Source organism: Perlabentimonas gracilis, from assembly GCF_011174675.1.
GTDB classification, from domain to species: domain Bacteria; phylum Bacteroidota; class Bacteroidia; order Bacteroidales; family Tenuifilaceae; genus Perlabentimonas; species Perlabentimonas gracilis.
This window is the reverse complement of the sequence record NZ_JAANIG010000006.1, coordinates 57,672-115,342: the sequence shown is the minus strand read 5'-3', so window position 1 is coordinate 115,342 and position 57,671 is coordinate 57,672. Positions and strand designations below refer to the sequence as shown.

Below are 57,671 nucleotides of genomic sequence, written 5' to 3'. Positions count from 1 at the left end.
CAAAAACTCGTTGTTGATAATGCATTTCGCCCCTTTCTCGTTTGGGTAGAAGTTCCGCCCATGTAGAAGTGGTATTGCCATAGTTTTGATAAAATCTGGGTCGGCATATATTATTTCCGATGCTATTGGTACATCATTAATGGATGTTTTCCACACATGGTTAATATCGCCCGGCGCACCTCTACTTTGCGAAATGCTTTGGCAAAGCGGGAGTTGGCTTAGCTGATCCTTAAAGGCTTTGCCCTGAGTGAATGTAAAAGGTACGTTTAGCTTTACCAGTTGCTCCTTTTCGAACCCAAGGTGCGAGGTTTTTACGTAATTAATTTGTTTTGAAACAATGAATACTGTGGCAAAGAGCAGAATTGAAACCACAAATTGAGCAGTTGTAAGTATGGTGCGTGCAGGGATAGTCGATTTGCTGAACATTCGATTAGTAAAATGCTCCATAATGGATGAGCGGGGTAATATAAGGAAGGGCGCAAGTATGTTTATAGCAATAACAGGTGTAAGCAAAATGGCAAGAAGGAATACGAACTGAGGCTTTACCAGAATGCTCATACTCAAGTTTGTTGTCAAAAGAGAGTTGGCTAAAGGTATTAGCTGCCCCACAATTAGGATGGCAAGAATTAGGGCGATAAGCATATACACCATCACCTCGGTTGTGGCATGTAGTTTAATATCCTTGGGTTTTGCTCCCACAATTCGTTTAACGCCAATTTGCTTTAGGTTAGCAAGTTTTAACAGCACGCTAAAGTTAAGGTAGTTTATGGTTGATATAGCCAGAATAGCAATGCAAAGGACTACAAACAGGTAGTTGAGGGCATTATTTGAGTGTTTGCTAGTGCTTCGCCTAAATTGAGGCCCAGTGTACACTTTTGTTAGCTCCTGTAACAATAATTGCCCAATAGTATGAAAGGTTTCGGGAATGCTTGCATTTATCTTGTCGGCTATGTAGTTCAAATCATAATTGCTTTTTAGTAGCAAGTAGTGGTCGTAACGATAGATACACCCTTTATCATCGCAAGTTGAAAACAGTCTTCGCTCCTCATCGTCGGAATTTATAAACACATTACCCTGCAAACTCGAATGCAAAGGCAAGTCCTCAATAACGGCCGATACTATCAGGTAGTTATCATCGTCAACAGTAACTTCTTGTCCAATGGGGTTTTCGTGTCCGAATAATGCTGTGGCAACCGATTGAGTTATCACCACCGAATGATTGTTAACAAAGGGCTTTTCGCCCATTTTTGCCAAAACCCTAATGGAGAAAATGTCAAAGAAGTCGTTGGTTGTTGAGGCTAACGTTTCAAAACGAACACAATTATGCTTAGTCTTTATTTTGAAGGACTCCCATATGAACACCTGAATAGGGCAAGCCGCCTCCACCTCTGGAATATTTTGCAAAATATGCTCACTTAAACGATAATCCAATTCAAACCTTTCGTTTTCCCCATCAACAACCCGAACTATGTGTTCGTGATTTGGTATGCATTGATTGTAGGTGTATTCGTAATACAAGTGCATGGCAATAACCAAGCAGACAGCCAAGCCTATGGTAAAGCCCAGTATGCTTAACGAGCTGTAAACTACGTTTCGCTTTAGCTCTCTAATGGTTAGCTTAATGTGGTAAAGTATCATAATACTGTTTTGTTTACCCCTGACAGGGTTCGAAACCCTGTCAGGGATTGTTTTAATACCTATTCGTATCTCAAGGCTTCAATCGGATTTCGCCTCGCCGCCAGCCAGCTCTGCCAGCTAACCGTTAGCAATGCAATTACCAGCGCCAGCAAACCTGCCAGCACAAACACCCACCAGCTAAGGGCGGTGCGGTAGGCAAAGTTTTGTAGCCACTTATCCATGGCGAAGTAGGCAATAGGGGTGGCTATTACAAAGGCTATGGCTACCCATTTCACAAAATCTAAATTTAGCATTAGTATTACCTGCCAAATTTTGGCACCATTTACTTTGCGGATGCCGATTTCCTTAACCTTGCGCTGCATATTAAAAGCTGACACAGCATAAATACCCAAACATGATAGTATTATGGAGATTATTGTGAAAATTGTAAGCAATTTCATTTGCGAGTACTCATTCCGATAAACAAGTTGGTAATTATCTGTAATAAATTGGTATTGAAAGGGGTAATCAGGATTCAAGTCCTTCCATACGCTCTCTATGGTTGAAATGGCTTTGCCTATTTGCTCGGGATTAACCTGTACTATAAAACAGTGTGTAAATACTTTCCGTGATACAATGACCAAGGGTCTCTCGTCGCGGTAAAGGTTAGTGTAATGAAAATCGGGAACAACGCCCACTACTTCGCCCTCGGGGAAAAGGTAGGGCAAATGAAAACTCAATCGAAAGCGTTTGCCTATGGCATCACTGGGACTGGTAAAACCCAGCATATTTAATGCGCTTTGATTTAGAATGTATTTCTCGCGATACTCACCAACAGCTTGCTCAAGCTCATCTATCTTTTTAAAATCGGGGCTTTTGTATTGCTTGAGTATACTCAATTCCATAGCCTGTTGCTCCCACTGGTACGAGGGGGTAAACCCCAGATCTATAGTGCCAGCAAGCGGGTATATACCCATTGCGGAGAAAAAGTTGGAGTCGGTGGTAAAAATGTTGATGGTTTTAGCCACATCGGAGCTAACTCCCTCCATCTCAAACGGCATAGCATCAATAATATCGCCACCGGGTTCCTCCATTGCGCCTGTAACGCTAAATATTTCAGGATTTTTAAGAAGTTCATCTTTAAAAACCTCGTACCGCTGCACAGCCTCCCATGGATTGTTGGCCATGATTATTGTGCTGTTACTGCTGGACTGTGGATGCATCGCGTTAATATACGACACTTGCCTGCTAAGAACTAGAGTACAAGCAATTGCAAGTATAGATAAAGTGAACTGCAAGAGTAACGGAATGGTTAACAATTTACTTTTAGCAACTTTGGTTTGTGCTGTTGCTTTAATTTTTGAAAGGGAAAGTGGATATACGGTTAAAGTTACAATTAGAATAAGAAAAAAAACGGCCAAAAGGCTAAACGCCAAAGCATACTCTTTTTGAAAAATACTGACCCCCAGCTGTTCAGATAGCTTATCGGCCACCGGCAATGCAAGAACCAGCGATACAATGAAAAGGACAACACCCTCACGGGAAAAATCTTTTACCAGATGTAGCTTTTTTGCACCATTTATCATCTTAATAGTTAAACGTTTTGTATCGGCTATAAACTTCACCCTACTCAGATTCAAGAAGTTGATTAGCGCGATAAGCAGAATTATTACGGCTGCAGCTATCAACATCAACACTGCACGCATACTGCTATTCTGTTCAATCTCGCGAGTTTTACTGCTATGTAGGTGTATTTCAGTAAGCTTTTGAAAATGCACTACAGGTGTAGGGTTATCGGATTCGTTTTCGGCATCCCAGCTCTGCAGAATATCAGCACGGAGTTCATCAACATTGGCTCCATTAGCCATAAGGTAGTAGGTATATGCCCAGGTGGTTTGGTTGTTTATCTCGGTTAGCGAAGCAAGAATATCGGGATGAAAATGCGAGTTTCTTGGAAAATCTTCATACACGCCCTCAACAGTGTAAGTTAACGGCTCTGGGAGCTGCTGGTCCAGTATGCTAACGGTTTTACCAACCACATCGATTGTTCCAAAATATTTCTCGGCAATACTTCGGCTAACCAGAACCCTGTTGGGTTGGGTAAGGTTACCATTGCTCTGTCCCGAAATCATCTTAATATCAAACACCTCAAAGAAATTACTATCGGTTGAAAAGGCTTGGTTTAGGTAGAATTTGCTCTCGTTGATTTTAACCACCGATTTACGAAAGGGAACAAGCCGAGTTACCTTTTCAATGGCAGCATACTCCTTTTGCAGTTCAAGCGGCCATTCGCCCACCACGCGGGCTGGATGCAGGAAGGTTGAACCATCGGAGTATTCGAGCGTAACCCGATGTATGCGGTTAGCATTTGTGTGAAATCTATCAAAGCTAAGTTCACCCATTGCGAATATGGCAACGGTTACAACGCTAGCCATAGCAACGGCCCAACCTATGGCATTGGTTGTAAACCAAAGCCACTGCGAACGGATAATTTTTAGTAGTTCCATATTATGTGTGTTGTCAATTCTCAATCTTTAATTTTATCCAAGAAATATTAAAATCATATTTTAGATTTTCTTGGAATTATTGATTATATTTGCGATTAATATTTAAAGATAGTAATCATGTTCACCCGACGAATTATTGCTGATATCAAGGAATCGCTCACTTTTTTTCCTGTGGTATCTATTATTGGGCCTAGGCAGGTTGGTAAAACAACGCTTGCCAAGCAGATTATGCAGGATTATGGTAAGCCCTGCATCTACCTCGACCTAGAGATTCAGTCGGACCTATACAAGTTGAACGATGCGGAGCTTTTCCTCTCCACCCACGCCGATTACCTAGTGGTGATTGACGAGGTGCAGCTCAAGAAGGAGCTGTATCCACTACTGCGTGGACTGGTGGACCAAAAGCGCGAACCCGCTCGATTCCTCCTGCTGGGTTCCGCCTCTCCTGAACTGCTCCGCCACTCCTCGGAGACCTTGGCAGGGCGTATCGCCTACCATCAGCTTCATCCGTTGGATATAATGGAAGTTCCCGAAAGCGTTTCGCAAATTGACCTTTGGGTGAAAGGGGGATTCCCTAGTATGGTTACCAGTAGCAGCAAGAGTCTAGCGCAAAAGTGGATGGATAACTTTATCAGCACCTATCTCAACCGCGACCTGCTGCAACTTGGGCTAAACGCATCGCCAAAGGTTATACGAAACCTATGGACAATGATGGCTCACCTGAACGGACAGCTGCTAAATACAACAACCATTGCCAATTCGCTTGGTGTAACATCGCCAACGGTTAAGCGATACATCGATTTTCTGGAAGAGGCATTTCTGCTGAAAAGCCTACAGCCATTCCATTGGAATATTTCGAAGAGGCTTGTTAAATCGCCAAAGGTATATATAACCGATACGGGCATACTGCACCACTTGCTAGGTATTGCTGATTTTAACTCGCTCACAGGGAATCCAATTGTGGGTAGTTCGTGGGAGTCATTTGTTCTAAACCAGATAATTGCCACAAAGCCCAATGGGGTTGACATTTGTTTTTACCGAACACATCAGGGTGCCGAGGTAGATATCGTTTTCATAAAAGGCTTACAGGTTATTGCCACAGCCGAAACCAAGTTCTCCAACTCGCCTCATCTAACCAAGGGCAACTTTGTGGCGTTTGACGACCTTAACGCCCCCGTTAACTTTGTTATTACGCCTTCGTCGGACGACTATCTTATCAAAGAACGTGTTAGGGTATGCTCCCTAAAAGAGTTTATTGGTAAGTATTTACCGTTTTTCCCCTGACAGGGGTATTATTATCTATTCGTATCTCAACGCCTCAACCCCGATTGCTTTATAATAGTCAAGATTTCACTTAAAGTGAAGCCTTGACTATTAATAGAACTACTCGTATCTTAAAGCTTCAACCGGATTCCTCCTAGCCGCCAGCCAGCTCTGCCAGCTAACAGTTAGCAAAGTAATTATCAACGCCAGCAAACCAGCCAGCGCAAACACCCACCAGCTAAGCGGGGTGCGGTAGGCAAAGTTTTGCAACCACTTATCCATGGCGAAGTAGGCAATGGGTGTGGCAATTACGAAGGCGATTGCCACCCAGGCAACAATATTGCTATTTAGCATTGCCATAATCTCAACAGTAGTTGCCCCATTTACCTTTCTAATACCTATTTCTTTAACCCTATCGCGCGAAATAAATATGGTTATCCCAAGCAACCCTGTTAGCGCCAGCAAAATGCACCAAACAGCAATAAACTCGATGAAGTCAGCAAGTCGCTCCTCCTTTTCGTATAGCCGCTCAAGGGTGTTGTCGAGGAAATGGGGCTCAACTCTAGCTTCGCCATCAAAAGAGAGTGCAACTTCTTTGATAAACCTTATAAGATTTGTATAATTAGTTGCATTGACCTTGAGCATAAGGACATTCTTGCGGGTATTAGTTAACCAGAAAGTCATAGGTTCAATTTCATGCCGCAATGAGCTGAAATTGAAATTTTGGGCAATCCCCAGTATGTCACCTTCAAAATCGAACCCTGGCAGTTTTTTCTCTAAAGGATTTTCCCATCCAAAAATTTCAACAGCTTTTTCGTTAAGAATGAAGCTATTGATATCACCCTCGCCCTTCAAGAATTCTCGCCCGTCGATAACCTTCAATCCAAAAAAATTAAAGAAACGATCATCAATAGGCCAGCATTTAAAACTGATGTGTTGATCATCGATCCACCTGCTCCAGCCCATTCCAACATACCCCGGAATAAATTGGCTGTAGGTATAATCAACTATTTCATTGTTTTTAAGCAGCTCATCGGCTAGCGCCTGATGACTCTGCTGGAGTTTATCGGTAGTGAAAAAATATACTACATTCTCCTTGTCGATACCTAAATCAAAGTTTCGCCAAAAGTTGAGTTGCTTCTCAATTGTAAGGGCTGCTACAATCATTACAATGGTAAAAACGAATTGAATTGTAATCAGCATCTGCCTAAAACCCTTTCCTTTACCCGCAAAATTCATTTTCCCTTTTACCGCCTGGCACACCGGTGGCAGCGTAATGTATCGTGATGGGTACCACCCAGCGGCCACTCCAAAGACAATAGCAAATAGTAAAAACCAAACCATAAGGCTATAGCGTCCGTCAAGTGCAAGACCCTGAATACCAAACTCGTTCTGAATGTAGTTGTATGCTAAGTCGTGAATAATTAAAGCAATTATTAGCCCTACTACCGAAAGGATAACCGCCTCACCTACAATCTGCATACGCGAACGCCATTTCTTCTCACCCATAATTTGTTGTATCGAAAGCGATTTAGCCCTAAGAGGTGCTTGCGAGGTTGAGAAGTTTATAAAGTTTACTATACCCATTGTAATTAGAATGAAAGTGAGTAAAATCAGTATGTCAAGAACCGTTTTGCTTATCGTTGGGTAGAAGAGACCCTGCATATAGTGAATTTCTTTTAGAGGGACTAACTTCACAAACCCCAACTTTGGGTTTTGACTTTTCATTCGATCCAGCACATTGGAAACCGCTGATATATTACTGATTTTCTCTTCCACAATTTTGCTGTTAGCCCCAGGCGTTAGCTGAATGAATATATTGTAGCTCCATTCGCTCCATTGCTGGGCTCCAATCCAATCCCTACCCGGTTGCATAAACGTTTCAAAGGAGATGATAACATCATTCTTGAAAGCAGTATTTTTAGGCATATCATACATTACCCCTGTCACCTTAAAGGGTAAAAGTTGGCCTAGACTCAACTGCTTACCCAAAGGATCTTCCTCCCCAAAAACCATTTGCGCAACTTTTTGAGAGATAACAACAGACATAGGCTCATTTAACGCTGACTCTGGATCGCCATACATAAGGGGAAAATCGAACATTGTGAAGAAATCCTTGCCAAAAGCAGTAGTCTTAACATTTATCGCATCATTAGAATTATCATCGAGCCTTTTAAGCCCAGTTTCCCCCCAAGGCCATACAACCACCCCTTGTTCAATGTCAGGAATTTCATTTAGAAATTCTTGTAAAAGCAGTGCCGGCACCCTATTTGTCTCGCCATTATATGTAAAAAAGTATATTTCATCACCGTTTTCATGAAAACTGTCGAAACTGCGTTCAAATGAGATGTAAAGGGACAAAACTATTATGCCAATAAAGGCTACCACAAGGCTAAGCAATGTCAATCCCGATGAAAGTTTGTATCTTAATATTGTTTTGAATAGATGTTTTAGCTGTATCATATTTTGGATATTTGATGTTCATTAGTTTGAAGTCAGAAGACGGAAGATGATAATGAACCGACTACCGATTACCCCTGCCTGACTGCCGTCAAGGCAGGCAGAGATTACCGACTACTGATCACCGATCACCCCTGCCTGACTGCCGTCAAGGCAGGCAGGGATTACCGATCACTGATCACCGACTACTCTCTCCCTACAGCACCACCTCCATCTCACGCTTCATATTCTCGGTAAGGATTTTTCCATCGAATAGGTTCACTACCCGGTGCGCAAACTCCGAGTCGTGCATAGAGTGTGTTACCATTACTATGGTTGCACCCTCGCGGTTGAGGTCGGTGAGCAGGTTCATCACCTCAAGGCCATTCTTGGAGTCAAGGTTTCCTGTGGGTTCATCGGCAAGTATTAGCTTGGGGTTGGCCACCACGGCACGGGCAATAGCAACGCGCTGCTGCTGTCCGCCCGATAGCTGCTGTGGGTAATGGTTGCGGCGATGGCTAATCTTCATGCGCTCCAGCACGGCATTTACCATCTCTTTACGCTCCTTAGCCTTTATGCGCATATAAACCAAGGGTAGCTCCACATTTTCGTGCACATTCAGTTCATCAACCAGGTTAAAACTCTGAAAAACAAATCCTATATTGCCCTTGCGGATATCGGTTCGTTTATTCTCGGTGAGGTTACCTACCTCCTGTCCATCGAAAAGGTACTGACCCGATGTGGGGTTATCGAGCATTCCAATAATATTAAGAAGAGTGGACTTGCCACATCCCGATGGCCCCATTACGGCAACAAACTCACCTTTTTTAACTGAGAAATTTACTTCATTCAATGCCAGGGTTTCCACCTCGTCGGTACGGAAGATTTTGTTTAGGTTAACTGTTTTAATCATAGCTATTATTTTTTAAGTAGTAAGTAGTGATTCAGAATTATATGTTTTTCTCCAAAAAAAGATATAATCCAAAGCTATGCCAAAAAGGGAAAACGAAAGATTGTGAGGGATATAGATACAGTGAGTAGTAAGCGGCTGTATAATTACTTGACACCTTTATGTCAAATAATTATACACACTGTTAATGCGGATGGGGGGTGAACTATAAAAACTTTGAAGATATACTTTTAAAAACTATAGCATCAATTTACTTTTGTCCTTGTAGTTGTTCCAAAAACGAAGCAGCTCAATGTTATGGTTGTCGATTATCCTATAGAAAAGTGTAACCTGCTTACAAACAATACAGCGCTTTACGGTTGGGTAATCAGTACCTTGAAAATCGACAAGTCCTTGCTTTAACAAGAACTCCAAATCGTTAACTTCGTCAATAAAGTTTTGTGCTTCTTTCTCTGACCATTCCTGAAGGAGATAGTCAATATTTGCAAAATAATCGAGTCTAGCTAAGTTGCTCCAATAAACCTTTCTCATTTAAACTTTAGGTTTGGATATTTTAGCTTAGCTTCTTTTATTACTTCGCTATGAGAATACTTTTGCTCACTATCACTGGCTTTTATTGCCTCATCAACGGCTGATCTTTCAGAATCAGTGAGTTTGTAGGTTGAGGCTGAACTTAAAACAGCTAAAAACTTGCTGTATAGCTTTTTTAATTCGGGTTCATTGAGCTGGTCAATCTTTCTAAACAGATCCAGTTTTATTTCTGCTGTATTCATGGCTTGATTGATTTCTAAACTCTTACAAATTTAACGAATTATTTAGGTTTGGGTTCCAAGCTACAGAGTTTTAATTGGCAATTATGCCCATTTAAACAACTAAAATTATACGGTTACAAAAAGACGTGTCAAATATTTTTACACATCTTTGCATTTACATCCCACTACATCTATATTTGTTTTTTAATAGAATTAAAAAATGGCCAAAGGAAATATCCTAATTGTTGACGATAACAAGAATGTGCTACTGGCACTAGAAATGCTACTGGCGCCAGAATATAACAAGGTTAGCTGCATATCGAACCCAAATCTGCTATTATCGGAGTTGCAAAGCAACAGCTACCATCTGGTGCTACTCGACATGAACTTTAAAGCCGGGGTGAACACCGGCAACGAGGGGCTTTACTGGCTTCAACGCATTAAGGAAAATCATCCCGACATATCGGTTGTGCTAATAACCGCCTATGGCGATGTGGAGCTGGCAGTTAAGGCACTCAAGGCGGGAGCCACCGATTTTGTGCTAAAACCCTGGGAAAACCAGAAACTGCTGGCAACGGTAAAATCGGCCATTGAGTTGAGCTTATCGAAAATGGAGATTGAGGGACTTAAGCAGAAGGAGAAGGACTTGATCAGAAGCATAAACCGAGAGGATAAGCAGATCATTGGCAGTTCTGCAGCCATTCTGGATGTGCTAAGAACCGTAGATAAGGTAGCCCAGACCAACACCAACATACTAATTACAGGTGAGAATGGAACGGGCAAAGAGCTAATAGCCCGCAGAATACATAACATGTCGGTGCGCAGCAATGAGATTATGGTAACCGTTGATATGGGCGCTGTAAGTGAGACACTTTTCGAGAGCGAACTATTTGGCCACGTTAAGGGCGCATTTACCGATGCCCACGAGAGCCGCACCGGAAAATTTGAGCTGGCAAATCGTGGCACGCTCTTCCTCGACGAAATAGCAAACTTACCGCTAAACCTCCAATCGAAGTTACTAGTAGCACTGCAAAACCGTGAGGTTACAAGGGTTGGGGCAAACCAACCCAACCCCATCGACATTAGGCTTATCTGCGCCACCAACAAGGATATGAACCAGTTAGTTGATAACGGCGAGTTTCGCGAGGATTTACTGTACCGAATAAATACAATACACATTGAGGTGCCTCCCCTGCGTCGCCGTAAGGATGACATAATGCCACTGGCCGAGCATTTCCTTACCAAGTATTCCGAAAAATATGGTAAGCCATCGCTTAGTATCACGCAGCAAGCCAAGGAGAAGCTAACCGATTACTCTTGGCCGGGCAATATCCGCGAGCTGGAGCACACCATTGAAAAAGCAGTAATTATGAGCGAATCGGGCAAGCTAAAGGTGCACGACTTCTTCTCGGGATCAACTGTTAGCCACAAAGCCGACACAAATGTTGTGAAGCTCGATGAGATGGAAAAAAAGATGATTACGCTAGCCATCGAAAAAAATGCGGGAAACATAAAGGCTGCAGCCAACCAGCTGGGCATTACCCGGCAAACCCTTTACAACAAGATGCGAAAGTATGGTATTAATCAGTAGGTATGCTTAACCCTAACAACGTATGACCAGATCATTCTACCTAAATATAGCTATCCGCATAGTAGTTATCGCCCTGCTAAGCTTATACACGGGGTGGGCACAAAGCAGCGGACAGCCCATATACAACATCCTAGCATTGCTACTGCTAATCGTTATATTGATTATTAATCTGATTTGGTACACAAATAAAATCAATAAGAAAATAGCCTACTTCTTCGATTCTGTTTGCAACGACGATTTTAGCCTATCGCTCCCCGACTACGCTGGTGATAAACTGCTGAAAAAGCTTAGCGCAAACCTTAGGCGTATCTCCAAGCAAATCGAGAAGATTCATATTGAAAATCAACGGCAGGAGAAGTATTTTGAGGCAATGATTGAGCACATTAGCGTGGGTATAGTATCGGTAAATAGCCAGGGCTTCATTATCAATTCCAACACCAGTCTAAAAAAACTGCTAGGGCTAAACCAGCTAACCCATATCCGCCAGCTAGAACGGATTGACCCAAAGTTGGCCAAGCTACTGAAGGAGATTGAGGCAAACCAAGAAAAAACCATAACCATAAGCTGCAAGAATGGTCCGGTTACCCTACTGGTTAAGGCTAGCGCTTTTAAAAGCGACCAGGAGCAGCTTAGGCTTATCTCGATGCAGGACATACGCAAGGAGTTGGACGAGAAGGAGCTGGACTCGTGGCTTAAGCTAATACGAGTGCTTACTCACGAAATAATGAACTCCATTGCGCCGGTAACTTCACTCTCCGAAAACCTATCCAATCAGTTTGTGAAGGGTAGCGACCCCATAACCACCAGCGAGGTTGACGAAGGATTAATAAAGAGAACCATTCAGGGGCTAAGGGTAATTCGTGAGCAGGGGCAAGGGCTAACACGTTTTGTAGAGAACTATCGAAAGCTCACTAGGCTTCCTAAGCCTGAAATATCCGAAGTTCATGTGAAGAATCTTTTAGATAAAACCCTAATGCTGTTCAACTCGCTATATGGCGAAAACCAGATCAACATCTCGGTGGAGGTGGAGAATGAATTGCAAATCTTAAGGGTTGACGAGGGTCAAATATCGCAAGTACTTACAAATATTTTGAAAAACGCTGCCGATGCACTCACCGAATCAGCTGATCCATTCATAAAAGTTTTATGCAAAGCCTCACCTAAGGGAGAGGTGGTTATATCCGTTACCGACAATGGACCCGGTATTCCGCCCGAGCTGATTGATGAGATTTTTGTGCCCTTCTTCACCACCCGCGAAAACGGGAACGGCATTGGGCTAAGCATTTCACGTCAGCTAGCGCGATTAAATAATGCAAGCCTTAAAGTGAAATCCATAGCCCATACCGAAACGACCTTTAGCCTCCACTTTGGATAGAGGATCTGTCCACCTAACTTTTACTCGTATTGTAATGCCTTTACCGGATTACTAGTAGAAGCCCTGTAACTAAGCCAACTAACGGTTACCAAGGCCACCAGTACGGCTACCAAGCCTGAAAGAAGAAACACCCACCAATGCATAGGTGTTCTGTAGGGAAAACTTTGCAGCCATCTTTCCATTACAAAGTAAGCAACTGGAATCGCAACTATCATTGCTACAACAACCCATTTAATAAACCCCTTATTTAACATCCCCATGATTTGCAGGTCGGTTGCACCATTCACCTTTCGTATTCCAATCTCCTTAATCCTTTGGGTTATGTAAAAAGCAGCCATACCAAAGATCCCCATTACAGAGATAACAATTGCAAGAAGCGAAAAATAAGCTATAACCTTGGCATTCTTCTCCTCGCGCTCATACCATTTGGCTATAGCATCATCTACCAGCTTTGGTTCAATGGGAATGCCTTCAGTAAATTTGTCACTTACGTTTTTTATGCTCTGTATAATTGATGCTGGATCGCTACCCTCAATCTTAACAAAAACAGTCCAAGGGTATCCCTTCTCGGGAAGTATTTGAACCAACGCAGGGCCTATGGGCTGGTATAGGCTTCGGAAATGGAAATCATTAATCACACCGTAAATTGGAAACTTTGAACGCCCCAACGAAAACTCCACAGGAAGAGGCTCAAGGTTGAGTTCCCTTATGGCCGTTTGGTTTATCCAATAGGAGCGTGGCGAGTAGGCCGCTCCAGTTGGCGTTCCGGTAATACCAAAAATATTAAAAAAGGCAGAATCGACCTTGAACACCTGAAAGCTCACCTTTTGTCCATCATCAGATGATATTGAGTTGTTGTTTCCACCATCAAGAGGGCTTCCTGCCGTATAGGCCACCTCAACCACTCCAGCAATTCGTTTAAGCTCGTTCTTGAACGCCTCTTTTTCGCCAGTACTTATTGGGTTTCCAAAGTATACGATGTTATCCCTTTTGAACCCTAAGTCGAAATTTCGAAGGTAGCTGGTTTGATTCGAGATTATCCAAGTACAGGCTATAAGCGCTATGGCAGCAGTATATTGGAAGGCGATGAGGAGCTTGCTAATTGTTCCCTTGGACTTACGACGGAAGGCGCCCTTTAGCGCCTCAACGGCACTGAACCTCGATAATGTTATGGCTGGTATGGAGCCCGATACTACTCCAACAATAACTATACCCGCAATATAAATCAAAGAGGTTGTCCAGTTAAATGATTGGCCAATGTTCACGTTGGAACTTAGCAGATTGTTAAATGTTGACTCGGCAAGTTTAGCTAGCACCAAGGCAAAGTTAAACGACAGCAAGCAAAGCATCACCGACTCTAAAACGAACTGAAAAAACACGTTGCTGCGCGAACTCCCAAACAATTTCTTTATTGACACCTCACGGCTGCGGAAGCTCGATTGGGCCAACGAAAGATTTACGTAGTTAATTATGGCAAGCAAAAGAATAAGTACAACTATTGAAGAGAACATTGTTACAATGGTTTTACTATTGTTCTTTACTCCCTGCCCATCCTTTTTGCTAAAATAGACCTCTTGCAGTGGTTCAAAAATTAACTCTTTGGCAAAACCTTGGCTGTATAACCAAAAATCTTCCTTAAAACCAGCAAGTATCTCTGTTGCCTTTGAGGGCAAGTCGGTGTTGGGTCTTGCCATAAGGTATAGCACAAACGAGCAGTTGCCGTAATCGGTCAATATTGTTTTACTCATCCAGATATCCTCCAGAACGGAAAAATTCACCAAGCCACTAGTTTCAGGGAAATGGGTGTTGGGGCCAAAATCCTCCACAATTCCTGTTACAACAAAGCTAAGCCTATCGTCCACGCTTATCTCCTGGCCTATTGGATTCTCATTGCCAAAGAGCATTCTAGCATAAGACTCAACCAGTACGATGGAGTTTTTGCTAAGTAGCATCTCCTTAGGGTTGCCTTCTATCACCTTAAATGAGAAGATATTGAAGAACGAGCTATCTACCAGAAAAAAATCAAGGGTATGCTTCTGCGAGTTATCGCGGCTAGTAGTTCCACGCCATCGGTAAAATCGGGTATAGTTTTCAATCTCTGGATACTTACCCATAAGATCTTCGCCCATTGGGGGAGGAAAGGATGAAGAGTTCTCGGTTACAAGACGGTAAATCCTATCCTTATTCTCATGAAAACTATCAACCGAAAACTCCTGCGTAACGTAAACGCTTAGCAGTATTACAAACATTAGCGCAAAAGAGAAGCCCGCTATGGTTATAAAGGAGAATGCCCTGTTACGCATTAGCTGTTTGATGAAAATCTTAAAATTTTTGATAAACATAATGATATTGAATTAGTTGTCTATTATTTTACATATTTAGTATTGGTTATCCGTATGTCCTTGAGTTCCTCAATTATCATTCACTCCGTAGAACCTCCGCAGGATTTGCCATCGCTGCTCTCCATGTTTGCCAACCTACGGTGAGCAGCACAAGTACTAGCGCCAGCCCACCGCCCATAAGGTAAAAAGGCAACCCTAAGCTAAAGTCCGATGGGAAAACCGAAAGATACCCCGTTACCAGAACCATTGCCACGGGGGTAGCTAGAGTAATGGCAATAATAACCTGCATAATAAGCCCTTTGGATAGCATGAGCATGATTGTTGGTATTGAAGCCCCAAACACCTTCCGTATGCTCACCTCGCGCCTATGCCGCTGCGCAATAAAAAGGGATAGTCCGAATAGCCCAACTAGCGATGTGATAATGGTGAGCATAAAGAAAAGGTTCATCAGCAGCGATGCCGAGACGAATGACTTAGCCTCCTTCGTTTCATACAATATATCTTTATGGTATTTCATTTCAACGAGGTAATCGGAATTGAAACCATTCAGGGTATTGGTAATGTGCTCATGAGCTTCCTTTCGGAGGGCGGGATCTACCCTTATGGTGATGAAATTAGCTACATTTCCGCTAGGACGAATAAGCAGGGGGATAAGATCGAAAATGGGGGGAACCGATCGGTAAGAGTCAATTACCCCAATAATATTGTAGTACTCATTATAGAGCATAACCTGCTTGCCAATGGGATCGTCGTACCCCAATTCATTTGCGGCTAGTTGGTTAACAACAATGCTTAGCTCCTTATCTGAGGGAAAGTCACGAGAAAAGAAACGCCCCTTTACCATCGATATATCAAAAACATCTATATAGTCCTCGTTTAAAAAAAACACCGAGGCCATGGTCTGATTTCCCTCCTCTTTCCACTCGGTATTTAGCGACAGGTTCCATTCGGGGATATTTGACCCCCATGCAACTGCGTCAATAGCAGGATTTGCAAGCAGCTGCTCCCTTACCACATTCAAGTCGCCCCAAGGCGTTCCGCTAATACAGATTACATTGTCAGCGTTGTACTTCATAAAGGTGTAATCCTCCAGGTAGTTGGTGTGTCGGTTTGTTGCAAGGATAAACTGAATAAAAATAATGGCTAGAAAGAATTGGAATGTGGTTAGTACCCATCGTGATCGCCCCTTACTGCCCAGGGTATTGGCCACGGGTCTCATAAGGGCAATAGGCCGCTGAAAGGAGTAACGTAATGCAGGGTATAAACCCGACAGGATAACCGTTGCAACAAATATCAACATCATAAGCACTAGCGAATTGGCACTGGGTTTTATGGTTATCTCGGTAACCATTAGTTGGTTAAACCATGGCAACACAAGTTTAATGGCAACAATAGCCAGATTAAAGGCAATAAGCGTGGAGAGCAGCGTATCGGTTAGGAATTGATAAAAAATGTGTTTTTGTCGTGCACCGTTTACTTTGCGTATGCCAACCTCGCGGTTACGTGTCGAGAAAAGAATATTGGTGAGATTTATGTAATTCAGGCTGGTGATGATTAGCACAAATAAGCCACTAATTAGGAAGACCAAGAGTTTCCCCTTGTTGTTTTGCCAGGTCCCTCGCATATGTATCTCCTTAAGCGGTATCAGGAAGGCTCCAATACCATCAATATCGACTGGTATTTTGTAGGATGACTCAATTTTTTTACTTAGCGCCTGCATATCGGTTCCTTCACGTGTTAGCAGCAGGGTGATGAATGAGGTGCTACTGTATTCGTTGGGTTGTAGCCAACTATATCTTTTCACAAAATCGAAGGGTATAATAATCTCCATGGTAAGGTGCGTATTGGATGGAAGATCCTCGAAAACGCCGGTTACCATAAAATCCCCCTTCTCATCGTTAAGGTTCATGCGAATAACCTGACCTATTGGATCTAGAGAGCCGAAGTAGCGCTGAGCAATCGTTTCTGAGATTACAGCGGTATTCAATTCAGGCGACACCCCACCGCTCACAAAGGGGAGGGTAAGAATGCTGAACAGGCTCGAATCGGAGGCAAATACATTCTCCTCGTAGAAGTTGTTCTCGCCTACCCTAGCCGTAGCGGTACCAAAGTTAAACGAGCGGGAAAACATTTCAACCTCGGGGAATAGTTCCTGAAGCGATGGACCGTCGGGGCCAAAACTTGTGGGGATCCACTGCAGCTGATCAAACTCTCCTCTTATATATACCCGGCTAACCCGGTCGCCATTAATGTGGCAATCCTCATAGCTAAGCTCGTGGTGGGCAAATAGGATAGCCAGCACGGCCGAAGCCAGTCCAATGGTTAGCCCTCCAATATTGATAATGGACACTATCCTGTTTTTTAGTAGGCTCCGCCATGCGGTGAGGATGTAGTTAAGAAACATATCGAAATCAATTTAAGGATTCAAGTATTACCCAGCAAAAGGGTACTGAGATCACTTCAAGGGATGTGCCAACAGTTACTAAACACTGTATATCTGTCCTTTATGTCTACTCTAACTAGATTAACTAGCGCATCCCCTGTGCTAAAATCATCCATCAACTGTACCAGAATCATCCAATCGTTTTGCCTGCTCGCATATAATTTCTACATTTGATCTCGACATAATCCCCAAACCATATGGCAACTCAAGGCACCATCCTAATTGTTGACGATAACCCAAGTGTAATTGACTCCCTAACCCTATTCCTTAAGCGTAAGGTTGCTAAAATAATCTCCACAGAAAGCCCCAACGATATCCCAACAATTCTTAGCAAGCACCAGGTTGATGTGGTGATTCTGGATATGAATTTCGAGTTAACGGAGAATACGGGTAAAGAGGGGCTAAACTGGCTCAAGGAGATAAAAAAGCTAGACCCAAACCAGGTGGTCATCATGATAACCGCCTATGGCGATGTGGCGCTAGCTGTAGAAGCATTGAAAGAGGGCGCATCCGATTTTATTCTAAAGCCTTGGGACAACCAAAAACTACTAGCAACGCTCAACAGCGCAATGGAGCTAAGCCGATCCAAGCGTGAGGTGAGTCACCTCCGAACCGAACAGGCTGATCTAAAGCAGAGCATCAACAAAAACTCTCAGGCAATAATCGGTCAATCGCCCCCAATGCAAGAGGTGTTTCAGGTTATCAGCAAGGTAGCCCCAACCGATGCAAATGTTCTTGTACTAGGAGAGAATGGCACCGGGAAAGAGCTGGTGGCAAGGGAAATTCATCGGCTCTCGGCCCGAGCCAGTGGCATTTTTCTAACCATTGATATGGGCACAATTACCGAAACCCTTTTCGAAAGCGAGCTCTTTGGTCACAAAAAGGGAGCTTTCACCGACGCCAAGGACGATAAAATGGGTAGGCTTGCCCTTGCCCATGGGGGCACCCTATTTCTCGATGAAATAGGAAATCTTTCACAACCCATGCAGGCCAAGCTGCTTACTGTTCTTCAAAACCGCGAGTTTACACCCGTTGGTGATACGAAGACCAAACCCATTGATGTTCGACTTATTTGCGCAACCAATAGAAATGTTGGTGAAATGGTCACAAGCGGCCATTTTCGCGAAGACCTGTTATATAGGATAAACACCATACAGGTTGAACTCCCGCCCCTTAGGGTTAGAGGTGATGATATTATTCAAATCGCAAACTACTACCTCCGGAAATTTGGCGAGAAGTATGGCAAGTCTAAGCTATCGTTCAGCCCTAGCGTGTGCGAAAGGATATCATCCTACAATTGGCCTGGCAATGTGAGGGAGCTTAGCCATGCTGTAGAGCGCGCTGTGATTATGTGTGAAGGTGAACGAATTTCGCCAAACGATCTACTAATCCATTCAACTGCTGAAAGCAATAACCTTGGCGATAAACCCATAAGCCTAAACGAAGCCGAAGCCATACTGATAGCCAACTCCATAAAAAGAAACAAGGGCAATCTTTCGGCCGTGGCCAAGGAGCTGGGTATTGGGAGGCAGACTCTGTACAGGAAGATTAGAGAATATGGAATCTAACAAAACACCTAATCTGAATAGCAAACCAAATACTGTATTACGAAAATGCGTTACTTTAGCATTCAATCAAGCTTCTTTTAAGCACAACCAAAAATCGCTATAGATATCCTGCATCATCAAAATGCTCCTAAAAAAACACCACATAAATATTTGGCTAAGGATTGCCGGCATTACCATCAATTGTATGGTTATAGCTTACTTCGCAATCATTCATCCCGATTGGTTAATCCTAGCCAACTTGCTAGTTGTTCTTATAGCTCAGGTATTACTGTTAGTTCGGAGCCAAAACGCCATAAACCGGGAATTAGAACTATTTTTCGACACGCTTAAGAGTTTCGACTCAACCTCAAAATTTGCCCATCGCCTACAGGGTAAGGACTTTTCGGAGATTTATAAGAAATTCGATGATATTATCGAAAGTTTCCAAGCGGTTAAAATTGAGAACCAACAGCAAAACGAGTATTTGGGAACGCTTATTGAACATATTAATATAGGGATTATATCAATTAACTCGCGAGGCGATGTCACCTTAGCCAACTCTGCAGCAAAAAAATTGCTCGGAATTAGCAATTTAAAAACCTTCGGCAATCTTGAGAACCTTGAGCCCACCCTTTCGAGCACCCTTAAATCTATTGAGCCAAACGAGCAAAGGTTAATTAGCCTTTTCCGTTCTGGAAATCTTATGCAGCTCTCGGTACGAGCATCTATGATAAAGTTTAGAAACGATGAAGTTAAAATAATATCATTCCAAAACATAAAGAATGAGATGGATGCGAGGGAAATGGAGGGATGGCAAAAATTAATCCGCGTACTTACTCACGAGCTGATGAACTCGGCAGGGCCTATCAACTCCACCATATCAACCCTACTCGAGCTGCTAAGCGAGAACAGCAAACTACCTGATGGGCAAACCATATACCCTCCGGAAGTTATTGCCGACATAACTCAAGGATTGAAAATTATTGAAGAGCGAAGTTCGGGGATGGTTGAATTTGTTACCCGTTTCCGCAATTTAACCCTAATCCCTAAGCCAAATCAAGTAGGTGTAAATATCATCAGCCTATTTGAAAGCATTAAAATCCTTCTAAATGATGAGTTGAAAAACCACAACATTGACTTCAGCACCATCGTAACGGCTGGTAGTATTACTGTCTTGGCCGACAGAGGTATGCTTGAACAGATACTGATAAACCTGACAAAAAATGCTATCGAAGCCGTCCAAGCCAAGCAAACTCCTATAATTAAATTATCTGCTTGGAAAGATAGTGCCAATAATGTTTTTATTGAAATTGTAGACAATGGTGCTGGTATACCCCCCGAGCTACACGACAAAGTATTTGTTCCATTCTTTACAACGCGTAAAAACGGAACAGGCATAGGGCTAAGCCTATCTCGGCAGCTGGCAAATGTTCAAGGAGGTTCTCTATCGTTGAGCAGATCCATATCTGGCGACACCATATTCACCCTTCGGCTTAAAAGTAGTTAATTACCAGAAGTACTCGATTAAGACCCTCATTACATATTTTAATGGAGGGCAATGTGTTTTTTTGCCTAACTTTGCAGCAAATATTAGCTATGAGAATCCATTTCATCGCCATAGGCGGTAGCGCCATGCACAACCTAGCCATTACTCTGAAGCAGAAGGGTTACAGCATCTCTGGCTCCGACGACGAGATTTTTGAGCCCTCGCGGAGCCGGCTGGCACACCACAGCCTACTCCCTAGCGAGACTGGTTGGTTTCCAGAAAAGATATCCAAAGAAATTGATGCGGTTGTGCTTGGCATGCATGCCCGAAGCAACAACCCGGAACTTCTTCGAGCCCAAGAAGTGGGCATAAAAATTTACTCATACCCTGAGTATCTCTACGAGCAAACAAAAAATAAAACCCGCGTGGTAGTTGGGGGAAGCCATGGCAAAACCACCATCACCGCAATGATTATGCACGTGCTTAAAGAGGCCGGCCAAAAATTCGACTACATGGTGGGCGCCCAGCTTGAGGGATTTGAGAATATGGTGGAGTTATCGACCGACACCAATATTGCAATTTTCGAGGGCGACGAGTACCTCACCTCGCCCATCGATCCCCGTCCGAAATTTCACCTTTACAAGCCACATATAGCTGTAATATCAGGCATTGCTTGGGATCACATCAATGTGTTCCCCACCTTTGAGAAGTATGAAAAGCAATTCGAAATTTTTGTAGATACCATTGAACCCAACGGGCATCTCGTGTACTGCGCCAACGACGAGAATGTTGTTCGAGTAGCCAGCCAAGCGAGCGAAACCATTAAAAAGACTCCGTACACGGCTCATCCCCACCATGTAAACATCGAAAAAACATACCTCGACACCCCCAACGGGGAGTTGGAGCTAAAAGTGATGGGCAGCCATAACATGGAGAACATTTCGGCAGCCAAAGCGGTTTGCTCCTTACTGGGCGTTACAGAAGACCTGTTCTACAGGTCGATATCAAGCTTTTGCGGTGCAGAAAAACGGCTGCAGCTTATCCAAAAATCCGAAACTACCGATGTATATCTCGACTTTGCCCACGCCCCATCGAAGGTGAAGGCCACGGTCCAAGCATTAAGAGAAACCTTCCCTTACCGCAAGTTGGTAGCCTGCCTCGAGCTGCATACCTTTAGCAGCCTAAACCCCAACTTTTTGGATGAGTACAAAAACACCCTGTGCACAGCCGACATGCCAATAGTATACTACAACCCGAAAACCCTTGAGCACAAGAAGCTGCCCCCTATAGCAGAGGCTACGGTTAGGGAAAAGTTCAACTGCTCAAACCTCACCATATTTACCAACAGCCAAGATTTACAGAAATTTTTAACGGAACATTTTTGGGACAACACCAACCTGCTGCTAATGTCATCGGGCAACTTTTCGGGCCTGGACATTAAGAGCATTGCCGAAGCCATAACCGACGACGATATCTTCCCCAGAAGATACCTTGACATTTAAAAAACCACCAAAAGCCACCGTTATGAATATCTCAACCGAAAGAATAGACGTAGTGCCCTTAGCCTTAGATGAGCTTAAAACTCTTATCAGGTCTAGAGCTGAGTTCGAAAAGAGGGCTAAATGCCAAGTGTCGGGGTTAGAACTACCCACAGCCTACTGCGAAGAGCTGGCCGAGATGATTGAACGAACCCCCGACGTATGGGACAACAAAACCTGCGATTACCTGTTTTACACCCTTTGGACAATGATTGATAGGGAGAAGAAGTGTATTGTTGGGCAGTTCACATTTAACGGGAAACCCACAGCAAACGAAGAGGTGGAAGTTTTCTTTAGCATTGAACCACCATACAGAAGGAATGGGTATGCAACCGAGGTTATGCTAGGCATCTTGGATTGGGCCAAGGAAGCTAATCTTTTTAAAACCATACTCATTGAAGCCGATCTTGACAATAAAGCAGCCATGGCCTCGTTAAAAAAGTTGGGCTTTAAGCCAATCCCTATTGATGAGGAGGCGCAGGAGCGAAACACCCTGTCGAAGTATTACATTAGGGTATGCAAAGGGAATAAGCTTCAAGAGGAGCTAGATTTTGATTAGATTTTTTTTTGACAATCGATACATTGTAAAACACTAACATTAAATCCGAAGTATGAAAGCCAAGCATTTTTTAGCAATCTTTTTTGTACTAACATTATTTTCAGCAGAAGCAAAAGCCCAGCACACATACAATACTGGAGTTGGTTTGCGCGGTGGTTACCCATCGGGGGTGACAGTGAAACAGTTCCTAACCAGCAACACGGCTGCAGAGGGTATAGTTTCCTTTGGATGGGGAGGTATTGGGATAACAGGCCTTTACCAAATCCACAACCGAATACCTGACGCACCTGGATTTGAATGGTACTACGGAGGCGGAGCTCACCTCGCAACAGCTAAGGCCGATGACAATAGCCCCTTTGCAGGCTCAATAGGTGGGGAACTATTCCTTGGGGTAGATGGAATAATTGGAGTAGAATACGTTTTTGAAAGTGCACCAATATCTTTAAGCCTTGATATCCTTCCAATACTTAACATTGTAAATGACTTTGGGATATGGTTCAACTCCGGGCTTTCCATCAGGTACACTTTCAAGTAATTTTTTTCAAAAATTTCATACATTTTTTTGCAAGAAATAAATTTTCAATTACCTTTGCACCCGCTTTACGATGGTAAGGCAATACAACAATTGAAATGATGGCCCGTTCGTCTAGGGGTTAGGACGCCAGGTTTTCATCCTGGTAACAGGGGTTCGATTCCCCTACGGGCTACCACTTTTATATTTAATAGTTAGCAAAATGGCAAACCACAAGTCAGCAATCAAAAGAATTCGTCAGTCGGAAGCCCGTAGGGTTCACAACAAGTACTTTGCGCGTACAACTCGTAATGCCCTTAAGGCTTTAAGAGGCACTACCGATAAGGCTGCTGCACAAGAGATGCTTCCTAAGGTATCATCGATGTTGGACAAGCTGGCCAAGAAGAACATTATTCATAAGAATAAAGCTGCAAACCTGAAGAGTTCACTGGCTCTTCACGTTAACGCACTACAATAGTATTACAAGGTAGATTTAGGGTTTAGCTCGCCAGTGGCGAGCTTTTTTTTGCAATATACTTTTCCCTGCCCCATTTTTTTGTAACTTTCTTACTGCAAATAGATGCTACCATGCAGGAAGTTGGCAAACCATTAACCATTAAGGAGTGGGCCTTAGATGATCGCCCACGCGAGAAAATGATAAGTAAAGGCGTTGCTAGCCTAAGCGATGCTGAGCTCATGGCCATCCTAATTGGCTCTGGCACTAGAAACGAAACAGCAGTTGCCATTGCGCAACGCATACTAAGCAGCGCCAACAACAACCTCAACGAGCTGGGCAAGTTTAGCCTAAAAGATTTCACCAAAACAAAGGGAATAGGACAAGCCAAGGGGGTTACCATTATGGCTGCCCTGGAGCTGGGCCGGCGAAGAAAAGTGAGCGAGGCCATTAACCGAAAGCAAATCACCTCGAGCAACGATGTAATAGAGCTATTCCAGCCCCTGCTTGCCGACCTAGCCCACGAAGAGTTCTGGGTTCTGCTGCTGAATAGAGCCAATAGAATTATCGAGCGGGTTCGCATTAGCGAAGGTGGTTTTACTGCAACTGTGGTTGATGTTCGAAAGATAATGCGAACCGCACTGGATCATCAGGCCATTGGCATTGTGCTGTGCCACAACCACCCCTCGGGCAACAACCACCCTAGCGACGACGACCAAAAGATTACACAGAAAATAAAGCAGGCGGCAACAACGATGGACATCAGCCTGCTCGACCACGTAATTATTACCAACCAAAAGTGCTTCTCGTTTGCTGACAATAATATGTTGTAGAGTACAAATGCCTCAAAATAGAGTGGCAAAATTGCTTACATTGGCTTTAAATTAGTATTTTCGAACCGATTTACAATTCTACTTTCAACATCATCAAAATCATCTCCTATGGTAAGGGAACTAGGCTCCTCCAACTCAATTCTGAACAGCTTTATATACGAAATCCGAAGCACCTCTGTGCAGAACGACAGCATGCGCTTTAGGCGAAACCTTGAACGCATTAGCGAGGTTTTTGCATACGAAATAAGCAAGGATCTAGAGTATAAAACAGTTCAAGCCCAAACACCGCTTGGAGTTGCCGAGATGCAGGTACCCGAGAATGGTGTGGTTGTTGCCTCCATCATGCGGGCAGGGCTCCCAATGCACAATGGATTTCTCAACTACTTCGACCATGCGGAGAACGCCTTCATATCGGCCTTCAGAAAGTATAGCAAGGACGGAACCTTCAAGATACAATTCGAACATCTCTCATGCCCTTCTATCGATAACAAGACACTAATTATTGCCGATCCCATGCTGGCCACAGGATCATCGATGGTGCTAGCCTACCAGGCGCTGCTCGAGCGAGGTACACCCAAGCACACCCATATTGTTGCAATTATTGCATCGAAGGAGGGTGTTGAGTATACTCGTAAAAACTTGATGAACAAAAACGTAACCCTATGGCTTGGGGCAGTGGACGATGAGCTAACCGTAAAGTCGTATATCGTTCCGGGATTGGGCGATGCAGGAGACCTAGCCTACGGAAGCAAGGAGTAGGCTACACTACCTACTCGGATAAGCCTAGTGCAGCTTAGTGCCAATAAGGTGAACGAACTCCTCGCGAGTTTTATTCTGCGATAAGAAGATACCCGTAAATGCCGATGTGGTAGTAACCGAGTTCTGCTTTTGCACGCCTCGCATCTGCATACACATATGTCCAGCCTCAATTACCACAGCAACTCCCAAGGGGTTCAAGTTCTCCTGAATACAGTCGCGAATTTGAACTGTAAGCCGCTCCTGAACCTGGAGCCTACGAGCAAAAGCCTCTACCACTCGAGCAATTTTACTTAACCCCGTGATGTATCCGTTGGGAATGTATGCCACGTGTGCCTTCCCGTAGAAGGGAATCATATGATGCTCGCACATTGAGTAGATCTCAATATCCTTAACAATTACCATCTGCCGGTAATCCTCCTTAAACTTAGCCGACTGAATTATCTTGCCAGGATCGACATTGTAGCCATGGGTTAGAAACTGCATGGCCTTGGCCACACGGACAGGCGTATCGAGCAGGCCTTCTCGGCTAACATCCTCACCAAGCAACTCAATTATTGCCTTGTAGTGATCGGCCAGTTTTTTGGTGTTTTCAGAGTTCCAACGTTCTATCTTCTCGTACCCCTCGCTATCGGGAACAAAAGCACCGTCGTTAACTATTTCCATTGAAAAAAAGAATTATGTATTGCTGTAATCCTGCAAAAGTACCATAAATCAAATTAAAAAAGCAGGGAATTGGCGACAAACTACTCGCCGCGGTACTCGATGAAATTATTTTCAGACTCTTGTACCTTAATGCAGTGGAGCTTGGCTCCCATTGCGTTTATATCATCCTCTATACAGGCCCATATGGCTATGGCAAGGTTTTCGGTTGTAGGCACCAAGCCCTCAAGAAAGTCAACATCAACATTCAGATTACGATGATCCAGTTTTTCAATCACCTTTCCTTTCAGTATGCTACTAAGGGTTTTAAGATTTAATACGAAACCTGTTTGGGGATTCACCTCGCCCCTTACGGTAACGAACAGCTCGTAGTTATGCCCATGCCAGTTGGGATGCGAGCACTGCCCATAAAGATTAAGATTTTCATCGTTGGAAAGCCCTGGCTGGAATAGACGATGCGCTGATGCGAATCGTTCTCGGCGGGTAAGATAAGCTATGGGCATAGTTGAACTTTTAGTTATAGCATCAAATAAAACATGGAGCAATTTAGTAAAAGTCGGCACAGCATGCAAAGGGTTTCCCCTTCATGCTGTGCCGTTTTTACGCAATTAACTACTTTTTAACAAACTTCAGTGCTTCAAACCCACCCTGATGCTTAACGTGAACTATGTACATACCGGGTTTCAAGGCATTGACATCAATATCAACCTGCGTACTATTTGCCCGAGCAATCCTAAGCACGCGCCCAGAAGCGTCAATTATAGTAATCTGCTCCATTTGGCTAGGGCTAACAAGGCGCACCGATGATGTTGCCGGGTTAGGATACAAGGATATGCTTGACGTTTGCTCTAGATGGGATGATGTGCTTATGTCGGAAAGCTTGACCGTTTGCACTTGGTAAACCTTGTGGTTTAAAACATTCTGCACAAAAACCACAACGCTTAGCTGTTCCTTATTCAATTGCGGAGGTATTGGCCAACTTAACGAAAGGTTTTCCTTATCTCCTTTACTCCAGTTGCTCTTAAGCCAAGTTCCTCCAGGATCGGGAATGAACTGTCTGATCACGTTGCTAAACTCATCCTGACCTTGCATTGCTTGGTCTAACACAAACAGTTTTTGCACAACAGCACAGTGAACTACTAGTTCTTGGTTGTCAATCGGTTCAAGAGCTTCAATGCTTAAAGTGATATCCAAAGAATTACTAGCTGTCCCGTGTACAGAAATAGCTATTGCTGGATCCTTTAATCGCTCAATATTTACAATGTTAGTCTGGTTCTGTTCAAAGGATGAGAAGCTAAACTCCTCGGTTCCATTCACCAAGGCATAGGGAATTCCGGTTACCCCATAATATAGCTGTCGAGCAGAGATACCTGAGGGGTACAGTTCAAATATTGGATCACCGTAAGGGCTATCGGTATGGTAGTGTATAGGTACTACATCCAGCTCATTCTCATCCTCAAGCAGTGCCATACTAGTGTTGGCTTGAGCAGTGGACAGCAGGGTGGTATTGGTAAAATACTCAACCAATAAATTCTGCTCGCGGTTTCCAATCCAAACATCATCAAAAGCAAAACCATCAAAGTAGTCAATTGCCAAACCATCGGCTGCAAAAGCAATTCGGAATCTTACGTTGGTTTTACCCTTAAGCTCATCGAGGCTATGGCGAGCAGTTGCCCAGCTATCCATAGCATCTCGGCTCCAGCCAGTAATCTGCCCACCGGGTTGGCTTTGGATGGATGAGGAGTTGTACCAGTTAATCCCGGACTCCTGCTCTCCCAGAGTTACCCATGTCTTTCCATCATCGATTGAATACTGAACAACAGCGCCATTACGGCCAGCAACCGGTGATGACCATATTCCCAACTTCATCATGGGCCTTTGCAGACCACTTAAGTCGAAGCAGGGGCTTACTACCTGCGATTGTTCTACTGCCTGGTTAGCCAGGTCAACATCTGTAAACCATGCATTTTCGCCTGATGAAGGGCTATTAATAATATCACCATTGGGGTGTCCTAAGCGCCATGAATAGGTATCGCCTTCGGAGAGCCCTCGTGCCAGCCAATTGCCATCGTTTGACTCAAAATTCTCGAAGTAATAGCTACCGTCGACAGCGTCAAACTTTATCAACGGAAGTATCCTTATGGCTTTAACAATGGAGTCTTTGCAATTCTCTTTCGATGTAATTACTAACTTTACATCATAAGTATCCACTGCCGGAAACATATGGCCAATGGTGTTAAGGCTTTCGCCCTCGTAGGTCGTCCCATCGGATAGTTCCCACCTATAGTTCACAATACTTGCTGAACCGACTGTACTTACCAAAACGACTTCTCGATTATTAAAACATTCATTCTCGCGGGTGAAGTTTGCTTTGGGCACTAAACCAATGTTTACAATGGAATCTATTCGGGTTTGGCACCCAAATGTCGTGGTTGCAATTAGCGTAACCTGCTTTGAACCTGAGGTCAAGTACAAATAGTTTGGATTCTCCTCGGTAGAAGTGGCAAACCCCTGTGAATCGAAACTCCATTGCCATGCTGATACGGGATCGACAGATACGGTGTTGTTTACAAACTGAACGGGGTCTGTCTGTAAATCGGAGCAGGACTGCTCCACATTGAATCTAACCTTAGGCACTGGCCTAACATCAACCTCCATTGCGCCAGTAATAGAGCAACCCGTGCGATTATTGGTGAAAGTATAGGAAACTGGGTTTAGGCTCTCGGTGCTTGCCAACGAAGGATAAAATCGATTTACGACCAAATACTCAGTGTTAGTAAATATTCCACCTGCTGGCGATGCTGTAAGCAGTGTGGAAGGATCGCTATGACAATACACATCTTCAAGTCCAAAAATCTCGACAAGGCCAAGGCTATCCACCTCAATATTCCTACTTAGAAATAGTTCAGTCACCCCATCCGCAGCGAACAGGTATTTATAAGTGATGTTATGAACTCCCTTACCGGCTATAGCTGGATCAAACGTTGCCTCACCATCACCGGTATTGACAATACCCTTCCCTATAAACTCACCCACTAAGCCATTTCCAGTAGTTGCTGTAATGGTAATTGGATTGGAGTCGATGCAAGCAAAGTTGGGCATAGAAATCTCACCATCGGCTCCAACAACAACAATGGAATGTAGCGATGAATTTACACACCCATACTCATCTGAATAGGTATATAAAATATTATGAGCTCCCGCTCCTGCTACCGCAGGGTAAAACTCGTTACCCGAGACCCCACGTTCGGCTGTAAACAGTCCGCCAGCAGGGAACCCCTGAAGGATTAGAGGTTCTGCATCCACATTATAATAATCGGGAATGGTGGTAGAAACCAGTGGCAAAGGGTGAATGTCGAAGGAATAAGTTGTATCGCGACTGCAACCACTGGCAACAGATGTAAATTCAAAGGTTACATCGTAGCTACCAGGAGTCTCCAATGCAGGCGAAAGAGTTGCAACGCTTCCTGTACTACTGAATGCTGATGGATCCCCAGTGTAGAACAGGCTTCTTGTTCCTTGCAATGCATTCTCCAAGTACCCTCTAATTTCTACAGGCTTGCTATCGGCACAGTAATGCTCGGCTAGTCCAGTTATTGACACTGGCCCGATGGAGTCTATCAGAACAGTAGTTGATACCTCATAGGGAGTTTCACCTATGATATACCTAAAGGTAACCCGGTCTGTTCCATTTCCAGCCTCGGCAATGCTGTACTCAGCCGTATTGCCAGATACAGAAACTATTCCACCCTTATCGCTAATAAACTCACCAATAAGCAATGCGTCATCGGTAACCTGTGAAGAAATGTTTATAATATCCTTTGAATAACAATATACATTATCTAAGCCTTCGATTACCTCAGTGGCTTCACGAATACGGCTTGGTTTAACTAACGAGTTGGAGCAACCAGTAATCGGGTCTTGGTAGTAATAGGTAATATTAATTGAACCGGGATCCCTTCGGTTTGGGTAAAGAATATTATCGACCACGATTCCTCCTGTAGCAGAAAAGACACCTCCTGAAAAGTTCCCTGAAAGCGTTACAGGGGCTTCGTTATAGTTGTAATTATCTCTAATACTAAAATCCAACACCGGAACAGAATTAACAACAACTTCTTTAGTTACTGTTTTGGAAACGCACCCTCTAGGAGATTGGTAGTAGTATGATATTTCGTACGTTTCGTCAAAATCATTAACCATTGATGGCTCAAAAGTGGCTTGATTAGAACCAGTCTGTGTTCCAAATCCACTGGGTGGGCCAGTGAAAAAACCTGAACCACCTGAGGGGTATAGGTTTTGAGCTTGGATACTTACAACATTATCGTTTGAGCAGTAACTAGGAAGTAATGGGCCAAAATCAATATTTGCTCCAACCGAATCGATCACGAAGGTACGCTGGGCATCGAAAGTTGTTCCTCCATCAACATAGTAGTACATGATGGTGTGTTCGCCAGCAAAAAACTCCTGCGGAGAAATGGTTAGGGTGTTATTCCCGTGGTCTACCCAGCCATGCGCTGATGTTGGAATATCGAACCAACCTACAATACTATTGGGATTCTTACCCAGTACATCAACAGGCAAATCGTACTGACAGTAGGAGGATTGGACACCTTCAACAACTGCGCCTCCTGTTGATACGGCTACATTCTGGGTGGCTGAGTTCTGACAACCCTTTACATCGGTATAAGTGTAAGTTATGGGTACAATTTGGTCATCGCCATCAACCTCTATCATCGACGGGTAAAAGAAACCATTGGCGCTAACACCATCACCGGAGAACACTCCCCCAGCGGGGGTTGCATATGGTTTTAAATCGACCCGTGGGTCGTTGACATTGTACAGCGATCCAATTATATTCAAGGATACTAGCGGTAAGGGATTAACGGTAATGATGGCTTCCTGCAATGCTGTGGTTGTAGCGTTGCCCTTAGAGTCAACTAAGTTGACAATGGTGTATTCGCCACTTTCAACCTCTATCTCGTATGATAAACCTGTGACATTAATTGGACCAACCACATCGGTTCCATTACTGTAGGTCAAGGCAAAGGGCGGATAACCAACAAATTCGAATAGGATGGGGGTCGTTACCCCATCGTCGCATTTAGTGGTTGTGCCTGTTATGGTAGCCGTTGGGTTCGATGCGTAAATTGGCTTATCATCAATTCCGCTATAGGTATAGGGAATGCTTGTATTACCAGCGATATCGGTGGCTGTGATTGGGGCAATGGCAGGAGGTGATGAGTGCGATTCGTTTCCATCGGCAATAGTGTATGTTGCGCTATATGTTGCGCCCAATGCATCGGGCAACCATAGGATGGGCTCTCCGTTGTATGTTGAGGGATAAATTGCTAGCCCTGTTTCTGGGTTCACAAGAGTTAACGTGAAGATAATCTGATCGCCCACCTTTAGATGCTCACCAGTAGTGCTCACACTCTCAACAGTCGACACCTGGGGCGTATTGGCATCAATTACTATTGAGCCACTATTAACATTGGCTTGCGAAATAAGTGTAGTGTTTCCTGCCTTATCTTGCAACTCAATTTCAGCAGGCAGAATGGCTGATTCAGATAGGTCACTATGCCCTTCCTCCACAGTATAGCTAACCGTGTAGGTAGTATTGCTATTGTTGGTAAATACGGCTGAATACCCGTTCACTGTTGGAGTAGTTGCCGAGTAATTGCTATTATCGGCCTGAATAGCTATGCTGATTAAATCATTAACTTTATACACCCCATGATTTACCTGTGCTGAAATAATTTGGGGAGGTGTTTTATCAAACACAATGGAGGTACCATCGTCGGTTGTAAACTTGGTGGCAGATTCGTTTCCGGCTTTGTCAGTCACATCAATCGTAAAGGTAACTATGCCCTCCACATCATCATTATCCATTGAGCGTGAAGCGGTCCAACTCTGCCCCCCTCCTACTACCGACCCACTGCGCCCATTTATAAGCACTACTGGGTCCTCAACATCCTCCGAAGTGCTAAAGCTAATAGTTACATCATCGTTTAGCGCGGTATGAGTAAGAGGAGAAACCGAATTATTAGACGATATTGTAACATCTCCAATAGTTGGCTTGACCTTATCGAATCGCAACTTACTACCACTAGTAATATCGTTAGCCACGCTTATGTTACCAGCCAAATCGTAGCAAGTAAAACTAAAAGCAACATCGGTATCATGCACATCGGCGTCGCGCATATAGTAGTATGCATACCAAATATGGTTCAACGCATCAAACTCTTCTGCTATGGCAACTCTACCATTTACAGTTGCCGTCACCCTTTCAATGGGCTCATTGGCTTCAACCTGCACTGTAATAAGGCTGCCAACTCTTGCTCTATCGGGATTTGAGTGGTCGGAGTTTATTGTTACTGGTGACAATGCAGGAGGAGTAATATCGAGGGTTACACCAAGGCCAACAACATCATCCTGACTATACAAGGCGGCATTACCAGCCAGATCCTCAAAAGCAATGCTAAAGTCAACCTCTTTATCAACACCCAGCAGAGTTTCATCACCAGCTATGGTGTAGCTTAGTTGCCAGCTATTGCCAGATACATTGTGAAGTGTGGTAGGTGGTTTACCAAGAATAGTTGCATCCAAATTCTTTATGGGTTCCGTGGATGTAAAGGTTATGGTTACTATACTTTCCGCTTTTGCCCAGTGAGCGTTGGTCTGATCTGAAAGGATAGAAAGCGTAACAAGACTGGGTGGGGTATTGTCAAGAGTATAGGCTGTTTTGCCTGTGGCAGGTGCGCATTCATTACCAGCCAAATCATAAGCCTGAATGGTAACTTGAACATCACCATTCCCCTCTGAACTAACAGTCCATTCGTATTCCCACTCCAGGTTACTAATCCGTGCCATTGCAGTGCTAATACCCTCTTCGGATATTGTTATTACGGGTTGCAAAGACTCTTTTATCTGATTCGCCTCCGTAAATGTCGCGCGTATTATAACCGCATCCCCCTTCTTGACAAGAGCCCCTGAGTGGTTATCGCTAAGCAGAACTGTTGGCGGTGTGTTGTCGATAGTATACTGTTGACCCGTAGTAAACCCACCTGCAATCGCATTTGCAGCATTATCTATTATTCCTGTATTACTGTCCTTTAGATTTAGCCGAATGGTTCCTTCACCCGAAACATCTGTAAGGGTTACATCAATCACAGTCCCTGAGGCAGCCGAAACAGAAGCAACAAGGCCTGTGGCCGAGCCCGTTGTAGCAAGGGTGAAATCACCAACACCAACCTCTGAAACATTCTCACTGAAGGTTACCCTATACACCAAGCTATTGGCGTTGGTTATGGTTTGCGCTGGTGTTAGGGTATTTATTGAGATAACCACAGGACGAACACCATCTACCTTAACGTTATTGGTTAAAGGTGGGGTATAAGATAAGTTGGCATCGTTGCCTGCCAAATCATAGATGCTTCCTCCGTTTAATAGGATTACATCACCAAGCTCAACCCCATCAGCATCAAGGTCGCCCTCAACAACAGTATATCGAAATGTAAGGTTGGATGTACCTGAGCCACTAATGTAGGCTGCCGAAAGATTATTTTCGCCAACTGAACAAGAGACACTTGGAACTCCCGAAACAAGCACTTTCTCGTTAAAGGTAAGGACAAGATCAAGATTTTGACCAATTCCGTATAAACCATCAGAAACCGTGGCGTTAATAACCTGTGGTGGCACAACATCAAAGATAACCTTGCTTTCATTGCTGGTTTGGGTTACTATACTTGTGTTCCCTAGCATATCGGTGCAGGAAATTTCGAAAGGCACCTCTCCGCTAACAGCAAAATCCGATGGAACTGTAATAAATGCCAACCACTTATTCCCATTCAAGTTAAAAACATCGGCAGCCATCCCTCCAATACTCACCGAGTTGACAATGATGACCTCATTGGCTTCAAAATATAGCATTATCTCATCGTCAACCGAAGCAAACGAGGGATTTGCATTGTTAGAACTGATGGTAACCGGCAATAGTGTGGGCGGTGTGCCATCCATTGTCCAGGTTACAGTGGCATTATTCTGAATGGGATTCCCATACCAATCCACTATTCCTGAGCCAGAGGCAACCAGCGTTAGCTCATAATTCCCATCAACTTCTGTGTAACCGGTTAAATCGAGAGTAAATGGATTTGAATAATAAGTGTTATAGTAGTAATCGCTATTATGAGATATCGGTAAAGTATTGTTAAGAGTAACATCTTCGCCATCACGCGTAAGATTAAAATCGTTGTAAGTAACCTCGTTGGCTTTTACATACTTTGTAAAGTTTAGAACAACATCCCCAACGGCGATGTTAGTTGGATTAGGGGAAATGGCCGAGAAACTAGCCTCGGGGTTGGTTGAGCTATACTGAATATTCACGTTAGTAGCCGTGGCTGTACTATTTCCCAGTACATCTTGGTACTCTACTTTTACAGTATAGATAAGCCCATCAATTAGGTAGTCGTATCCAGTGTACGACTGAACATTAGGATTATCATCGAGTTTCTCCCCATTAAGAGTTAAATAATGGATCCCTTGTTCCTCAAACCCATTCAGGTTGTTAAGTGTCAATACCCGATCAACTTTGTCGGGTGTACTAAACGTGATTTTCACAGAGCCAGCAGCAGCATCCTCGGGCAGTTCGAACCCCAACTCAATATCGGCGTTTATATACGAATTGCTTATCGGACTCAAAAGGGAAGGTGTCTCAGTTACTCTATCGATTATTACCGTAATGGTTGCAGTAGGAGGTGAGTCGTTCCCAGCCTTGTCGGTTTGGTATGCAACCACATTATATTCGCCGTCTAACGAAAGGGTTACCTGTTCTGAATAGACCTCCCAGGTTGCTCCATTGTCGAGGCTATACTTTGCTGTGGCTTCTGCCTCGACACCTGTGAGGGTAAACTGTTGGTTGACTGTAAACGAACCATCAACTATCCCATTTATCGATGGAGCTGCTGGCGGTACCAGATCAACCTCAATGGCATGGCTGCCTGAAAGCGACCAGTTGCCCGCATCGTCCTGCTCCTGAACAAAAAGCGTGTGAGTTCCAGAATTCAAATCAGTGTCGGGGGTGAAAGTTGTATTTGTTGTCTCTGGTTCAATCCAAGTTCCCTCGGCATAACCGTAGCGGAATATTCCATTGCCAGGGTTTACGCCATGCTGACTCCACTCCCATGTTGGCTTAGCATTGTTTGTTAGCGTGGGACCAGTTACAGTGGGGATTCCTGGAGCGGTTCTATCAACCAAATAACCCTCATCACCCGAATGGGTTTCGGCCAAAACGTTACCAGCAGCATCCTTAATACCATCTACTACAGAAAGGTTTAGCTCAAGGCCACCGTCATTACCCGTGATTACAGTAACGAACCTCTCATCATCCGAACCTGACACGGTGGAAATGCTTGCGCCTGTGGCGCCTAATCCACTCAAGCTAAAGTTGTCAATGGTAACACCCGTAACGGGCTCATCGAAAGATACTGTAAAATCGACACTGGCTGCATTTGTCAACTCCGGTGCCGCATCCTTACGTACAATGCTTGTTACATTAGGTGCTGTAATGTCGTAAAGTATACTAAATTGCGATGCAACACTATTGGTCTCTTCAACTACATTTTCTGCAATATCTATAGTTACAATTCCCTCTGAACCTGGGGTAATATCAACAGTGAAAATGGGGTTTGATGAATTGTTAAAATTCGATACAGTTCCATTAACTACCGAAATATCAGCCAACTCAAAACCTGTAACAGGAAGGCCACCGCTAAATGTAATTGTAATTTGGATTGGCGAAGAACTAGTTGGACTAGTTGTAGCAGATTCGATGGTGACAGTAAGCTGCGAATAGGCTAGGGTTCCGGACAGGAACAATATTATCAGCATTAAAAATCTCTTAGTCTTCATAATCTCACTCTCCTATAATTACTGTTCAAAAAGAAATAAATTGGCATCGGTTTTAACAACCTGCATCATGGTACCATACTCTGGGGCAGTTGTGCCTATAAAAGCCCAGCCCTTATCGGATGTGGAAATTGCTTTTTCCACATATCCCAACATGCTCTTTACCTCATCGTTCGATAGGATGATGTGGCCCTGCTCGTTTAGCTGGTACAGATGAATTTGGGCACCCTGTTCAGCAAACACGGCAATAGTTCCATCAGAGCCTTTTGTAAGTGCCTTAATCTCTTTATCTATGCTAGCTTCGGCTTGCCATACAAGTTGATAACTTGACGCTGAAACGCAAACAACTTCGGCGGTGAAGTTGCCTTGAGATATCGTGTTGTATGCAATTACCAAATGGTTATCATGGAGAAAAGCATCACCAAAATAATAATTTGCAGCTGAGGGTAGGTTCACATTATAAATAGGGAGTCCTTGGGAAGTGAACTCAACCATAGCAATATGAGTATAACCACTGCCAATTACCGCAGAATTTGTTCCCACAGCAATAATGTTTCCGTTGGAGCTATGGAAAGCCCTGCTAAACACCTGATTTCCTGAGGATGTAAATGTTTTTGGCTCCCACACGGGACTTCCGAGATGATCATACCGTCCAAAAAAGTAATCGGATTGGGTTGGAGAGTTCTGATAGGATTCACCCACTACATAGATAGATGACTCCTCAACAAGAAAGTCGTTTAGGACAAGCGAATAGGTCGCCTCCCCAAAGGGGAATGAAGTTAACGAATCGCCCTTACTATTCAGCTTTAGTAGGTATGATGTGGTTAAGCTTGTGATATCGTTTTTCGAGTTGCAAAGCAGGTAGATATCGTCGTTAAATGGTTTTACAACAACTGCCTCATCGGCTTGAGCTGTTCCATACTGCCTAGCCCACAGGGCATTTCCAGCCTTATCGGTTTTAACAACGTACACCTGCTTCTTAAATTGCGTTGTGGTATTGAAGCCTGCAAAAATATAACCATCAGGCACCTCAACCATATCAAATCCCTCGGCGTTTTGTCCTCCGCCAAAGAATTTAATAAAGTTCTGGGTCTGAGAATCTGAAATCTCCCTACTGCATGCGGAAAGGGCAATGGTTAAAAGTAGTAAAAGGCAATGGCTAAGGTGAGCAATCTTTTTCTGACTAGTTCTCAATGCTGAAACCGTCCCAACACTTTTCGGCCACCAAAACATTTTCTTTTGGGGATTGCTAGTCGTGTCAAATATTATCCAATTCATATGCGCTGTTTCTAAAATATTTTTTTGGGACTATACACTGAGAATACGTATGAAAAGCTAATAAAGGCCTGATGAGTAAGGTAATCATCGGGGATGAAGTAGTACTTCTGATAAAGATCGTCATTACTATAGCGTAGTGATTTTTGCGTTGGATTAATTGTACCAAAGCGAAATCCTGCAGTAACAAAGAGCTGAGCTCCCCCAATGCTAAAATCTGCTCCCACTGAAACAATCGGCCTAACATCGAACCACCTTTGCTGCCCAAGTACATTCTCGTCTCCCGATATTGGATCCTGAGCAGCAAGAACGTCACGAGTAAAACCGATGGTTGACGAAAGCATGAAAACTGGCTCTACCCCTCCCTTAGCAAACATATTTACGCCCAGCATTTTCTTGTTATACCTTACCGCCAATGGGGCTCCAATGTATGATTGGCGAAAAACCGCCGATGTACTTGTGTAGTCGTAAACATCATTGCTATATCCAATCCTAAGGAATGAGAAAGAAAGCCCCAGGCTAATATCAAAATCACCAGTCAGCTGGTCGATATAATTCCCCTCAAGCGTAATTCCGGAAGAAGAGGCGTACGACACGTTGGGCACACTCAAGTTTTCAGGGCCGTAATACTCTAGCACCCAGGGTAACGTTAGTGAGACTCCAATGCTGGCCTCAATCTTCATAATAGGCGTTGTTCTGTAGGTTCGGTGTAGGTTAACAAACTCTGTGTGATCGTTGGGGGCGATGCGATACTCGGGAAACTCGCGTAGAAACCTAAGCATAACGTTATCGGCTTGGTCATGCAAATCGCTAAACAGGTAACTTTGGATAAGCAACTTATAGGCATTGGCCTTCTCCTCCTTGGTGAATCCACGCTCTAGGCACGGCTCTATTATTGATGGAATATCGTCGAGGAGTCCACTATCGTACTTACGCTGCGCTAACCGCAGCTGATCGGAGCAGGTATTCTGAGTCCATCCCGTAGCTCCCATGAGCACAAATACCCCTAAAAGCACTATTCTACTAATTTGATGCAATTGCTTTTTCATTGATGTATTTTAATTGGGCACATAATCGAATCTAATTTACCTTGCACTCCTTGGGGTTATACTCAATATCTTCGCCCACGTAGCTATTCCACTCCTCGGGTGTTAAAGTTCGGGTAATGAACTGGCAGTAATCAGAAATAATAGTAGATATATCCACAGGTAATAGCTTTATGCTACCATTTTTATCACCACTTACAATGAACTTGCCATCGGGAGTAAAGGTTACCGAGGTAACCCAGGTTTCATGATCATCAAAAACTATTGGCAGTGTATTCAAATCGTCGAGGTGCCAGAGCCTAACACTTCCATCGTAGCTGGAACTGGCCATATAGCGACCATCGCTTGAAAATGCTAGCCCAGTAATCTTAGCGCTGTGCCCCCTCAGCACATCCAGGAGTTCTCCTGTTTCGATGCTCCACAAATAGATTGCCCCCTGAAAGTTGCCAAACCCTGCGGCCAGAATTTTCCTTTGCTCAGAATATCCCACCTCACCCCAGTTACTATCGGGAATCATAGCTATCTGCTTAGGCATTTGCCAATTGTCCGACTCGCTTACAGACAGCACCTGTCCATCGGCCATTGCTAGGAACAGTGTCCCTGTGCTGGGGTTAAACTTAGAGGCATTAATCCGATTGGTTGTTCTGTACACTTCCGAAGGGTTGTCCTGATAGTCGTTTACCGTGGCAATGCTCTGGGCAAACACCAGTAGAAGTTTACCGTTATTGAGCTTGTAAAAATCCTTAATGTCGTTGGGAAAGTATACCCTTTCGGAATAGGCATTGCTATGCTTATCAACTCGAAATATCCCGTTATTGTTTATCCCCACAATCTCATCTTCATCCACAATAACCTTTTTCACAACGGATAGGTTTTCCCTTAGCTGATTTGGTTCTCTTGAGCCATTCTCCCAGGCGAACAGCCTGCCATCGCTCCCCGACGAGTACAAAGTGTTTTCTGAGAAATGGAGGGTTCTCACTAAGCTTCTATGCGCATCAAGCACATTATAGTTGTCACCTTTGTAGAACTTTGAGCTAAGGTATATCGCCTTATGAATGTCGGGGTTATAGGAGACACCATTGAAATCCTGGTTAAAGGTATAAGCCTGAAATGCCAACAAGCCTTTGAGGGTAGTATCTGCCCGCATCTGCTGGCTTTTCACAGCCATCGACTGGGAGATGGAAAGCATTCGCCTTCGTTCGGCCTCAAAGCTTGCCTCCTCGGCCAATCGTTGCTGTTCAAGAGCTCTTATCTCATTTGCTTCGGCCAACTTTTGGTTTGCGGTAGCCTCTTGCTCTTTCTGGGTTGCTATTAGTCGCTGCCTGTCGGCCTCATTTAGGTTTTTAAGGGCAATCAATCGTTGCCTTTCCGCTTCAATCTGGCTCAATTCGGCCTGCTCCCGTTGCTGCCTTGCCAGCTCCGCGTTCTGCTCTGCTAATGTTTTCTGCTCCTCTGCCTCAACTCGCCGTAGCTCTGCTATATCCTTTTGCTCAAGGGCTTCGGTTTGAGCCTTTAGTGCGTCCTGCCGCTGAATTAGGGCAAGTATTCCTAAGCCTATGGAAATCATACCCGCCGAGCCAAGAATAACTGCCACAATGCGGGATCGCCTAAGGGCTCTTTTCTGTAGGCGGATTTTATTCTCCTCCTCAGCAATATACTCCTCCTCACTGGTTCGCAGGTACACCATTGTCCGCTCAAAAGCGGGATGATATCGGACTGCCCAGGCAAGGTTAGGCTCCTGCTTTTGTCGCCAATTAATTGCCATCTGCAAATCGGGTGGCCCCCATAAGCCTGTTTTGCCCTCGCTGTATAGCTCAGCCGACTCGGCTAGGCGAAGGTACATTTTCACAGCCGCCGACTCGTCCTCGACCCATATCTTGAGCTTATCCCAAACGCGCATAAGGCTCTCGTGGGATACATCAACCATGGAGTCTTCGGTCAATGGTACGTGGGGCGGAGGTGTAAGAAAAGTCCTTCCTTGCTGCCGGAATATCTCCACCACTGAAATAATATCATGGAATGATGTTTCTGCTATGGCCGCTAAATCCTGCACACTAGTAGGCCTACGAATACCGCGATTGTCGGCTCCTTTTTCGGTCAGCGATTTGAATATTACCTCGCACACACGCTTCTGCTCAACCGACAGCTCATCGAAAGCTTCGTTAGCATGATTCGAGAGGCTTCGCTCTAATCGACCAATGGCCTCGTACTCAACAATACCAATGGGGTTGCTTGTATCGGTGTGGTTTACCCAGTACTCCCAGGTGCGCATGAGGGTATGCTGTAGGATGGGGAGATGATCGGGATTATTCCCCATCTCGTTGAGCAGCAGCTGTACCAGCTGATCAGAAATTTGTCCTCCACCAACCGCTACGGGTCCTGTTATGGCCTTGCGAAAATCTTCGCGGGTCATCCGAGGGATTAGGTAGTGACTATCGTTGATTAATCGAGTAAACCTTTGAAAGGGTGAACAATCGCCAATAAAGTCGGAACGCATAGTAATCACTACGTAAACCGGCAACTCTTGCTGCTTAACCACGCTAACCAGCAAGTTGATGAAATGCTCAACATTATCGAGTGCATTCGGCTGATTACTTGAATACTGGTATCGAAAAATCTCTTCGAATTGGTCAACAAGAATCAACACGTTCTCATCTGCTGCAAGCCTACTTTGCATTAGCACATTGGAAATTCCATTGGCAGATCGCTTAAGAACAGCCTGGTTGATCATTGCATCGGACTCAACATCATCCTCCTTCCCCTCCGATGAAAAAGCTTCAGCAATGGAGTGAGCCAGATTCTCTATTGGGCTGGTGCCTGGCCGCGTAACGGTTACGCGCCATTTGGATCGACCATTGTGCAGAAAACCACCATAAAGAGTGGGGAGTAGACCGCAGTATATAAGCGAAGATTTCCCTGAACCTGACGCTCCAAGGATTGCGGCAAACCTATTGGCAGAAAGATTCTCGATGATCTCCTCATTTTGCCCCTCGCGGCCAAAGAAAAGGTGAGCCTCCTTGGGTTCGAACGGCCGTAGGCCGGGGAAAGGATTCTCCAAAACGTTTACTATACTATTCTGCCTGGATAAGGTATCCATGGGCTACAAATTTATTTGTTAGAACTCTGGTTAAAGATCGTTTTCAAATCCGAAAGGCTATCAACCATATCAGTAAAAACACCATTAGCCGTTTTCACATCCAAGGATTTATCGCCCCTAAAAAGAACCACCCTATCGAACATCTGTGCTCTATCAACACCTTTCGACTTAAGGATGTCGTTGGCCTTAACCGCCAGCCAATTTGGGTTGTGGTCGGTATAGCAAATCACAACCGAACTGGCCTTGCTCAACAATTCGAGGTGCTGCGTATAGGATATATTATTGATGTTGGAAGAGGCTTTAACTCTCCGCTCCTTCAGTGTATCCACAACTATGTCCTCTTGCGAAGAATTATCAGCAACTACGTAAACGCCATCACGATGATCGTCATCGGATGTCAACTTTTCTTCTGGTGTAACTTTTTGCCGATAGTACTTCTTCAAATCTTCAAGTGATGATTTTAGCACAACTGAACCCCGTGTTTGACTTGGATCCCTCTGAATTTTCTCAATAAACACCTGGTTCACCTCGTCGGTTATCTCATAGGCAGAGGATATCCAAATTACTCGGAGAGGGGCTTCTCCCTCCTTTTCCATTAGCAGGGCCGAACGGTTGCACTGATGCTCAGTAAGCGATAGTTGACTTTCGGGAAAGTGAATATTGTATATGGGAGGAATAATATGAATTATCATCTCAACTCCAACAAGTGCTTCATCAATTTGCTTAGTACACTCGTGATAGTTACTGCTTAAGGCTTGATTGGGAAGAACATGGTAACCTAAATCGCTTAAGTCGCGCTTTAAGTTCTCTCTATCGGCATAGTTATTATTATCATCCAAGGAAAGATATACCCTTGGTTTAGCTGAGGTAACGTTATCGCCAATATACTCGCTACTAATCGCAATGGAAATATCCGTTAACTTCTCCCAATACTTAGACTTGGTTTGCATATCGTGGGGTCTATATAACCTTACCTCATCAGTTTCAAAATGCTTGTCCCATAGCAAGTATTGCTCGTTTGATACTAACGGAATGTTATGTTGCACTGGCTCAACCTGAACTATATAGCCATACGACTCCGGATTGTTGTTGATGGAGAGAACTGGACTTTGAGCAGATTGGATGTATAGATTCCATGCTTCACCTTCAGTGTTATGCAAAATCGTTACCTCACAATCGGGCAGATAGCGCCGCAAGCATTTCTGAATATCGGCTGAAAAGTTTTTGACAAAAGCAGCCTCAACATCAACTTGCTGATCGTACCATATGACTAGGGTAAAGTTTGACATCCTGCTTAGATTTTAATCCCAATCACTGTAATATCATCAACCTGTTCCAGGCTTCCAACCCAATCCCTTAGTGTCGAATCAAGTATTTCATACTGTTCGGCAAGAGGCTTTTGATGAATTTGAATTAGCAACTCTCGGAATCGTTTGGTTAGAAACTTAAAGTTATCGGGGCCACCAAACTGATCGGCAAACCCATCGGAAAATACATAAACAATATCGTTTCGGTTAACCTTAACCGTATGGTTAGTAAAGGCTCCAGCATTCCCTCTAAAGAAGGCACCAATGGGGAACTTATCGCCCTTTATTTGGGTGTGCTCGCCGTTGGAAATAATTAGGACGGGATTATATGCTCCTGCAAACTCTAGGGTCATGGTATCGTAATCGACACAGCACAGGGCCAGGTCCATTCCATCCTTAACCGAGGTGTCGTCATCCTTCTCTTTAAAAGTTGCTTTAACCCCGTTGTTTAAGGCATCAAGTATTTCCGACGGTTTTTCTAGCTGCAAATCCTTTACGGCATAGTTCAACCAGTTTTGCCCCACCATGGAAACCAAGGCCCCCGGAACACCATGCCCTGTACAGTCGATCGCAGAAAAGTATCGCTTGTTGCCGTGCTGGTGAAACCAGTAAAAGTCCCCACTGATGATATCTTTGGGTTTGTAGTAGACAAAAGACTCGGGGAATAGCTCCTTAATAAACTCGTGCGTTGGGAGTATGGCCGTCTGTAGGCGTTTGGAATATTGAATACTGTCCATGATATGCTTTTGCTGCTCGGCCAACAAATCGCGCTGGCACTCAATCTCCTCCTTTTGGGCTACCACCTCGGCAGTTCTATCCTTAACCTTCTGCTCCAAGTCGCGATACAATTCCTCCAGCTCGGCAATCATTTTGTTGAACCTACGCGAAAGGGTAACAATCTCAATGCTTCCGTTTACATCGGCCCTCTCACTGAGATTGCCCGATGAGATTCGGTTTACGTGCTCAACCAGTTTCTTTATAGGGTTGGTTATAACCTTAGTCTTCCGGTAGATTAGAATAATTATAACAAAAAGAATAGCCGAGAATATTAGAATAAATATGAGCATCCGCACATACTCGGCCCTAATCTCATCTGTTCTATCGGAAACAATGCGAATTACAGAACCTTTGTAGAGTTCGGAATCGTTGGATTGGGTATAAATGTACTGGTACGATAAGAAACGCTTGTCAATTCGTTTCTCCACGGTAATGCTATCTCTCAACACAAACCGTTCTTTCAAAAACTCCTTCTCTTCCTCCTCAATGGGATCGGTTATGGTAAGCGAGAAGGGGTCATCCGCATTCATAAAAAGTTCAGCCGATACAATGTTGCTATGCTTAAAGGCTACCTCCTGGAGCATATTTTTTATAATGTTGATAACCTCATCAGCCGATGTGGAATAGACCCCAAGTTCAACAATAAAATCGCCACACAAAGTGGGTTGATAGGTATACTTTTTAAGCCGACGGGTATTGGCTTCTATAGTAAATTTCTCGTTAACAAAATCGCCCTGATTAAAGATATGTCGAATATGCATCTCATGCTCCTTCCCAAAGCTGAAGAAGTTAAGCCCAAGATCCTTCTCGAAGGTTGTGTTAATAACCACACCGTTGGTGTCGATTATGTAGATGTCGTATAGCTTTGGGTCAAGCCCTAGGGTTTGCCTTAAGGCTTTAAGATCGACGCTGGTGAATTCCTTTGACGAAATCAGGTGGTTCTGAGTAATTTCATTGCTGATGGCCTCCAGCTCGTCGTTAAATTTCTCTTCGATTACGGCCAGCGTGATATCCTGAAATTTTAGCACCTGTATAAGCTCGTCAGATATCAGAAAGTTGCGGGTCTCTCTGTGCTCAAGAAGCATAATGCGGGTGTTCCGAAAATTGTATACCCCTAAAAGGATTAATGCAACCACAACGGGAAGTACCACATTGTAAATTAGCTGCTGAAAGATAGATGTTTGCCTCATGTAAGAAAAAATGTTCAACTGCCGTGGAAGATTAAATTTGCTCATTGGATGTAATCTATTAAAAAATCATAGTTATAAATGCTCGATATAAACTTGCCGTAATCTATATAGTGAATTACCGTTTCGTCGCTGGCCATTAGCTCCATCCCATTGGTGTTTACCCCTTCGGCCACCAAGATATCTCCGGGAACAAAATGTTTTTGAGGCTTGCCGTCCACCTCAAGCATTAGGGTTCCCTTCTCGACAAGGATGTAGTACTTTTTACTTGCAAAAGCCCCTAAGGTTAAAATATCAACATTGGAGACCAACATGGTTGATGAGTTGTAAAGCCAAAATAGAGGAGCAGCGTGCGATTTACTGTAGGGTAACCCGCTAAAAAACTCAAGCCTATCTACTGCTGATGAGCCAATCAAGTTGCAAACCTCTAAGCTCCTATCCAAATCAACCCTAAGCCTATCGCCAAGCCTTGCACGGTAGCTGCCATACTTTTCCCTATCAATCTGTTTTATTAACTGGCCTGAGAGCTGGCGTAACACCCTATCGGTATTGAAAAGTTGAGCTACCAAATCGGCAGTTACACCCACATCATCAAGGTTACGAAATGCGTTCAGGGCGTAAATTTTTGCCTGCTTACCTATAAGGTTTTCATTACGATTGATAATGGCCTTAAGCAACGACTCAGAGCTATATTCTGGTAGCGGGAAGTAGTTCTGCAACGCCCATATTTTATTCGATAGCGAGTTATCCTCCAGAATTGGGAAGATGTATGGCTTGAGATCCTCCACCACAAATGTGTCGAGCAGCTCAATGGCAAAGGATATGCTCTCGCCAGTTCCGGCTTCAAGGTTTTCGATTACCGAGTCGATAGAGCTCTTGTCGTAAAGCAACTTAAGAATCTGGAAAAGGTTATGGCGACTAGCATAAACCTCTACCTCAAGTTCTTCCCTAAGCTTTGGTGCTTTATCTTGACCTGGACACTGATGAAGAACATTTAGATTCCAAGCACAAACGCTGGCCTGTTCAACAATCATTTGATGAAGCGTAAGGCTCTCCCTTTCGTCTGCAACAAAATCTAACTTAAGTAAGCTATTAAGCACATCTGTTTTTAGGAAGGACTGGATCTTCAACTTATCGAACAAGACCTCTTGAGCAATGGCGCTGCCCGTATCGGGGATTACCCTGATAATTCGTTGCTGAAAACTGTCGGTTGCCCCTGATCGGCTAAACGCAGTAACGAGCATTTCGAGGCCCACCTCGCCTGAGTTCATAAGCGCAAAATGTGCCAATGGGGCATATTCATCCTTATCGAGAAAATCAATTAGGAAACTAATAATTTCCTTGTATCGTTTGCCTCGGGCAGCCCAAAGGGCTTGTCTCTTTACCTGTGGCACAAGGTCGCGAAGGAGAAATGTCAACTTCTGTCTTATATCGGCTTTAGAAGAAAGACCGATTATTTTAGCAGCCAACATCCTTTCGCTAAAATCCTTTGAGTTCATTAGGGTGGCGACCCGCTCCTCATCATCAATATACTTCATTAGGTCGTTGAGAGAAGCCTGGGTGGCATTAATAATTGCTAGATCTTCGGGACTCAAATGGCCTCCCTTTCTAGCTTCAAGCATATTTTTCATCTCCACCAATGCCCTTTGCTCAATGAAATCGCATATGGCTCTAAGATCATCGCCGCTTACCCTTGGCAGGTTTCTTTCAATAAAGGTTGGAATCAGCCAGGGTTTCGATACCTCCAATATCTCTAACTGCTTACCTGCGGCAAAATGTGCAATGCCAGAAAACCACTTCAACTCTGGCGACTCAACTACCTGCCTGATTGAGGCTCCCTCAAGGGTTTGCTTTAATGTTTTTCGGTACCCTCTAAACAGCCTAAGAGAGATGAAGAACCATACAAGAATAAAGCCTATAAGGATATATACATAGTGTAGCAGCGTTATTACAGCAAACAAACCTAGCAAAGCCAGAATAACGCCCGATGCCAGGGCTGCCGACTCGTTGATGGTTCCATCGACCCTGGCCTGAACCTCATGGCGAATAGCGGGGGGCAACGACTGGTAAACCAGCTTAAGAACAGGGCTCTCGATAGAATCTTTCAAAGCCTTTTGGAAAAACTTACTAAGTGAGATAAGCAGGAAGAAAAGGGTAAAAGCTGCGGACTCAAGAGTAAACCCAAATAAACTCCCCACAGCTGCTGCGCTTACCGTTATGAAAAGCATAACGAATGGAGACACCAATAGGCTAACTTTCAATCCATAGGTTTTCATCAAAGGGCCGTATACAAAAGCTTTTATCAGTACGCTTACAAAAGTGAGAGAGCCCATAAGGCCTCCAAAGTACTTGGCCATTTCATCGGGGTTGTCAAACCGTTGCGATGCCACAGCCAAAAACAGGAAGTGCACAAAGAACGCAACAAGCATCGACATAATTACGAAAATGGCCATTGTTCGCACATAGGGAATCTTTAATGTACTGGCAAATGAACTTCTTTTGCTGGACTGCTCGGCCTTAACCTTAAGCTTATAGGGATACTTTGCTCCAATTACAACCTGAAATACAAGTGCCAAAAAGATACTGATAGCACTTATGTACAGTAGGTTGTTGGTTTTAAACCCAAGGGTAATTAGGAAAGGGATAGAAAAAGAGCTGACAATAACCCCCACAACCTGTCCCGTATCGATAAAACCAAAGATCCTCTTCCCTTGTCGAAGATCGAATATTCTGCCGACAGTTCCCCAGAATCCAACCAATGCTACAATATTTAAGGGCCCCATAAGAACAAATAGTGCAAAGGCCAGCCATTTAGTATCGGAGAAATAATATCCAGCCCGTAGGGCAAAAGTTAGGATAAACACGGTAAACAGGTTCAAAATGGCAAGGCTTGAGAATTCTAATCGAGCCTGAAAGTATGAGTAAAGAGAGGTTAGCACGATGCCCGTTAGGCCCGATATCACAATAGCCTTGGGTATCATTGCCTGATCGAAGCTATTTAGAAATAAGGTATTTGCACTTACATCAAAAGCCCCTAGAAAAAAACCAAGGAATACCGATTGAAATACCATCATGGCAACCGGTACTACCTCCTCCTTGCGAAGGTTCAATGTTTCATGCAATGCCATCGTAATAATGCATTTATCTATTTCTTAAACTCACTAACTGGGTCTATCTGTAAATACTTTGATAAGTATTTCACACCTATGTAAAAGGGAACTGTATCGAGAAGTGCCGACAACATTTTAAAGATGTAGCTTGACAGAATAAATATTACTAGCGTTTGGGTGATGGTTCTCCCTTCAGGAATTTGTATTGCGTGCGCATAAAAATAGGTGATAAGAACAACCGACACTGAATCGACCAGCTGGCTGGTAAGGGTTGACACATTATTACGCAACCACAAATGCTTCCCCTTGGTGATACTCTTAACAAGGTGAAAAACATGCACATCGACAAACTGAGCGGTAAGGTAAGCTATCATTGAGGCAGCAGTTGCGCCAAACGTTAATTTGCGAATATGAAAAAACGAGAAATCTTGGTCGCTCACAGCCGGCAAGCCCGTTTCAGCAATAATTTCGGGTACTGGAGGCAATATCCCACCGAGCCAAAGGATAAATAGAACCCATATGTTTAGCATCAATCCTGTCCACACCACCATATTGGCCCTGTGCTTACCATAAAGCTCACTTATGAAGTCGGTACAAAGAAACGTGATGGGGTAAGGTAAGATACCCACAAAAAACATCACGGGGATTTCGAGATTGAAGATGTTGATATGAAAATGGATGTACCGTGATATTCCCAATATATTAAGCATGGCGAGAGAACCCAGGAATAGGCCAGCTAGGACTATGAATACAATCTCACGGCGATTAATCAACCTCTTTTCTATATTGGGTTTATAATCGAACATTAGGTTAGGTTTAGGGTGTAGGGGAACTTTCTATTAAACAAAGGTAAAATAATAAGTGATTTTATGATGATATTGAACCATTTTTTTTGTTTATATATGATTAAAAATCAGAAGCAAATAAACCTCTACAAGTATATTACAACACTGCTATCATTGAATTCTTTGATGAAGGTTGACTATGATGTTTTTTTTGAAAGTGTACATATTGGTTTTACCATTTAAGTTTTCCACTTTTGTATTACCTTTATCCAAACGAAAACAAGACAATGAGACTTCAGATTCTGGTGCTTGCAATCTTAATAGGTCCAACGGTAGTGCTTGCACAGCATACCAACAAAATAATTTTCGACGAGATGGTAAATCAGAACATACTTTATGGCAAGGTTATACCTGAGGATTTCCAAACGGAGCCTTTTAATGCTTGGTTTAGCATGAACTACGATAGCTACCAACCTGATGCTGCAGTGTTGCATGATCTTAAGCCTTTGCTTAAGGGAGTAACCTTCGAGCTAGTTGTGTCAACGTGGTGCCCCGACAGCAAGCGCGAAACCCCTCGGTTTTTAAAGCTGCTTAATCAGCTTAACGTCCCCAGCGATAGAATTAACATTATTGCTGTAAACAGGAGAAAAGTATGCCCTGAGGCAGGAGTTGACGAGGGGTACATAGACTTTGTTCCCACGTTTATCATCAGGAGCAACGAAGTGGAAATTGGGCGAATTATTGAACGCCCCACCAAAACACTTGAGGAAGATGTTCTTTCTATACTTAAAAAAGATTAGCGAACTGGTTGCAGCAATTCAATTCGGAATTCGTCTTTATCAAACCTAGATAAAACATTATGGAAGAGTACAGAAAATCGACCGAAGGACAAGTAATGGGAATTATTGGCATTGTGATGGGCATAATATCATTAATAGTGGCCTTTATTCCATGCGTTGGCATTGTGGCCTTTTTGCCCGGAGGGTTAGCCATAATATTCAGCATTATCTCCATTGTGCAGGCATCGAGGGGCAATGGATCCAAAAGCCTTGGCATAATATCCTTAGTGGTATCGGCGTTGGCCATAGTTTTGGCTGCTGCATGGCTCATGATCTTTAGCGGTTTGAATACCATCACCGACAGGGCCATGAGAAACCCTGGGCAGCTGGAGCAGATTGAAAAGGGGTTACGCGATGCATTTAAAGACATTGAGATTTCTATTGAAGCGGAGGTGGAAGAACACTCCACTCAAAAAATTGATAGCCTTGAGAACAAGCTGCGCTACCTCGAGGGCGACACATCTAGCAAAAGTAAATAACACACCTTTGCAGTGGAAATAAGTTTAAAAAAAGCATCGAATAATAAAATACTTTTGCCCTGGCTAATTACCACGGCTGGAACTATCCTTATCCTAGCCATTTCGCACCTAATTATTTACTACCTTTTCTTTACGGGTAGCAAGTCGTTAGGCCAGCACTATGCCGATTCTATTGTAATTTACATCTATGCTTTTATTTGGCCATTGGCAATTGTAAACAACTACAAGTCGAGCATTATTCAGGTAAAACATAATGGGGAGGTTGATCCCGAATTAGTTAAGGAATACTTTCAAAGCAGCGGCTTTGAACTAATTGAGGAAAACCCTGGGCACTTCAGGTTTAAGGCAACCAAGTTGTGGGATAGACTATTCCCCGGCTCACGTTTTGTTAAGGTAGATTTTAGCGATACGGAGATAACCCTTGAGGTACCATTCCACCAACGATACCATGTGCACCATGGCTTTAAGTTCTCCAAGCAGTTTGTCAAATAACCAAAGGCATTACGTTCCCAATAGTAAGTTAAATTCGGATATTTCTACCCGTGCATATCACTATGTAAACCTTTTAATTGGGATTGCTTTTGCTGGGGTTATTCTGTACTCGCTAATATACAAAGCCAATAGCCATCCCATACCCGCTTTGCTTACCGAGGCAACTGGTGAAATACCACCCAGCAAGGGGCTATCGGCCAGCTTTTCGGAAATTGTTCGTGGCAATTTAGACCTGGCTAACGCATACAACCCTTTTGGCATTAGGATCTTTGCATTTTTTGCCTTGCAACTGCTGCTTAGGGCGTTCTTCTCCATTGTAGTAATGCTAAAACGAAATGGAGCCGTAAGCATTATACTTACCGACTCCATTGTTTCTACACTGCTTTTTGCTTACTGCTTCTGGCCGCTAATTGTATACACGCTTAGGCAAATAGCTCAGCTAATTCAGCACCTCTAGCAAGGTTAGCTTTTCGCCTGCCCTGATTCCCTTTGGGGTCATTTGTAGGGTGCTACACTCGGTGTAAAAATCATGCTGATAGTAAAGGATATAATTATGCTCTAGCGACTCGTTCAGGAACAGTTCCTTCTCCTCCATGGTAACAAGTGGTTCCACATCGTAGCTCATATTCCAAGCCAGATGAATGTGCGCAGTTGATGGAAATAAATCGGCAGCGTAAACCAGCTTTTTGCCGTTGGGCAAATGGATTATTGGCACAATCTGTCCGCGGGTATGGCCATTGAAAAAGCGAAGCTCAATTCCGGGTAACAGCTCGCCCTCAGCCTCTACCAAATTCAACAAACCCAGCTGCTGCATGGGCAGCAAATTTTCTTTCAGAAATGAGTCAGCCTCACGTACATTTGGGTTAATGGCCCACTCCCATTGCCCCTTGCTAACGTGGTACTTTGCATTTGGGAAAACGGCTACGTACTCGCCCTTATCGTTCAAGGCAATTCCACCTCCGCAATGGTCGTAGTGCAGGTGGGTATGAATTACATCGGTAATATCATCGGGTTTGTAGCCCAGCGTAGCTAGACCCTCAACTAGCCCATCGCCACCAAAAATACCAAAATGGCTAAAGAACTTATCGCTTTGCTTATTACCAAAGCCAGTATCGATTAGCACTACCCTACCATCGGTTTCAACAACCAGCGATCGCAGGGACAGGGGGATTAAGTTATCGTCATCGGCTGGGTAAACCCTATTCCAAAGCACCTTGGGTACCACACCAAACATGGCACCGCCATCAACCTTAAAATTGCGAATATTAAACTGCGAAATCTTCATAAATACATTATTTAGAAAAAAGAACAAATATACGACCCGATAGGTTCAGCTACCGCTCCACAACCCTTACCCCATTTTTGGCCATGGCATCGGCAAGCAAATCCCAATCGGCCTTAGTGAGGTTGTCTAGAGGAAAAAGTTTCTGCTTGCCATCAAGGGTTAATACCCGTAACGACTTCAGCCCATTCTTAGTAGGTCTTTCAATGTAAACACAATCGATATCGGATAGCCTGAAATACTTGCGATATGGATAGTAGTAGCTTGCTATAAATACAAACCTATCGGAAATACCAACCTTTCCCATTCCAACCGTACCAAGCAAAAAGGTCAACAGAATAATAACTGCAAACATAATAACACCAAATAGGTGGATTGAGGGAGCAGTGATTAACTTGTAGAGGCCAAAGAAACCAACCAACGGAAAGTAGGTGCGAGGGTTAAGTATTGGAAGTCGAGAAATTTGAACAAAGTTTTGACATCTAATCTCCTCGAGATTAATTGGCTTTACTTTGATAAGAGATAGGCCACCCAGTTCAACATAGCCCTTCTGCTCAAACGAATCGAATCCATATTTCATGGCCTGCACCAGCTCGTGGGGGTTGGCAAAAAGCTTGGTGTGAACTTTCACATCCTGCGGTAAATCAACAGCCCGAATGGTAATGGTATCCATCTGCATGAAACCATTGCGGCGGTAGTAGTCAATATCCTGAACATCTTTCCAGGCAAGGCTTTTAACATTTTTGGATGTTGCTACAAGTATCCCTTCGTTGGTTATCTGAACCGAAACAACTTTCAGCAATTCTCTGAACATATAAAAGGTAAATAGAAGCCAGATGAGAATAGTAATAGCCATAACGGCTTGGCCTTTGACTCCATCAACCCAAAAAATGGTAAAATACAAAAGGGAGAAAAAGAATAGGAGACTAAGGGCAAGGCCTAGATAAACACCAAACCAATATCCTTTACTTGCAATGCTTTTCATAGGCCAACATTTTATTGCACTAAAAACAGATTTAAAGCAGGATCCTGCTTTAGCAAATCGCACAATTTTGAATATAGAGTAGGCAATTCGCTTTTCAATCCCTTTGGATTCTCGAAGAAATGCTCAACCGCCACGGCAAAAAACTCGCTGGCATTGGCACCTGCATAGGATCTGAAAACATGTGGTTCGCCTGCATTAATCTTTTCCATCTCTAACCTAGCAATGGTTAAGATATCGTCCAACGTAGCATTCAAACTCCCCTGGGGTCCGCTTGAAGTTAAAATACTATGCATAAGCGCGTGCGCCATTTCATGCAGGCCAAGATTAATGGCATCGTAGGGATCCTCAAACCCTTTCAAAAGTTTTTTCAGAGAGAAGCTGATTAGCCCTCGGGGATGAACCTCGCCGTCGTGCATATTTCCTGTATGTGGATTTCGAAATGAGTCGGGATAAACAAAAACAGTGCGGAAGTTCTTAAGGAAGTAGCGCTTGTAGCCAAACGTTATCTGCACCATGGCCGCCACCACCATTAGCTTGATTGGTTGGGTTACCTCAACCCCCATTCGGCCAATAATCTTCAAACTTTTGGTAAACGAGTAGGCTCGCTGCAAAAATCTTTTCTTTAGCCTATCATCGAGCTTATTGTAGTATAGTGAATGCTGTCGGTAAAACCTATCCATTGCCCTAGCTTCACCTTTTGGAAAGTAAACAAGCCTCCAAATACTCCTCACGAACAAGAAGTTAATACCTGCCACAAAGGCAATTGCCAACAGGTAAAAGGGATCGGTAAAGGACATTGGGCTTAGGGGGTTACTGTAAACTAAAAATTCAAATGTATGAATTTTACATATAACAAAAAACCCAGCCGTTAAGCTGGGTTTGGTGCGGATAGAGGGACTCGAACCCCCACGCCTTTCGGCACTAGATCCTAAGTCTAGCGCGGCTACCAATTACGCCATATCCGCAATTGCGGTTGCAAATGTACAACCTTTTTTATTATCAACAAATTTTTTGCTAAAAATATTTTACCCATAATCCAACTTTATTTACAAATGCCAACTCAAACCATACAAAGCCAACTTGCACCCTATTATGCCTAAAGCAAAAGAGAAAAAGTGTCACCGATATGTCATTCTATATCAACGGAAAAATAAGCTTCAACCCATTCTCCATTCTGAGCAAAACACGATCGTTTTTATGGCAAAACTTTTATACTTTTACCTCTTCTTTTTCTTATAAAAGCACCAGCATACTAAACATAACTACACCAAACAAATCACTCAGCAATATGGGCAATCAAATCCTGCAAGCAAAAAACCTTATAAAAAGTTACAACGAAACCGAAGTTCTAAAGGGCATTGATTTAGAAATTGAAAAGGGACAAATAATAGGATATATTGGTCCCAATGGTGCTGGCAAATCAACAACTATTAAAATATTCTGTGGCTTGCTAACCAATTTTCAGGGCGATGTATCAGTTTTAGGATTCGATATCAGAAAAAACCCGCTTGAGGTTAAGCAACGAATAGGCTACATACCCGAAAATGCATCGCTTTACGATATGCTTACGCCAATGGAATTTATTGAATTTATTGGCGATATGAGGGGACTACCAGCAGATGAAACAAGAGAAAAAGCGGAATCGATACTTAAGCTTTTTGAGATACATAAAAATATGCACGATAGAATTGCAACCTTCTCCAAAGGAATGCGACAAAAAGTGCTAATTGGCTCTGCACTGCTGCACAACCCCCAGCTAATTTTTATGGACGAACCGCTTACGGGCCTCGATGCCAACTCGGTTATCATGATAAAAGAGATGCTTGTTCACCTTGCCCGCGAGGGCAAAACCATATTTTACAGCTCTCACATAATGGATGTGGTGGAACGAATATCGAACCGTATTGTACTGCTGGATCAAGGGAAGGTTGTTGCCGATGGCTCCTTCGATAAGCTCAAAAGCCTCTCCAACGATTTATCGTTAGAGAACCTATTTACTAGGCTTACCGGAAACTCAAACTACTCCGAAAAAGCGGAAGAACTATTTAGCATGCTAAATAAGTAGGCCATGATAAAACTTATACTATCCCTTTTTGTGCCCTTCAAGTCTATAATAAAAAGGATGGGGGCTAACTACACCCAGTTCATTAAAATACTTAAACTAAAGCTAACTTTAGATAACCGCAGGCCTAGTAGTTTTAACGGAAACAGTTCTAAAGAGAATAGCAGCTCCCTGGTGTGGCAGTTTCTTATGATGCTTATCATTGGGTTAATTATACTGATAATAACCACAAAGCTACAAGACTCGTTTACCTTATTCTTCGTTGGGCACTCTATGCTCATGCTAACAATTTCAATGCTAATTATATCGGAATTCAGCACCATACTTCTCAACACATCGGACAACACCATACTCCAACCTCTACCTATCAGCAGCACCACGCTGAGCCTTGCTCGCAATGCTCATATTTTTATACACCTAATGTTTTCAGCATTAAGCTTATTGCTGCCTGTAAGTGTACAAATTGCTATTCAATACGGTATTGGGTCGATGGCAGCGTTTGTTTTTGCATTAATTTTAAATGTGATATTCACCCTTTTCCTATCGAACTTAATGTACCTAGGCATCATGAGATTTGCCAAGGGCGATAAGCTCAAAAATTTGTTGATGTATTTTCAGGTGTTTATGGCCATTCTGTTCATGGCAATATATCAGCTTAGCCTCAATATGCTTGATACGATAGATTTTTCGAACATCACCATTGCAACAAAGTGGTACACTTACATTATTCCCTCTACATACTTTGCAGGCTTAACCGAAATGTTTTCGAGCCTAAACTTTAGCGCTAATCTAGTCATACTCTCACTGGTTGCGATTGCCCTTCCCCCGCTTGGGCTATTTACTACAGGAAAATACCTCACCCCAATATTCAACAAAAAGCTCTCAGAACTAGAGCAGAGCGATAAATCGACGTCACAAACAAAATCGCGCACCCTAGCCAACTTTTTATCAAAAATATTTTCGTTTAACGAGCAAGAACGCTCATCGTTTGTTATGACCTGGAGGCTTATTGGCCGCGAACGACTTTTTCTGCAAACAATACTACCAACTTTTGGGTACATTCTGTTTTTCATGGTATTTCCGTTCTTTAAAGATTTTGAAGGGTTAACGTCGCTTGCAGAAACAAGTAAATACTTTATTATCCTATACTCATTCTGCTTTGTTTCGGCATCATTCTCCTCGGCAATGAGCATAGGCAACAACAAGGGCGTAGGATGGCTGCTCAGGAGTTTGCCCATTGAGTCGCCACACCACTTCTTTTCGGGAGCAATGAAATCGGTTTTTGTGCGCTTCCTTACCCCTTTCTACATCGCTATAAACCTTGGTGTTATTGCTATTTGGGGCACAAAAGTAATAGTTGATATTGCCGTTGCCTTTATGGTAATCTATCTAACTATCTGCACTGCATTTTTAGTTAGCCCCAAAAAGCACCCCTTTAGTAGCGATAAAAAATCAAATTCCTCTGCCTCAACCTTTGTAATCTTTATTCTGGTGATGGCATCGACTATTGCGCTAGGGTTTATTCATTACTATGGGGCGCAAGAGTTTAAGTACTTCCCATTGATACTAATCTTGGTTTATGGGTTTTCTATCTACTTAGTGCAAACTGTTATTTTCAAGAAGTTTTTCACATGGAAGGCATTAGACCTTGCCAACTCTCACTAGGTAAACAGTGCACAAGTCAACAATATTCACCAGAAAAAGTGTAGATTTGATAATATCTTTGCCATTATAGACAAGTAATCAATGCAAATTATTCGCATCATACTGTTCCCCATAGCCCTACTATATGGGGCAGCCGTATACGTCAGAAACTTTCTTTTTGATATTGGCATAAAAAAATCCACCTCATTTAGCAGGGCAGTAGTTTGCATTGGCAACCTAACGGTTGGTGGTACGGGCAAAACACCCCACACCGAGCATCTCATAAATCTTTTAAAAGATGATTTTAATGTGGCAACGCTTAGCCGTGGGTACAAGCGCAGAACCAAAGGGTTTTTACTAGCCAGCAGCAGTAGCACCGCATCGGATATTGGCGATGAGCCAATGCAAATGCAAACCAAATTCCCCGGAATTACCGTAGCGGTTGACGAGCAAAGGGTACGTGGCATTAAAACGCTACTGCAGCAAAAACCAAGCACAGATGTAATATTGCTCGACGATGCATTTCAGCATCGTTACGTTAAGCCTGGGCTTGCTATTCTACTTACCGATTACAACAATTTGATTTACAAAGATTTTTTTCTGCCAACAGGTACTCTACGCGACAGCTTCGCACAGCGTAAAAGGGCAAACGTAGTGATTGTTACCAAGTGTCCTAGCGACCTTTCGGATGTGGATCAGCAAAAAATTATAGGCAAACTTAAGCTCCAAAGCAACCAGCAAGTTTATTTCACAACCTACACCTATGGCAGTATAGAGCCAGTTTTTAGCGATGCGAATACGGCAATCAACCCCAAAAGCCAGCCCAACGTAATTGCTTTGGCAGGGATAGCCAACCCAAAACCCTTTTTCGGATATTTAAAAGATTTATATGCGGTTGATCGCACCATTCAGCTACCAGATCACTATCATTTTACCGAAAAAAAAATTAGAGCTATCTTTGAAAGAATTTCCGTTTTAAAAAACAGGCCCACAATTGTAATCACCACCGAGAAGGATGCGGCACGTATTAAGGAGTTAAACAACCTTCCCGCCGAAGTGAAAAGGGTGTTTTACTTTATCCCGATAAGGGTAAGTTTTTTAAACGGTAATGAGGAAGAATTTAACTGTAAAATTCACGAATATGCTAGAGAAAGTAAAAGAAACAACGGCTTACATTCGCAGCAAGGTAACCGTTGAGCCTGAGGTTGGAATTATACTGGGCACTGGGCTAGGAGGGCTAACTAAGGACATTAAAAATCAAGAAGTTCTTGACTATGGCGATATACCCAACTTCCCTGTTTCAACCGTTGAGGGGCACCATGGCCGATTAATATTTGGCGATTTAGGTGGAAAGAAGGTGGTTGCCATGCAGGGTCGCTTCCACTTCTACGAAGGATACGACATGAAGGAGGTAACCTTCCCTGTTAGGGTTATGAAGTACCTAGGCGTTAAGAATCTTTTTGTTTCCAACGCCAGCGGTGGGGTAAACCCCGACTTTGAGATTGGCGACCTGATGATTATCAACGACCATATCAACCTGCTACCCAACCCGCTTATTGGCCCTAACGATAAGGAGTTTGGCCCCCGTTTCCCCGACATGAGCCAACCTTACGATTACAAGCTTATTGCCTTGGCACAGGATATTGCTAAGAAGAATGGCATTAACACTCAAATAGGTTGCTACGTGGGCACCACTGGCCCAACCTTCGAAACGCCAAAGGAATACCAGTATTTCCGCATTATTGGTGGCGACACCGTGGGTATGTCAACCGTTCCCGAGGTTATTGTTGCTCGCCAAATGGGGCTGCCCGTTTT

The 57,671-nt window shown here is 43.6% G+C and carries 40 protein-coding genes and 2 tRNA genes (2 of these 42 cut by a window edge); 20 read left to right on the top strand and 22 right to left on the bottom strand.

The window, feature by feature from the left end:
• Window positions 1-1,638, bottom strand: the 5' portion of a protein-coding gene (locus tag G8O23_RS04515; protein WP_166362233.1) for an ABC transporter permease. The gene continues 717 nt to the left of window position 1, outside the view; 1,638 of the gene's 2,355 nt are visible here — the first part of the coding sequence; it begins with the start codon at window positions 1,636-1,638; its stop codon lies beyond the left edge, outside the window.
• A 59-nt stretch (window positions 1,639-1,697) separates the two neighbouring features.
• Window positions 1,698-4,124 (bottom strand): ABC transporter permease, encoded by a 2,427-nt coding sequence (locus G8O23_RS04510; RefSeq protein WP_166362231.1) that lies wholly within the window; start codon window positions 4,122-4,124, stop codon window positions 1,698-1,700.
• Between the two features lie 117 nt (window positions 4,125-4,241).
• On the opposite strand from G8O23_RS04510, the gene G8O23_RS04505 reads away from it, so the two are divergent.
• Complete coding sequence (locus G8O23_RS04505; RefSeq protein ID WP_166362229.1) at window positions 4,242-5,408, top strand: ATP-binding protein; 1,167 nt, start codon at window positions 4,242-4,244, stop codon at window positions 5,406-5,408.
• Window positions 5,409-5,507: 99 nt separating this feature from the next.
• Here G8O23_RS04505 and G8O23_RS04500 read toward each other — a convergent pair whose 3' ends face one another.
• The 4 genes from G8O23_RS04500 to G8O23_RS04485 all read right to left on the bottom strand — a co-directional run bounded on the left by G8O23_RS04500 (window position 5,508) and on the right by G8O23_RS04485 (window position 9,509).
• A complete protein-coding gene (locus G8O23_RS04500) occupies window positions 5,508-7,850 on the bottom strand; it encodes an ABC transporter permease (RefSeq protein ID WP_166362227.1) in 2,343 nt (780 codons plus the stop codon).
• A gap of 193 nt (window positions 7,851-8,043) precedes the next feature.
• Entirely contained in the window at window positions 8,044-8,739 is a 696-nt protein-coding gene (locus G8O23_RS04495; protein ID WP_166362225.1) for an ABC transporter ATP-binding protein, read from the bottom strand.
• Between the two features lie 234 nt (window positions 8,740-8,973).
• On the bottom strand, window positions 8,974-9,267 hold the full coding sequence (locus G8O23_RS04490; RefSeq protein WP_166362223.1) for a type II toxin-antitoxin system RelE/ParE family toxin: 294 nt from the start codon (window positions 9,265-9,267) through the stop codon (window positions 8,974-8,976).
• A complete protein-coding gene (locus G8O23_RS04485) occupies window positions 9,264-9,509 on the bottom strand; it encodes a hypothetical protein (RefSeq protein WP_166362221.1) in 246 nt (81 codons plus the stop codon). Before G8O23_RS04485 ends, G8O23_RS04490 begins: the two co-directional genes overlap by 4 nt.
• Window positions 9,510-9,708: 199 nt before the next feature.
• Here G8O23_RS04485 and G8O23_RS04480 point away from each other — a divergent pair, with 199 nt between their 5' ends.
• Both G8O23_RS04480 and G8O23_RS04475 read left to right on the top strand, forming a co-directional pair.
• Entirely contained in the window at window positions 9,709-11,079 is a 1,371-nt protein-coding gene (locus tag G8O23_RS04480; protein ID WP_166362219.1) for a sigma-54-dependent transcriptional regulator, read from the top strand.
• A 22-nt stretch (window positions 11,080-11,101) separates the two neighbouring features.
• Entirely contained in the window at window positions 11,102-12,454 is a 1,353-nt protein-coding gene (locus G8O23_RS04475; RefSeq protein WP_166362217.1) for a sensor histidine kinase, read from the top strand.
• 20 nt (window positions 12,455-12,474) lie between these two features.
• Here the strand turns inward: G8O23_RS04475 and G8O23_RS04470 are convergent, their stop codons facing one another.
• Window positions 12,475-14,796, bottom strand: a complete 2,322-nt coding sequence (locus tag G8O23_RS04470) for an ABC transporter permease (protein ID WP_166362215.1) — start codon at window positions 14,794-14,796, stop codon at window positions 12,475-12,477.
• Window positions 14,797-14,872: 76 nt separating this feature from the next.
• Window positions 14,873-17,200, bottom strand: coding sequence for an ABC transporter permease (locus tag G8O23_RS04465; RefSeq protein ID WP_166362213.1), 2,328 nt, complete (start codon window positions 17,198-17,200; stop codon window positions 14,873-14,875).
• A gap of 236 nt (window positions 17,201-17,436) precedes the next feature.
• Here G8O23_RS04465 and G8O23_RS04460 point away from each other — a divergent pair, with 236 nt between their 5' ends.
• From G8O23_RS04460 to upp, 9 genes are all read left to right on the top strand, one after another.
• On the top strand, window positions 17,437-18,807 hold the full coding sequence (locus tag G8O23_RS04460; protein WP_166362211.1) for a sigma-54-dependent transcriptional regulator: 1,371 nt from the start codon (window positions 17,437-17,439) through the stop codon (window positions 18,805-18,807).
• 184 nt (window positions 18,808-18,991) lie between these two features.
• Window positions 18,992-20,293 carry a sensor histidine kinase gene (locus G8O23_RS04455; protein WP_166362209.1) on the top strand — a complete coding sequence of 434 codons (1,302 nt, stop codon included), beginning with the start codon at window positions 18,992-18,994 and terminating at the stop codon, window positions 20,291-20,293.
• A gap of 89 nt (window positions 20,294-20,382) precedes the next feature.
• The gene (locus G8O23_RS04450; protein ID WP_166362207.1) at window positions 20,383-21,774 is read left to right on the top strand and encodes a UDP-N-acetylmuramate--L-alanine ligase; all 1,392 of its coding nucleotides are present in this window, start codon (window positions 20,383-20,385) and stop codon (window positions 21,772-21,774) included.
• A 22-nt stretch (window positions 21,775-21,796) separates the two neighbouring features.
• Complete coding sequence (locus G8O23_RS04445; protein WP_166362205.1) at window positions 21,797-22,369, top strand: GNAT family N-acetyltransferase; 573 nt, start codon at window positions 21,797-21,799, stop codon at window positions 22,367-22,369.
• Window positions 22,370-22,421: 52 nt separating this feature from the next.
• Window positions 22,422-22,904: a hypothetical protein gene (locus tag G8O23_RS04440; protein WP_166362203.1), complete on the top strand. Its 483-nt coding sequence runs from the start codon at window positions 22,422-22,424 to the stop codon at window positions 22,902-22,904.
• A gap of 100 nt (window positions 22,905-23,004) precedes the next feature.
• A tRNA-Glu gene (locus G8O23_RS04435) sits at window positions 23,005-23,079 on the top strand.
• A gap of 24 nt (window positions 23,080-23,103) precedes the next feature.
• Window positions 23,104-23,358 (top strand): 30S ribosomal protein S20, encoded by a 255-nt coding sequence (rpsT, locus tag G8O23_RS04430; protein ID WP_166362201.1) that lies wholly within the window; start codon window positions 23,104-23,106, stop codon window positions 23,356-23,358.
• Window positions 23,359-23,468: 110 nt separating this feature from the next.
• Window positions 23,469-24,167: a RadC family protein gene (gene radC, locus G8O23_RS04425; protein ID WP_166362199.1), complete on the top strand. Its 699-nt coding sequence runs from the start codon at window positions 23,469-23,471 to the stop codon at window positions 24,165-24,167.
• Between the two features lie 108 nt (window positions 24,168-24,275).
• A complete protein-coding gene (gene upp / locus G8O23_RS04420; protein WP_166362197.1) occupies window positions 24,276-24,926 on the top strand; it encodes a uracil phosphoribosyltransferase in 651 nt (216 codons plus the stop codon).
• Between the two features lie 24 nt (window positions 24,927-24,950).
• On the opposite strand, the gene folE is transcribed toward upp, so the two are convergent.
• The 10 genes from folE to G8O23_RS04370 form a co-directional block, all read right to left on the bottom strand.
• Window positions 24,951-25,589, bottom strand: coding sequence for a GTP cyclohydrolase I FolE (gene folE / locus G8O23_RS04415; RefSeq protein WP_166362195.1), 639 nt, complete (start codon window positions 25,587-25,589; stop codon window positions 24,951-24,953).
• 80 nt (window positions 25,590-25,669) lie between these two features.
• Window positions 25,670-26,089 carry a 6-pyruvoyl trahydropterin synthase family protein gene (locus G8O23_RS04410; protein WP_166362193.1) on the bottom strand — a complete coding sequence of 140 codons (420 nt, stop codon included), beginning with the start codon at window positions 26,087-26,089 and terminating at the stop codon, window positions 25,670-25,672.
• Between the two features lie 109 nt (window positions 26,090-26,198).
• Window positions 26,199-35,492, bottom strand: a complete 9,294-nt coding sequence (locus G8O23_RS04405; RefSeq protein WP_166362191.1) for a T9SS type A sorting domain-containing protein — start codon at window positions 35,490-35,492, stop codon at window positions 26,199-26,201.
• Window positions 35,493-35,510: 18 nt separating this feature from the next.
• On the bottom strand, window positions 35,511-36,683 hold the full coding sequence (locus G8O23_RS04400; RefSeq protein WP_166362189.1) for a hypothetical protein: 1,173 nt from the start codon (window positions 36,681-36,683) through the stop codon (window positions 35,511-35,513).
• 95 nt (window positions 36,684-36,778) lie between these two features.
• A complete protein-coding gene (locus tag G8O23_RS04395) occupies window positions 36,779-37,813 on the bottom strand; it encodes a hypothetical protein (protein ID WP_166362187.1) in 1,035 nt (344 codons plus the stop codon).
• Window positions 37,814-37,844: 31 nt separating this feature from the next.
• The gene (locus G8O23_RS04390; RefSeq protein ID WP_166362185.1) at window positions 37,845-40,907 is read right to left on the bottom strand and encodes an nSTAND1 domain-containing NTPase; all 3,063 of its coding nucleotides are present in this window, start codon (window positions 40,905-40,907) and stop codon (window positions 37,845-37,847) included.
• Window positions 40,908-40,918: 11 nt separating this feature from the next.
• Window positions 40,919-42,196 carry a hypothetical protein gene (locus G8O23_RS04385; protein ID WP_166362183.1) on the bottom strand — a complete coding sequence of 426 codons (1,278 nt, stop codon included), beginning with the start codon at window positions 42,194-42,196 and terminating at the stop codon, window positions 40,919-40,921.
• A 5-nt stretch (window positions 42,197-42,201) separates the two neighbouring features.
• Window positions 42,202-44,226, bottom strand: a complete 2,025-nt coding sequence (locus G8O23_RS04380; protein ID WP_166362181.1) for a SpoIIE family protein phosphatase — start codon at window positions 44,224-44,226, stop codon at window positions 42,202-42,204.
• Window positions 44,223-47,306: a hypothetical protein gene (locus G8O23_RS04375; protein WP_166362179.1), complete on the bottom strand. Its 3,084-nt coding sequence runs from the start codon at window positions 47,304-47,306 to the stop codon at window positions 44,223-44,225. The genes G8O23_RS04380 and G8O23_RS04375 overlap by 4 nt, the downstream gene beginning before the upstream one ends.
• A 17-nt stretch (window positions 47,307-47,323) precedes the next feature.
• The gene (locus G8O23_RS04370; RefSeq protein ID WP_166362177.1) at window positions 47,324-48,094 is read right to left on the bottom strand and encodes a queuosine precursor transporter; all 771 of its coding nucleotides are present in this window, start codon (window positions 48,092-48,094) and stop codon (window positions 47,324-47,326) included.
• Window positions 48,095-48,360: 266 nt separating this feature from the next.
• Between G8O23_RS04370 and G8O23_RS04365 the strand changes: the two genes are divergently transcribed.
• Genes G8O23_RS04365 through G8O23_RS04350 form a run of 4 tightly spaced genes read left to right on the top strand, consistent with a single transcriptional unit; the run spans window position 48,361 to window position 50,340 of the window.
• On the top strand, window positions 48,361-48,873 hold the full coding sequence (locus tag G8O23_RS04365) for a thioredoxin domain-containing protein (protein WP_166362175.1): 513 nt from the start codon (window positions 48,361-48,363) through the stop codon (window positions 48,871-48,873).
• Window positions 48,874-48,932: 59 nt separating this feature from the next.
• Window positions 48,933-49,391 carry a hypothetical protein gene (locus G8O23_RS04360; RefSeq protein ID WP_166362173.1) on the top strand — a complete coding sequence of 153 codons (459 nt, stop codon included), beginning with the start codon at window positions 48,933-48,935 and terminating at the stop codon, window positions 49,389-49,391.
• Window positions 49,392-49,403: 12 nt separating this feature from the next.
• Complete coding sequence (locus tag G8O23_RS04355) at window positions 49,404-49,883, top strand: hypothetical protein (RefSeq protein ID WP_166362171.1); 480 nt, start codon at window positions 49,404-49,406, stop codon at window positions 49,881-49,883.
• Window positions 49,873-50,340 carry a hypothetical protein gene (locus G8O23_RS04350; RefSeq protein ID WP_166362169.1) on the top strand — a complete coding sequence of 156 codons (468 nt, stop codon included), beginning with the start codon at window positions 49,873-49,875 and terminating at the stop codon, window positions 50,338-50,340. The genes G8O23_RS04355 and G8O23_RS04350 overlap by 11 nt, the downstream gene beginning before the upstream one ends.
• On the opposite strand, the gene G8O23_RS04345 is transcribed toward G8O23_RS04350, so the two are convergent.
• From G8O23_RS04345 to G8O23_RS04330, 4 genes are all read right to left on the bottom strand, one after another.
• Window positions 50,323-51,168, bottom strand: a complete 846-nt coding sequence (locus G8O23_RS04345) for an MBL fold metallo-hydrolase (RefSeq protein ID WP_166362167.1) — start codon at window positions 51,166-51,168, stop codon at window positions 50,323-50,325. The two genes, G8O23_RS04350 and G8O23_RS04345, sit on opposite strands and share 18 nt — an antisense overlap.
• Window positions 51,169-51,217: 49 nt before the next feature.
• Window positions 51,218-52,150 carry a hypothetical protein gene (locus tag G8O23_RS04340; RefSeq protein WP_166362165.1) on the bottom strand — a complete coding sequence of 311 codons (933 nt, stop codon included), beginning with the start codon at window positions 52,148-52,150 and terminating at the stop codon, window positions 51,218-51,220.
• A gap of 11 nt (window positions 52,151-52,161) precedes the next feature.
• Window positions 52,162-52,947 (bottom strand): zinc-dependent peptidase, encoded by a 786-nt coding sequence (locus G8O23_RS04335; protein ID WP_166362163.1) that lies wholly within the window; start codon window positions 52,945-52,947, stop codon window positions 52,162-52,164.
• Between the two features lie 83 nt (window positions 52,948-53,030).
• Window positions 53,031-53,115 (bottom strand) — tRNA-Leu (locus G8O23_RS04330).
• A 161-nt stretch (window positions 53,116-53,276) separates the two neighbouring features.
• On the opposite strand from G8O23_RS04330, the gene G8O23_RS04325 reads away from it, so the two are divergent.
• The 4 genes from G8O23_RS04325 to G8O23_RS04310 form a co-directional block, all read left to right on the top strand.
• The gene (locus tag G8O23_RS04325) at window positions 53,277-54,215 is read left to right on the top strand and encodes an ABC transporter ATP-binding protein (RefSeq protein WP_235942247.1); all 939 of its coding nucleotides are present in this window, start codon (window positions 53,277-53,279) and stop codon (window positions 54,213-54,215) included.
• Between the two features lie 3 nt (window positions 54,216-54,218).
• The gene (locus G8O23_RS04320) at window positions 54,219-55,877 is read left to right on the top strand and encodes a hypothetical protein (RefSeq protein ID WP_166362161.1); all 1,659 of its coding nucleotides are present in this window, start codon (window positions 54,219-54,221) and stop codon (window positions 55,875-55,877) included.
• An 81-nt stretch (window positions 55,878-55,958) separates the two neighbouring features.
• Window positions 55,959-57,053, top strand: coding sequence for a tetraacyldisaccharide 4'-kinase (gene lpxK / locus G8O23_RS04315; RefSeq protein ID WP_166362135.1), 1,095 nt, complete (start codon window positions 55,959-55,961; stop codon window positions 57,051-57,053).
• Window positions 56,998-57,671: the 5' portion of a purine-nucleoside phosphorylase gene (locus tag G8O23_RS04310; RefSeq protein WP_166362133.1), read on the top strand. 136 nt of this gene lie beyond the right edge of the window; the window shows 674 of its 810 coding nt (coding positions 1-674); the start codon lies at window positions 56,998-57,000; its stop codon lies off the right edge, out of view. Before lpxK ends, G8O23_RS04310 begins: the two co-directional genes overlap by 56 nt.

Bases quoted from the DNA above. Each gene is read 5' to 3' on its own strand.
- G8O23_RS04445 (WP_166362205.1), top strand. From the start codon at position 21,797: ATGAATATCTCAACCGAAAGAATAGACGTAGTGCCCTTAGCCTTAGAT.
- rpsT (WP_166362201.1), top strand. From the start codon at position 23,104: ATGGCAAACCACAAGTCAGCAATCAAAAGAATTCGTCAGTCGGAAGCC.
- G8O23_RS04390 (WP_166362185.1), bottom strand. From the start codon at position 40,907: ATGGATACCTTATCCAGGCAGAATAGTATAGTAAACGTTTTGGAGAAT.
- G8O23_RS04385 (WP_166362183.1), bottom strand. From the start codon at position 42,196: ATGTCAAACTTTACCCTAGTCATATGGTACGATCAGCAAGTTGATGTT.
- G8O23_RS04410 (WP_166362193.1), bottom strand. From the start codon at position 26,089: ATGCCCATAGCTTATCTTACCCGCCGAGAACGATTCGCATCAGCGCAT.
- G8O23_RS04360 (WP_166362173.1), top strand. From the start codon at position 48,933: ATGGAAGAGTACAGAAAATCGACCGAAGGACAAGTAATGGGAATTATT.
- G8O23_RS04370 (WP_166362177.1), bottom strand. From the start codon at position 48,094: ATGTTCGATTATAAACCCAATATAGAAAAGAGGTTGATTAATCGCCGT.
- G8O23_RS04335 (WP_166362163.1), bottom strand. From the start codon at position 52,947: ATGTCCTTTACCGATCCCTTTTACCTGTTGGCAATTGCCTTTGTGGCA.
- G8O23_RS04345 (WP_166362167.1), bottom strand. From the start codon at position 51,168: ATGAAGATTTCGCAGTTTAATATTCGCAATTTTAAGGTTGATGGCGGT.
- G8O23_RS04495 (WP_166362225.1), bottom strand. From the start codon at position 8,739: ATGATTAAAACAGTTAACCTAAACAAAATCTTCCGTACCGACGAGGTG.
- G8O23_RS04470 (WP_166362215.1), bottom strand. From the start codon at position 14,796: ATGTTTATCAAAAATTTTAAGATTTTCATCAAACAGCTAATGCGTAAC.
- G8O23_RS04380 (WP_166362181.1), bottom strand. From the start codon at position 44,226: ATGAGCAAATTTAATCTTCCACGGCAGTTGAACATTTTTTCTTACATG.
- G8O23_RS04325 (WP_235942247.1), top strand. From the start codon at position 53,277: ATGTCATTCTATATCAACGGAAAAATAAGCTTCAACCCATTCTCCATT.
- G8O23_RS04500 (WP_166362227.1), bottom strand. From the start codon at position 7,850: ATGATACAGCTAAAACATCTATTCAAAACAATATTAAGATACAAACTT.
- G8O23_RS04510 (WP_166362231.1), bottom strand. From the start codon at position 4,124: ATGGAACTACTAAAAATTATCCGTTCGCAGTGGCTTTGGTTTACAACC.
- G8O23_RS04440 (WP_166362203.1), top strand. From the start codon at position 22,422: ATGAAAGCCAAGCATTTTTTAGCAATCTTTTTTGTACTAACATTATTT.
- G8O23_RS04320 (WP_166362161.1), top strand. From the start codon at position 54,219: ATGATAAAACTTATACTATCCCTTTTTGTGCCCTTCAAGTCTATAATA.
- G8O23_RS04485 (WP_166362221.1), bottom strand. From the start codon at position 9,509: ATGAATACAGCAGAAATAAAACTGGATCTGTTTAGAAAGATTGACCAG.
- radC (WP_166362199.1), top strand. From the start codon at position 23,469: ATGCAGGAAGTTGGCAAACCATTAACCATTAAGGAGTGGGCCTTAGAT.
- G8O23_RS04465 (WP_166362213.1), bottom strand. From the start codon at position 17,200: ATGTTTCTTAACTACATCCTCACCGCATGGCGGAGCCTACTAAAAAAC.
- G8O23_RS04475 (WP_166362217.1), top strand. From the start codon at position 11,102: ATGACCAGATCATTCTACCTAAATATAGCTATCCGCATAGTAGTTATC.
- lpxK (WP_166362135.1), top strand. From the start codon at position 55,959: ATGCAAATTATTCGCATCATACTGTTCCCCATAGCCCTACTATATGGG.
- G8O23_RS04505 (WP_166362229.1), top strand. From the start codon at position 4,242: ATGTTCACCCGACGAATTATTGCTGATATCAAGGAATCGCTCACTTTT.
- G8O23_RS04375 (WP_166362179.1), bottom strand. From the start codon at position 47,306: ATGGCATTGCATGAAACATTGAACCTTCGCAAGGAGGAGGTAGTACCG.
- G8O23_RS04365 (WP_166362175.1), top strand. From the start codon at position 48,361: ATGAGACTTCAGATTCTGGTGCTTGCAATCTTAATAGGTCCAACGGTA.
- G8O23_RS04340 (WP_166362165.1), bottom strand. From the start codon at position 52,150: ATGAAAAGCATTGCAAGTAAAGGATATTGGTTTGGTGTTTATCTAGGC.
- G8O23_RS04460 (WP_166362211.1), top strand. From the start codon at position 17,437: ATGGCAACTCAAGGCACCATCCTAATTGTTGACGATAACCCAAGTGTA.
- G8O23_RS04450 (WP_166362207.1), top strand. From the start codon at position 20,383: ATGAGAATCCATTTCATCGCCATAGGCGGTAGCGCCATGCACAACCTA.
- G8O23_RS04455 (WP_166362209.1), top strand. From the start codon at position 18,992: ATGGTTATAGCTTACTTCGCAATCATTCATCCCGATTGGTTAATCCTA.
- G8O23_RS04395 (WP_166362187.1), bottom strand. From the start codon at position 37,813: ATGAAAAAGCAATTGCATCAAATTAGTAGAATAGTGCTTTTAGGGGTA.
- G8O23_RS04490 (WP_166362223.1), bottom strand. From the start codon at position 9,267: ATGAGAAAGGTTTATTGGAGCAACTTAGCTAGACTCGATTATTTTGCA.
- upp (WP_166362197.1), top strand. From the start codon at position 24,276: ATGGTAAGGGAACTAGGCTCCTCCAACTCAATTCTGAACAGCTTTATA.
- G8O23_RS04480 (WP_166362219.1), top strand. From the start codon at position 9,709: ATGGCCAAAGGAAATATCCTAATTGTTGACGATAACAAGAATGTGCTA.
- G8O23_RS04405 (WP_166362191.1), bottom strand. From the start codon at position 35,492: ATGAAGACTAAGAGATTTTTAATGCTGATAATATTGTTCCTGTCCGGA.
- folE (WP_166362195.1), bottom strand. From the start codon at position 25,589: ATGGAAATAGTTAACGACGGTGCTTTTGTTCCCGATAGCGAGGGGTAC.